The organism is Deinococcus sp. YIM 77859, from assembly GCF_000745175.1.
Taxonomy (GTDB): domain Bacteria; phylum Deinococcota; class Deinococci; order Deinococcales; family Deinococcaceae; genus Deinococcus.
The window spans coordinates 1090713-1147927 of sequence record NZ_JQNI01000002.1 but is presented as its reverse complement, the minus strand read 5'-3'; the positions used below and the strand labels follow the sequence as shown (position 1 = coordinate 1147927).

The 57215-nt window shown below is 69.0% G+C and carries 46 protein-coding genes and 2 tRNA genes (2 of these 48 cut by a window edge); 20 read left to right on the top strand and 28 right to left on the bottom strand.

From position 1 onward, the window contains the following. Positions 1 to 1064, top strand: partial view of a VanW family protein gene (locus EI73_RS05715; RefSeq protein ID WP_034384986.1) — the 3' portion only. Its footprint begins 634 nt before the window's first position; only the last 1064 of its 1698 coding nucleotides appear in the window; the start codon falls outside the window, past its left edge; it ends in the stop codon at positions 1062 to 1064. 7 nt (positions 1065 to 1071) lie between these two features. Here EI73_RS05715 and EI73_RS05710 read toward each other — a convergent pair whose 3' ends face one another. Genes EI73_RS05710 through hpt form a run of 4 tightly spaced genes read right to left on the bottom strand, consistent with a single transcriptional unit; the run spans position 1072 to position 4063 of the window. Beyond that, entirely contained in the window at positions 1072 to 1794 is a 723-nt protein-coding gene (locus tag EI73_RS05710; RefSeq protein ID WP_034384984.1) for a metallophosphoesterase, read from the bottom strand. A gap of 21 nt (positions 1795 to 1815) precedes the next feature. After that, the gene (locus EI73_RS05705; protein ID WP_034384982.1) at positions 1816 to 2178 is read right to left on the bottom strand and encodes a hypothetical protein; all 363 of its coding nucleotides are present in this window, start codon (positions 2176 to 2178) and stop codon (positions 1816 to 1818) included. A gap of 59 nt (positions 2179 to 2237) precedes the next feature. After that, a complete protein-coding gene (arsB, locus tag EI73_RS05700) occupies positions 2238 to 3536 on the bottom strand; it encodes an arsenical efflux pump membrane protein ArsB (protein WP_034384980.1) in 1299 nt (432 codons plus the stop codon). Beyond that, positions 3536 to 4063, bottom strand: coding sequence for a hypoxanthine phosphoribosyltransferase (hpt, locus tag EI73_RS05695; protein WP_034384977.1), 528 nt, complete (start codon positions 4061 to 4063; stop codon positions 3536 to 3538). Before hpt ends, arsB begins: the two co-directional genes overlap by 1 nt. 49 nt (positions 4064 to 4112) lie before the next feature. Between hpt and trpC the strand changes: the two genes are divergently transcribed. Together trpC and EI73_RS05685 are read left to right on the top strand one after the other, a co-directional pair. Further along, positions 4113 to 4901: an indole-3-glycerol phosphate synthase TrpC gene (gene trpC / locus EI73_RS05690; RefSeq protein ID WP_034384975.1), complete on the top strand. Its 789-nt coding sequence runs from the start codon at positions 4113 to 4115 to the stop codon at positions 4899 to 4901. Next, positions 4898 to 5725 (top strand): MBL fold metallo-hydrolase, encoded by an 828-nt coding sequence (locus EI73_RS05685; RefSeq protein WP_034384973.1) that lies wholly within the window; start codon positions 4898 to 4900, stop codon positions 5723 to 5725. The genes trpC and EI73_RS05685 overlap by 4 nt, the downstream gene beginning before the upstream one ends. A 104-nt stretch (positions 5726 to 5829) precedes the next feature. On the opposite strand, the gene EI73_RS05680 is transcribed toward EI73_RS05685, so the two are convergent. The 3 genes from EI73_RS05680 to EI73_RS05670 are packed head-to-tail and all read right to left on the bottom strand — an operon-like array spanning position 5830 to position 9315. Further along, the gene (locus tag EI73_RS05680; RefSeq protein ID WP_034384971.1) at positions 5830 to 6489 is read right to left on the bottom strand and encodes a TrkA family potassium uptake protein; all 660 of its coding nucleotides are present in this window, start codon (positions 6487 to 6489) and stop codon (positions 5830 to 5832) included. 16 nt (positions 6490 to 6505) lie between these two features. Next, a complete protein-coding gene (locus EI73_RS05675) occupies positions 6506 to 7897 on the bottom strand; it encodes a TrkH family potassium uptake protein (protein ID WP_034384970.1) in 1392 nt (463 codons plus the stop codon). Between the two features lie 2 nt (positions 7898 to 7899). Further along, positions 7900 to 9315 (bottom strand): TrkH family potassium uptake protein, encoded by a 1416-nt coding sequence (locus tag EI73_RS05670; RefSeq protein WP_034384968.1) that lies wholly within the window; start codon positions 9313 to 9315, stop codon positions 7900 to 7902. Between the two features lie 49 nt (positions 9316 to 9364). Between EI73_RS05670 and EI73_RS05665 the strand changes: the two genes are divergently transcribed. After that, positions 9365 to 10438, top strand: a complete 1074-nt coding sequence (locus tag EI73_RS05665) for a methyltransferase domain-containing protein (RefSeq protein WP_034384966.1) — start codon at positions 9365 to 9367, stop codon at positions 10436 to 10438. Positions 10439 to 10462: 24 nt separating this feature from the next. On the opposite strand, the gene yedA is transcribed toward EI73_RS05665, so the two are convergent. Next, entirely contained in the window at positions 10463 to 11374 is a 912-nt protein-coding gene (gene yedA / locus EI73_RS05660) for a drug/metabolite exporter YedA (RefSeq protein ID WP_034384964.1), read from the bottom strand. Positions 11375 to 11467: 93 nt separating this feature from the next. On the opposite strand from yedA, the gene EI73_RS05655 reads away from it, so the two are divergent. Both EI73_RS05655 and EI73_RS05650 read left to right on the top strand, forming a co-directional pair. Further along, the gene (locus tag EI73_RS05655; protein WP_034384962.1) at positions 11468 to 11812 is read left to right on the top strand and encodes a ComEA family DNA-binding protein; all 345 of its coding nucleotides are present in this window, start codon (positions 11468 to 11470) and stop codon (positions 11810 to 11812) included. Positions 11813 to 11820: 8 nt separating this feature from the next. After that, positions 11821 to 14013 carry a DNA internalization-related competence protein ComEC/Rec2 gene (locus EI73_RS05650; RefSeq protein WP_051935423.1) on the top strand — a complete coding sequence of 731 codons (2193 nt, stop codon included), beginning with the start codon at positions 11821 to 11823 and terminating at the stop codon, positions 14011 to 14013. 3 nt (positions 14014 to 14016) lie between these two features. Here the strand turns inward: EI73_RS05650 and EI73_RS05645 are convergent, their stop codons facing one another. Next, positions 14017 to 15012, bottom strand: a complete 996-nt coding sequence (locus EI73_RS05645; RefSeq protein WP_034384958.1) for a Gfo/Idh/MocA family protein — start codon at positions 15010 to 15012, stop codon at positions 14017 to 14019. Positions 15013 to 15086: 74 nt separating this feature from the next. After that, positions 15087 to 16844: a 30S ribosomal protein S1 gene (locus EI73_RS05640; protein ID WP_034384957.1), complete on the bottom strand. Its 1758-nt coding sequence runs from the start codon at positions 16842 to 16844 to the stop codon at positions 15087 to 15089. A gap of 228 nt (positions 16845 to 17072) precedes the next feature. Here EI73_RS05640 and EI73_RS05635 point away from each other — a divergent pair. From EI73_RS05635 to EI73_RS05615, 5 genes are all read left to right on the top strand, one after another. After that, positions 17073 to 17146: transfer RNA gene (locus EI73_RS05635), tRNA-Gln, on the top strand. Positions 17147 to 17255: 109 nt separating this feature from the next. Beyond that, on the top strand, positions 17256 to 18233 hold the full coding sequence (trxB, locus tag EI73_RS05630) for a thioredoxin-disulfide reductase (protein WP_034384955.1): 978 nt from the start codon (positions 17256 to 17258) through the stop codon (positions 18231 to 18233). A gap of 55 nt (positions 18234 to 18288) precedes the next feature. Continuing rightward, a complete protein-coding gene (locus tag EI73_RS05625; RefSeq protein WP_034384954.1) occupies positions 18289 to 18801 on the top strand; it encodes an HD domain-containing protein in 513 nt (170 codons plus the stop codon). A 114-nt stretch (positions 18802 to 18915) separates the two neighbouring features. Next, a tRNA-Glu gene (locus EI73_RS05620) sits at positions 18916 to 18990 on the top strand. 60 nt (positions 18991 to 19050) lie between these two features. Continuing rightward, positions 19051 to 19713 (top strand): hypothetical protein, encoded by a 663-nt coding sequence (locus EI73_RS05615; protein WP_034384953.1) that lies wholly within the window; start codon positions 19051 to 19053, stop codon positions 19711 to 19713. Positions 19714 to 19716: 3 nt separating this feature from the next. Here EI73_RS05615 and EI73_RS05610 read toward each other — a convergent pair whose 3' ends face one another. The 7 genes from EI73_RS05610 to EI73_RS05580 form a co-directional block, all read right to left on the bottom strand. Next, on the bottom strand, positions 19717 to 21279 hold the full coding sequence (locus EI73_RS05610; RefSeq protein WP_034384951.1) for an acyl-CoA carboxylase subunit beta: 1563 nt from the start codon (positions 21277 to 21279) through the stop codon (positions 19717 to 19719). 69 nt (positions 21280 to 21348) lie between these two features. Continuing rightward, positions 21349 to 21837, bottom strand: coding sequence for a general stress protein (locus EI73_RS05605; RefSeq protein ID WP_081908967.1), 489 nt, complete (start codon positions 21835 to 21837; stop codon positions 21349 to 21351). A gap of 89 nt (positions 21838 to 21926) precedes the next feature. After that, the gene (gene xpt, locus EI73_RS05600; RefSeq protein WP_034384949.1) at positions 21927 to 22508 is read right to left on the bottom strand and encodes a xanthine phosphoribosyltransferase; all 582 of its coding nucleotides are present in this window, start codon (positions 22506 to 22508) and stop codon (positions 21927 to 21929) included. Between the two features lie 223 nt (positions 22509 to 22731). Then, complete coding sequence (locus EI73_RS05595; RefSeq protein ID WP_034384948.1) at positions 22732 to 23685, bottom strand: hypothetical protein; 954 nt, start codon at positions 23683 to 23685, stop codon at positions 22732 to 22734. Between the two features lie 244 nt (positions 23686 to 23929). Further along, positions 23930 to 25258, bottom strand: coding sequence for a Glu/Leu/Phe/Val dehydrogenase (locus EI73_RS05590; RefSeq protein ID WP_034384946.1), 1329 nt, complete (start codon positions 25256 to 25258; stop codon positions 23930 to 23932). Between the two features lie 98 nt (positions 25259 to 25356). After that, a complete protein-coding gene (locus tag EI73_RS05585; RefSeq protein WP_034384943.1) occupies positions 25357 to 26601 on the bottom strand; it encodes a Glu/Leu/Phe/Val dehydrogenase in 1245 nt (414 codons plus the stop codon). 296 nt (positions 26602 to 26897) lie between these two features. Continuing rightward, positions 26898 to 27872, bottom strand: a complete 975-nt coding sequence (locus EI73_RS05580) for a polyprenyl synthetase family protein (RefSeq protein ID WP_034384940.1) — start codon at positions 27870 to 27872, stop codon at positions 26898 to 26900. 126 nt (positions 27873 to 27998) lie between these two features. Here EI73_RS05580 and EI73_RS05575 point away from each other — a divergent pair, with 126 nt between their 5' ends. Further along, positions 27999 to 28598: a hypothetical protein gene (locus tag EI73_RS05575; protein WP_034384939.1), complete on the top strand. Its 600-nt coding sequence runs from the start codon at positions 27999 to 28001 to the stop codon at positions 28596 to 28598. Here the strand turns inward: EI73_RS05575 and EI73_RS05570 are convergent. Next, positions 28595 to 29314 (bottom strand): aminotransferase class IV, encoded by a 720-nt coding sequence (locus tag EI73_RS05570; protein ID WP_034384938.1) that lies wholly within the window; start codon positions 29312 to 29314, stop codon positions 28595 to 28597. The genes EI73_RS05575 and EI73_RS05570 overlap by 4 nt on opposite strands. Further along, on the bottom strand, positions 29311 to 31269 hold the full coding sequence (locus EI73_RS05565; RefSeq protein WP_051935422.1) for a chorismate-binding protein: 1959 nt from the start codon (positions 31267 to 31269) through the stop codon (positions 29311 to 29313). Before EI73_RS05565 ends, EI73_RS05570 begins: the two co-directional genes overlap by 4 nt. A gap of 95 nt (positions 31270 to 31364) precedes the next feature. On the opposite strand from EI73_RS05565, the gene EI73_RS05560 reads away from it, so the two are divergent. The 3 genes from EI73_RS05560 to EI73_RS16500 all read left to right on the top strand — a co-directional run bounded on the left by EI73_RS05560 (position 31365) and on the right by EI73_RS16500 (position 33208). After that, positions 31365 to 31826 carry an Rrf2 family transcriptional regulator gene (locus EI73_RS05560; RefSeq protein ID WP_034384937.1) on the top strand — a complete coding sequence of 154 codons (462 nt, stop codon included), beginning with the start codon at positions 31365 to 31367 and terminating at the stop codon, positions 31824 to 31826. A gap of 25 nt (positions 31827 to 31851) precedes the next feature. After that, positions 31852 to 32937: a quinone-dependent dihydroorotate dehydrogenase gene (locus EI73_RS05555; RefSeq protein ID WP_034384935.1), complete on the top strand. Its 1086-nt coding sequence runs from the start codon at positions 31852 to 31854 to the stop codon at positions 32935 to 32937. Between the two features lie 97 nt (positions 32938 to 33034). After that, positions 33035 to 33208, top strand: coding sequence for a hypothetical protein (locus EI73_RS16500; protein ID WP_197050743.1), 174 nt, complete (start codon positions 33035 to 33037; stop codon positions 33206 to 33208). Between the two features lie 51 nt (positions 33209 to 33259). Here the strand turns inward: EI73_RS16500 and EI73_RS05550 are convergent, their stop codons facing one another. From EI73_RS05550 to pyrR, 3 genes are all read right to left on the bottom strand, one after another. Beyond that, positions 33260 to 34513 (bottom strand): dihydroorotase, encoded by a 1254-nt coding sequence (locus EI73_RS05550; protein WP_034384934.1) that lies wholly within the window; start codon positions 34511 to 34513, stop codon positions 33260 to 33262. A 69-nt stretch (positions 34514 to 34582) separates the two neighbouring features. Next, positions 34583 to 35521: an aspartate carbamoyltransferase catalytic subunit gene (locus EI73_RS05545; protein WP_034384932.1), complete on the bottom strand. Its 939-nt coding sequence runs from the start codon at positions 35519 to 35521 to the stop codon at positions 34583 to 34585. Further along, positions 35518 to 36066: a bifunctional pyr operon transcriptional regulator/uracil phosphoribosyltransferase PyrR gene (gene pyrR, locus EI73_RS05540; RefSeq protein ID WP_034387796.1), complete on the bottom strand. Its 549-nt coding sequence runs from the start codon at positions 36064 to 36066 to the stop codon at positions 35518 to 35520. The genes EI73_RS05545 and pyrR overlap by 4 nt, the downstream gene beginning before the upstream one ends. A gap of 369 nt (positions 36067 to 36435) precedes the next feature. Here pyrR and EI73_RS05535 point away from each other — a divergent pair, with 369 nt between their 5' ends. From EI73_RS05535 to EI73_RS05525, 3 genes are all read left to right on the top strand, one after another. Next, a complete protein-coding gene (locus EI73_RS05535; RefSeq protein ID WP_034384931.1) occupies positions 36436 to 36927 on the top strand; it encodes an Hsp20/alpha crystallin family protein in 492 nt (163 codons plus the stop codon). A gap of 82 nt (positions 36928 to 37009) precedes the next feature. Then, positions 37010 to 39085 carry an ABC-F family ATP-binding cassette domain-containing protein gene (locus EI73_RS05530; RefSeq protein WP_034384929.1) on the top strand — a complete coding sequence of 692 codons (2076 nt, stop codon included), beginning with the start codon at positions 37010 to 37012 and terminating at the stop codon, positions 39083 to 39085. A 106-nt stretch (positions 39086 to 39191) separates the two neighbouring features. Beyond that, positions 39192 to 39650: a hypothetical protein gene (locus tag EI73_RS05525; protein WP_034384928.1), complete on the top strand. Its 459-nt coding sequence runs from the start codon at positions 39192 to 39194 to the stop codon at positions 39648 to 39650. 88 nt (positions 39651 to 39738) lie between these two features. Here EI73_RS05525 and EI73_RS05520 read toward each other — a convergent pair whose 3' ends face one another. Next, positions 39739 to 50406: a translocation/assembly module TamB domain-containing protein gene (locus tag EI73_RS05520; RefSeq protein ID WP_231557292.1), complete on the bottom strand. Its 10668-nt coding sequence runs from the start codon at positions 50404 to 50406 to the stop codon at positions 39739 to 39741. Positions 50407 to 50550: 144 nt separating this feature from the next. Here EI73_RS05520 and EI73_RS05515 point away from each other — a divergent pair, with 144 nt between their 5' ends. Next, positions 50551 to 50814: an acylphosphatase gene (locus EI73_RS05515; RefSeq protein ID WP_034384926.1), complete on the top strand. Its 264-nt coding sequence runs from the start codon at positions 50551 to 50553 to the stop codon at positions 50812 to 50814. A gap of 17 nt (positions 50815 to 50831) precedes the next feature. Here EI73_RS05515 and EI73_RS05510 read toward each other — a convergent pair whose 3' ends face one another. Next, complete coding sequence (locus EI73_RS05510; RefSeq protein ID WP_034384923.1) at positions 50832 to 51722, bottom strand: FRG domain-containing protein; 891 nt, start codon at positions 51720 to 51722, stop codon at positions 50832 to 50834. 152 nt (positions 51723 to 51874) lie between these two features. Here EI73_RS05510 and EI73_RS05505 point away from each other — a divergent pair, with 152 nt between their 5' ends. Beyond that, a complete protein-coding gene (locus tag EI73_RS05505) occupies positions 51875 to 52417 on the top strand; it encodes a hypothetical protein (RefSeq protein WP_034384921.1) in 543 nt (180 codons plus the stop codon). Positions 52418 to 52489: 72 nt separating this feature from the next. Here the strand turns inward: EI73_RS05505 and EI73_RS05500 are convergent, their stop codons facing one another. The 4 genes from EI73_RS05500 to EI73_RS05485 all read right to left on the bottom strand — a co-directional run. Beyond that, positions 52490 to 53341: a carbohydrate ABC transporter permease gene (locus tag EI73_RS05500; RefSeq protein WP_034384919.1), complete on the bottom strand. Its 852-nt coding sequence runs from the start codon at positions 53339 to 53341 to the stop codon at positions 52490 to 52492. An 11-nt stretch (positions 53342 to 53352) separates the two neighbouring features. Beyond that, the gene (locus tag EI73_RS05495) at positions 53353 to 54300 is read right to left on the bottom strand and encodes a carbohydrate ABC transporter permease (protein WP_034384917.1); all 948 of its coding nucleotides are present in this window, start codon (positions 54298 to 54300) and stop codon (positions 53353 to 53355) included. A gap of 90 nt (positions 54301 to 54390) precedes the next feature. Further along, positions 54391 to 55653, bottom strand: a complete 1263-nt coding sequence (locus EI73_RS05490; protein WP_034384915.1) for an ABC transporter substrate-binding protein — start codon at positions 55651 to 55653, stop codon at positions 54391 to 54393. A gap of 103 nt (positions 55654 to 55756) precedes the next feature. Continuing rightward, positions 55757 to 57215 carry the 3' portion of a helix-turn-helix domain-containing protein gene (locus EI73_RS05485; protein ID WP_034387791.1) on the bottom strand. Its footprint extends 242 nt past the window's final position, so only the last 1459 of its 1701 coding nucleotides appear in the window; the start codon falls outside the window, past its right edge — the gene reads right to left on this strand; it ends in the stop codon at positions 55757 to 55759.

Below are 57215 nucleotides of genomic sequence, written 5' to 3'. Positions count from 1 at the left end.
TCATGCGGCCCTTGACCCTCAAACTCCAGGGCAGCGAGCGGGGCGGCACCCTCAGCGCCCTTCAGGTCGCCGACCTGTACTGGGTGCGCCCGGAGGGCATCGTTCCCGACGAAAAGACCATTCGTGCGGCGTTTGACCGAATGGCGGCGCAGCTCGATCAACCCGCCCAAAACGCCCGTTACGTCCTCCAGGACGGGCAGCTGGTCAAGGTCGCGGGCAGGGCCGGGCGCGTCACGGACCGTGCCCGGGCTTTGGCGGCCTTTCGTCAGGCCGTGCTGGACCCCGCGGTGCAGAGCGTCGTGCTGCCGAGCAAGGTCAGTTCGCCCACGCTGACGGTCGCTGAATTGCCCGATCCCAAGCGCCTGGAGCTGATCGCGACCGGCACCAGCACGTACCACGGCAGCAGCCGCGAGCGGCGCATCAACGTGGCGACGGCGGCGGCCAAGATCGACGGCGTGGTCGTGCCCGCCGGCGAAAACTTCAGTTTTCTGGCGGCGCTGGGGGGCATTACGCCCGAGAATGGCTTCGTGGGTGGGCTGATCATCAGCGGGGGGCGCACCGTCGATGGTCTGGGCGGCGGGGTGTGCCAGGTGTCCACCACCGCCTTTCGCGCCCTGTATGCGGCGGGCCTCCCCGTTGTGGAACGCAACCAGCACTCCTACCGGGTGCGGTACTACGAGCCGCAGGTGGGCTTCGAGGCGGCGGTGTACGACCCCGGTCTTGACCTCAAGATGAACAATGATACCGGCGCGCCCATCCTGATCCGCACCGTGAACAACGACGCGAAGAGCACCCTGGAGGTGCAGGTGTGGGGTGTGAAGCCCAAGCGCAGCGTGACCGTGAGCCCCGCCGTGATCCTCTCGCGCACGCCGCACCCGCCAGCCCAGTACGTGTTCAACCCCAACCTGCCCGCCGGGGTGACCCGTCAGGTGGACTGGGCGCAGGACGGCTATAGCCTCTACATCACCCGGACCATCAAAGACGAGAAGGGCATCCGCACCGACAAGGTCAGCACCGTCTATAAGCCCTGGCGCGCGGTGTACGAGTACGGACCGCGCGGCTGAGGAGCGCTCAGGGTTCGCGCCCGGCCAGGAGCCACTGCGCCTCGAAGTCACCCAGCCCCGCCGGAGCATGGGCCCTGGCCCAGCGGGCCGCTGCCTCCACGTCATAGGGGGTGCGGCGGAACTCGGCGGCCCACGTCCCGCCCCGGCGCGTGAGCAGCACCCAGCGGGCCAGCGGCAACCCGTCCTTTGGGCGGCTGACCGGCCCCGCGTTCACGACCGTCACGCCGTTCACCACGGCCAGCATCTCGTGATGGGTGTGCCCCACGACGCAGACGCGCCCCCCTGATGCAGGGGTGAAGTCCCCCAGCCGTTCCGAGAGCTCAGAGAAGTGCGCGGGCCGGGTGTGTCCCCCCTCCTCGGTGAGCAGCAGGTCCTCCCAGGGACTGCGGGGGCTGCCGTGACAGAGGCGCACCTCGCTGTCTGCCACGTCCACGCAGGTGGGGAGCTCGGCGAGGAGGCCCGGCACCTCGGGCGGAAGCTGGGCCAGGAGCCAGGTACGCATGGCCGCCTTGCCTTCCCGCAGCCCCGCTACACGCTCGTCGGTGTTGCCGCGTACGGTGACGGGCGCGTGTTCGGCTTGAAGCGCCCAGGCTCCCGCTGGGTCTGCTGCGCCCCACACGCTGTCACCCAGGTTGCAAACCAAGTCGGGCGCAGCATGCCGGATATCCTCCAACACCGCTTCCAGCGCGAAGCGGTTCCCGTGAATGTCTCCTAGGATGGCCAACCTCATGGCTTCCTCCTCGCTGACCGCTTAGTGCGGTTTGCGGAGTGCTGCGAAGATCAGGCCGAACAGCAGGCAGGTCAAGACCACGCCGACCAGTGAGGCGACGGGGCTGAAGGTCGGTCGCAGGGCGTCCCCAGTGAATTTGTAGACCGCGTAGGGCGCGGCCCATCCCAAGCCATACAGCGCCGCGCGTGCCAGGTAGGGGCGGGTCATGGCCGCCTGCGGAAAGAGACGAGCAGGAGCCAGCATGGCTGGAATCAGCAGAAGCTGCGCGAGCCAAAACCACAGGGGCAGGGTGGCAAAGCCGTATTCTGCCCCGGCGAACAGCACGTTCAGGGCCGCGATCAACAGGCCGGTCAACAGGATGGAGCGCCAAAGAAGCGGATTCATCCCGGCATGTTCGCACACTGTGGCGCTTTCCGAGGCGGCGCTGTCCCTGCGGGGTCCCCTTAAGACGTCTCCAGGACGGCCCACAGGGTCAGCAGCCCCACCAGCAGGACCGGTGGTGTGAGGAGGAGTCCCGCGCGCAGGTACTCGCCCCAGCTGACCTTCAGCCCCCGCCTCGCGAGCACGTGCAGCCACAGCAGCGTGGCGAGGCTGCCGATGGGTGTGAGCTTGGGGCCGATGTCCGCGCCCACCACCGCCGCGTAGAGCAGGACGTCACGGGCGTGCCCGGTCACGCCGCTGTCACGTAGGCCGAGCAGGGCGGTGAGGAGCGCCGGGAGGTTATTGAGCCCGGCGCTCAGGCCCGCCACACTCAGTCCAGCAGCCAGGATGCCGGGTAGGGAGCCCGCCGCAGCCCAGTTCGCCAGCCACGCGCCATAGGCCCCCGTGATGCCCGCGCCCCGCAGCCCTGAGACGACCGTGTACATGGCGAGGCTGAAGACGACCACGGTCCAGGGGGCAGCGCGCAGGACGGCACGGCTGCTCACGTTTCCACTGCGGGCGGCCACCAGCCAGACGGCGAGGGCCGCTGCGCCGACCACCGCCGAGAGCGGCAGGTGCAGCCCTTCGGCCACGAACGCGCCCACGGGCAGCAGCGGCGTGACCACCCAGCCGGCTCGTACGACGCCCCACGACCGCACCACCTCTCCCGGCTCCGGCAGGGCGGCAAGCTCGTAGCGCCGGGGCAGGGAGCGGCCATACACCGCGAGCAGCACGCCGACGCAGGCGAGCACCACGGCGAGATTCACCGGCACCATCACCTCGGCATAGCGGCTGAACTTCAGCCCAAAGGCATCGGCCGCGATGATGTTGGTCAGGTTGCTGATGGGAAGGGGCAGGCTGGCCGCGTCCACCACGAAGCCCACCGCCAGCGCACAGGCCAGCGTCGCCGCCCGGGAAAGTGCGAGCAGCGCCGCGAGTTCCAGCACCAGGGGCGTGAGGATCAGCACGCCGCCATCGTTGGCAAACAGGGCGGTGACGAGGGCGCTGAAGAGAACAAGCAGCGTCAGAAGACGCCGCCCGCTGCCGCCTCCCCAGCGCGCCACATGAAGTGCCGCCCAGCGAAAAAAGCCCGCCGCGTCCAGCAGCAGGCTCAGGACGATCAGCGCCACCAGCGTTAGGGTCGCATTCCAGGTGGCGGCCCAGAGGGCAGGCAACTCGCCGGGACGTACGGCGCCGACCAGCAGTGCAGCGCCTGCACCGAGGGTCGCGCCCCAGGCGGGGTCTAACCCGCGCGGGCGCCAGATCACCACGGCCACCGTCAGCACGACGATCAGGACCGCAGGCAGGGCCGTGCCCAGCATCACTCCTGGCTGGTGATAAAGGGCAAGTTGCGGTCGAACTGGGCGCGGTCCAGGCCGTAGCCGTAGACAAAGGCGTCGGGGATGGTAAAGCCCAGGTACTCGACCGGCACCTCCACCCGGCGGCGGCTGGGTTTGCTGAGCAGGGCGGCGACCCGCAGGCTGGCGGGGCCGCGTCCTTGCAGGTAATGCAGCAGGTAGTTCATGGTGATGCCGGTGTCTACGATGTCCTCGACCAGCAGGACGTGGCGGCCGCTGATGGGGAACTGCAGGTCCTTGACGAGCTTCACCTCTCCGCTCGTCTGTTTGGCGTCGCCGTAGGAGCTCGCCTGAAGGAAGTCGATGGTGCAGGGGATCCCAAGGGCGCGCACCAGGTCCGCATGAAACAGAAAGGCCCCATTCAGCACGCAAATCAGGTGTGGGTCCTTGCCGGCGTAGTCGGCGCGGATCTTCTGTCCGAGTTCCTGAATGCGGGCCTGGAGTTGCTCCTGGGTAATCTGTACGGGGCCGTTGCCGGGGGCGAGGCTCATATCGGCCTCAGGCTAACACGCCCCCGCCGCTCCCCGTATACTCCGGCGCATGACGGGCCTGCCTGTGACAGCTGTTGACCGCGTGCCGGGGGTGCTGGGCCGCATCGTCCGTGAGCGTGCCGAGGACTACGCCGGAGCCTGCACCGACCTGGGCCCCGCTCGCCCGCGTGCCGAAACCTTTCGTGCCGCCCTGGCTGGCCCCGGCCTCGCCCTGATTGCAGAAGTCAAGCGCGCGAGCCCCAGCGCGGGAGCCATCGCGCCCCTTGACCCGGCGTCGGCGGCGCAGGCCTACGCGGCGGGGGGCGCGGCGGCGATCAGCGTCCTGACCGAACCCCGGCACTTTGACGGCACCCCGCAGGCCCTGCGGGCGGTCGTAGGGGCGGTGACGGTACCGGTGCTGCGCAAAGACTTTGTCATTCATCCGGCCATGCTCCGTGAGGCCGCCGATTGGGGCGCGGCGGCGGCCCTGCTCATGGTCAGCGTGCTGGGTGAGGCCGTCGGGGCCTACCTGGAGATGGCCCATCACCTCGGCCTGGACGCCTTGGTCGAGGTGCACGACGAGCGGGAACTGGACTTGGCCCTCGCCGCCGGTGCCGATATCATCGGGGTCAACAACCGCGACCTCACCACCCTGGCGACCGATCTGTCGGTGAGCCCCCGGCTGATGCGCCGCGCCCGTGGGGCGGGCTTTGCGGGCCTGCTCGTCGCAGAGAGCGGCTACCGCACGCCCGACGACCTGCGCGGGGTCCGCGGTCTGGCCGACGCCGTGCTCGTTGGAACCAGCCTCGCGGGGAGCGGCGACCTGACCCGTGCCGCCCGCGCGCTGATGGCCTCTTGAGCCCGCGTCTCACCTTCCTGGGCACCGCGGACAGCAAGGGCGTGCCGCGTTTCTGGTGTGCCTGCCCCGTCTGCACGGACGCCCGCGCCGGCGGCCGCAACCGCCGCACCCGCAGCGCCGCCCTCATTCGGGGCGCCGACCCGAACGGTGTCCCACAGACCCTGCTGCTCGACTGCGGTCCCGACCTGCATGGCCAGCTTGCGCGGCTGCCAGAGCCGCTTGTGCCGGATGCCGTACTGATCTCGCACGCGCACAACGATCACCTGCTGGGCCTGGGGGATGTGCTCGACTATGCCGCCTCCGCGAGCGGTGACGGACCGACAAGGGGTGGGGTGGCGCCCATTGCCGTCTACACGCCCGCTGAGGTCCTCCCGCAGGTGGCCGAGCGCTTCGGGTACGCCTTCCGGCACGGGGCGCCGGTCCAGGTCCTTCCCGAAGAGGGGCTGGTGACAGCGGGGCTGCGTGTTCGTGCCTTTCGGGTTCCGCACGGGGCGAACGGATACAGCTACGCCTTTCGCCTCGACCGTCCCGGGTTTGCGGCGGCCTACGTCACGGACGCCATCGACATTCCGCAGGAGGTGGCCACGCGCTGGTTGGGCGACCTCGACCTGCTCATTCTGGGGACGTCCTTTGCCGACGAGTCTGCCGCCGCACACGCCGGGCGCAGCGTGTACGACGTGCGCGAGGCGCTCGCCCTGCCCTGGGCCCGCTCGGCCCGCCGCGTCTACCTCACCCACCTTTCGCACGGCGTGGACGTGCGGGCGCTGCCGCTGCCGGTGGGCTGGGCCTTTGCGCAAGACGGGCTAGAACTTCCCCTGGCCTAAGACGCCCGCGGAAGAGGCGCGGGTTCCGGCGGGCGTCAGTGCGGCCTGCGCCTCCAGACGCCGAGCGAGCGGCCGGACCGCGCTGGGCCCCCGGTGAGGGGAACCTAGTCGCCCAGGTAGCGCCGCAGCTCGTCGATGCTGTGCCCCGTTCCGATCACGACCAGCTTGTCGTGGGGGCGAATGGCCTCTTCGGCCCGGGGCGTGACCTCCACCTTGCCCGCCCGGCTCACCGCGATCACCTGCACCCCAAAGCGCCCGGTGAGGTTCAGGTCGCGCAGGGTCCCGCGCAGGCGCTCGTTGGCCTCGATCTCGACGATGGCGTAGTCGCCCCCCAGGTCGAGCGTGTCCACGATGTTGGGCGTTGCGATCTGCCGCGCGAGGCGCACCCCCATGTCGTGCTCGGGCCGAATGACCAGGTCCGCGCCGATGCGCTCCAGAACGCGGCGCGCCATCTCGTCGATCGCCTTGGTCACGACGTAGGGGGCCCCCAGGCTCTTGACGTTCATGGTGGCGAGAATGTTGGCCTGCACGTCCGTTCCGATGGCGACGACGACCACGTCGAAATCAGCCGCCCCAATACTGCGCAGCGCCCGCTCGTCGGTGGCGTCCACAACCGCGGCGTGCGTCACGCGGTTCATCACCCGCTCGACGTTCTCTTCGTTTTGATCGACGGCCACAACTTCATGGCCCATCTCGTAGAGGGTGGTGGCGACCGCGCTCCCGAAGCGGCCCAGGCCGATCACCAGGCATTGTTTGATCTTCATAGGTCTTCCTCGCTTTCTACCCGACCAAGATGTCGCGCTCGGGGGGGTACTTCACGGCTCGGCTCTGCTGGTTGCGCAGGCTAAAGGCGACCGCAAAGGTGACCGGTCCGATGCGGCCCAGGTACATCAGCACGGTCAGGATCACCAGGCCAGGGTCATTGATGAGGTGGGTGGTATTCAGGCTGAGGCCCACGGTGGCCGCCGCGCTCACCGTTTCGAACAGCAGGGGCGTAAAGCCCAGCTGCGGATTGGTGGCGAGCAGCGCAAAAAAGGCCGTGGCGACCAACAGGGCGTAGAGGGTGGTGACCGTTCCGGCCCGCACCACGTTTTCCGGCTCGACCCGGCGCCCAAAGGCAATGAGCTCGCCGCGCCCCCGCACCATATTCCAGGCGCTGCCCACCAGGATGGCAAAGGTGCTCGTCTTGATGCCGCCGCCGGTCGAGCCGCTGTTGGCGCCGACGAACATCAGGGCAATCAGCAGAAAGATGCTCGCATTTGTCATGCTGCTGATGTCCACCGTGGCAAAGCCCCCAGAGCGCGGCGTGACGCTCTGGAACAGGGCGGCAAGCAGTTTGCCGGGGGCGGACAGCGGCCCCAGTGTGCGCTCGTTCCCCCATTCCAGCAGCAGGATCAGCACCGTGCCGACCAGCAGCAGCAGGCCGGTCGTCAGCAGCGTAAGCCGGCTGTAGATCAGCAGGCGGTTGCGCCGGGGCTGCAGGAAGTGGGTCAGCACATTCAGTTGCACGAGAAATCCCAGGCCGCCCAGGATGATCAGGCCGCTGATGGTGAGGCTGACAAGCGGGTCTTCGGCGTACTGGCCCATTCCGCCGGGCACCACCACGAAGCCCGCGTTGTTGTAGGCGCTGATGGCGTGAAAGACGGCGTGGTAAAGCCCTTCTCCCCACCCGAACTGCGGCACGAAGCGCAGCGCGAGAAGCAGGGCACCCACCACCTCCGCGACCAGCGTGTACAGGAAGATGATGCGGATCAGAGACAGCACTCCGCCGACGTCGAGCGCGTTCACCTGCTGCGCGAGGTGCTGCCGCTCACTGAAATTCACCCGCCGTCCCAGCAGAAAGGCAAAGAGTGTTCCAAAGGTCAGGATGCCCAGCCCGCCCACCTGGGCCAGACCGATGATGAGCACCTGCCCCAGCCGGGTAAAGGCTTCTCCAGTGTCCTCTATCACCAGCCCGGTGATACAAATCGCGCTCGTGGCTGTAAAGAGCAGGTCCACGCTGCTGAGCCGCGCGCCGGGCGCGCTCACGCCGGGCAGGTGCAGGAGCGCTGTGCCCAGGACGATCCCGATCAGGTACACGGTAGCGATCAGTTGCGGGGGCTGGAGGCGGGCGGTCAGGCTCCGGCGGGGTGTGCTGGCCGGAGCAGGCGAACGAAAAGGAGGCCAGCGCATGGTTAACCGATCAGGATGTCCTTTTCGGCGGGATAACGAACCAGGTCCCGCTCTGTGCGGGAGTTAAATGCCACCGCAAAGGTGAGGGGCCCGATTCGGCCGAGGTACATCAGCCCGACGAGCACGAGTTCCTGTGACGGGTTCAGGAGCGGCGTGGTGTTCATGCTGAGGCCTACGGTGCCAAAGGCGCTGACCGCCTCAAAGAAAAGCTGCACGAACTGCACCTGCGGATTGGTGTTGGTGAGTAGCAGCAGGATGAACATCGTGTTCACCAGGCCGATGCTGAGAAGCCCCACCGTCATCGCCCGCAGGATGGTGTCCGGGTCGATCCGCCGCCCGAACAGAGTGGTGTCGCGCTGGCCCCGGACCATGCTCCAGGCGGACGCCATCATCACGTAAAAGGTACTGGTCTTGATGCCGCCCCCGGTGGAGCCGGGATTGGCCCCGATAAACATCAGGATGATGGTGATAAAGACCGTGCTCAGTCCCATCGCGCCGTAGTCGAGGGTATTAAAGCCCGCCGTACGGGTCACGACACTCTGGAAAAAACTCGCGAGCAGCTTGTCCCACAGGGGGAGCGGCGCGAGCGTTCGGGGATTTCCCCACTCCAGCGCCAGGTAGGCCACGGTGCCGATCAGCAGCAGGGCGCCCATCATCGTGAGAACCAGCTTGGAGTGAATGAGCAGGCGGTGGCGCCGGGGGTTGACAAGGTGCGCCACCACGTTGAGCTGCACCAAGAAGCCCATTCCCCCTAGGATCACCAGCAGGGCGACCACCAGGCTGACCAGCGGATCATCCACGAAGCGCACCAGGTTGTCACTGTAGAGGGCAAAGCCCGCATTGTTAAAGGCGCTCACCGCGTGAAAGACCGCATAGAAAAGGCCCTGGCCCCAGCCCTCCAGCGGAACGAAGCGCCAGGCGAGCAGCGCCGCCCCGACCGCCTCGATCACAAAGGTGTACAGGAAGATGTTGCGGATAAGGGGCACGACGTCGCCAGCGCTCAAGGCGCTCACCTGCTGGGCGAGCCGGATGCGTTCGCTGTAGTGGATGCGCCGCCGCCTCAGGAGCGCGAACACGGTTCCAAAGGTGATGATGCCCAGGCCGCCCACCTGAATGAGCAGCAGGATGACCACCTGACCCAGCCGGTTGAAGTCGCGGCTGGGATCCAAGACGTTGAGGCCCGTCACACACAGCGCGCTGGTGGCCGTGAAGAGGGCCTGAATAAAGGTCACCGTGCGCCCCGGGCCGTGGGTCAGGGGCAGCCACAGCAGCAGCGCTCCCAGCAGGATGCCCACGGCGAAGGTCAGGGCGATCAGTTGCGGCGGGCTGATCCGTGCGAGGAGGGGTTGACGAACGCGGGGGAGGCCAGGCGAGTGCGAGTGAACACCGGACGCCGGAGGTTGAGGGGGGCGCGCCATAGAGAACGCGCGATTCTACCACTGCTCCTTCCCGCTATACTGTCCTGCTATGCCCCGCCCCGCTCGCCCGAACCAGCCGTCCCCGTCCCGCTCCCGGCGGCCCCAAGGCGATCACCGCGCTCGTCAGCCCGCACACGAGTACGTCCTGGATGCCCTGCCTGGCCTGGAAGCCGTGGCCGAGGCGGAACTGCGCGCCGTGCCCCTCGCGCGCGACATCCGGGGGCTGCGGTTTTGGTATCCCGGTGACCCGGCGCGGCTCACTCGCCTGCGGGCTCCCGTTGCGGTCTACCGCGTGCGGGCCTGGGAGGTGCCCCGGCCGCGCGGGTTGTTGGGGCACCAGCCGTTCGGCGAACTGACGGCGTTTCTAGCAGGGGTGGCGCGCTGGGGGGGGCACCGCTCCTTTCGCTTGGCCGCCGCAGGCCGTGAATCAAGCGTGCTTGCGCGCCTCGCGGATGAACTTCAGGCCGCCTTGCTCCTCCCCCACGATCCCGAAGAGGGTGAGCTGCTGATCCGCCTGCGCCCCCGCGAAGACGGCCCCGGCTGGGAAGTGCTCGCGCGCCTCACGCCCCGGCCCCTCAGTGCTCGCTCTTGGCGCGTCTGTAACCGGGAGGGCGGCCTGAATGCGACGGTGGCCTACGCCCTGCACCGGCTGGCCGGGCAGCGCGAGGAGGACCGCATCTTTAACCCCATGAGCGGAAGCGGCACGCTGCTGGTCGAGCGCGCGCTGATGGGCCCCTACGACGCGCTTGTCGGCGTCGACGTGGACCCAGAGGCGGTCGAGTGTGCCCGCAGCAACCTTCGGGCCGCTGGGCGCGCCGTGGAGGTCGCGTGTGTAGATGCCCTGCACACCGGTCTGCCCCCCCGCTCCTTTGACCTGATCGTCAGCGACCTGCCCTGGGGCGGCGCCATCGGGACCCACAGCGGCAACGCGGTGCTCTATCCCGCCTTCCTGCGGGAGATGCACCGCCTGCTGAGCCGGCAGGGCCGCCTGGTTGTCCTCACCCACGAGCTGCGGCTGTTCGAGCGGGTGTTGCGCGAGCAGGACCGCTGGCACGCCCGCGAACTCTTTCAGGTGTACAGCGGCGGGCACTGGCCGCGGGCCTACCTCCTGCAGAAGCGCTGAGCGCGTCGAGGTTCCCGGTGGCCTTTACCGCGTGTGCAGGTCCTCCTGGAGCGGGCTGGGTTCGCGCTGGGGCCAGGCCACAAGCACCACGCCCGACAGGATCACGGCGAGCGCGAGCCAGCCCAGAGCTGTTAGGCGTTCACCTCCCAAGCCCACCCCCAACAAGACCGCCACCACCGGATTCACGTAGGCGTAGCTTGTGGCCAGGGCCGGGCGGGTATGCGCGACAAGGTACATGTAGGCGCTGTAGGCGACCAGGCTGCCGAACACGGTGAGGTAGGCGAGCGCCCAAAGGCTCGCGGGGGTGGGTGTCCCCCAGTGTTCGCGGAACGCCAGGCTCAAAAGCAGCAGCAACGCTCCCCCCGTCAGCATCTCGGCGGCGCTTCCCATCAGCCCGGCGGGAAGGGGGAGGTGGCGGGACCACTGGCTGCCGAAGGTCCAGCACAGCGGCGCGAGAATAAGCAGAAAGGCGGCAAGCGGGGTGGCATGCAGCTCTCCCACATGAAGGAGCGCGATGCCGAAGAGCCCCACTGCGATGCCCAGCCATTCGCGTCCGCCTGTGCGCTCGCCCCACAGCCGCGCGAACAGCGCCGCGAAGAGGGGAGACACCGCGATCACCATCGCCGCGACGCTGCTGCTGGCATCCCGTTCAGCGAGGGTCACCAGCCCGGTCCCGCCGCCCAGCAGCAGCAGGCCGACGACGGCACTGGCGCGCCATTCCCGTGCCGTGGGGGCCGGCACTCCGCGCCAGCGCAAGAAGGCGTACAGCAGCGCCCCTGCGGCCAGAAAGCGCACCGCGAGCATTCCCAGCGGGGGCAGGCTCCCGATCGCGACCTTGATTCCGAAGTAGGTGCTGCCCCACACCACGTACACAAGGGCGAGGGCCAGGAGGACAGCGGGTGTGAGGCGGGCGCTGCGAGCAGGGAGAGCGGTCACCGGGAGAGCATACGCCTACGCCGCAGATGTGGTCCCTACGCCCTGCGGCGAGCCGTACACTGCCCGTGTCCTTCCGAACGGCACTGGACCCTGGTGCTGGCGGGCGGTCTACTCACTGTGGCCGGGCTGGCGCTGGCCCCCGTGCTGCACCCTACCGCCCCGGTCCCCACCGTGACGCGGGTGGCCCTGCCGCCACCCGCACCAGCACAGCTTGCCCCCGAATACCCCACCACCGCGAGCGTCAAACCGCTTCTCTCCGGCCGGCTGAACCTGAATACCGCTTCCCTAGAGCAGCTGGAGGCCCTGCCCCGGGTCGGCCCGGCGCTGGCCGCGCGGATCGTGCAGGGAAGACCCTACCGCAGCCTGGCCGATCTCGACCGGGTCAAGGGGATCGGGCCCGCCACCCTCCAGGTCCTGCGTCCCCTCGTGACCTTTTGATGCTGGACATGTCCGCGTCCTCCCGTGCCTCCTCCGGTCGCCTGGCCTGGCCGGTGCCGCTCGCGACCGGCGTCATGGGCGGCATCCTGTTGGGCTTGGGCCTCTGGTGGGGCGCGCTGCTGTGCCTGGCGGGAATGCTCCTGGCGGTGCTTGATGGCCGCGCGGCTCTGGCCCTGCTGGCGCTGGTCGGCGGCGCACTGGGCTGGGGGGCAGAGCGTGTGCAGGCGGCGCAACCTGACCGGATGGCCCCCTGGGTGGGTGCTCTGGTGACGCTGCGGGGCCATTGGGACGGGCAATTTCTGCGCCTTGCGGATCCGCCCGCTCGGGTTGCGGTCTCGCCCAAACCGGCCGTCCCACCGGGTCAGCTGGTGGTGAGCGGCCGGCTTATTCGGCCCGAGGGCCGGCGTGTGCCGGGAGGCTTTGACCAGGCGGCGTGGCTGCGCGGCCAGGGGGGGCTTTTCACCCCGACGCCAACAACCGTGCTGGCCGGAGCCCGCATCCGGGCCTTTACGCCGGAGGGCGGCTTTCGCGGCTGGTTTCGGCGGGGCCTCACGGCAGGGCTGGGAGAGCGGCAGGCAGCCCTCATGCAGGCCACCGAACTGGGAGACCGGGGTGACATCGGCCGCGAGCGCTTTGAAGAAGGGTACAGCGTGCAAGACGCCTTTGCCCGCTCGGGCCTGTCGCACCTGATGGCCCTCAGCGGGCAGAACGTGGCGCTCCTCACGGGCGCGGTGATCGGGCTGTTGACCTGGTTGGGTGTACCGCTGGTGTGGCGTTTTCTAGGAGCGCTCCTTTTTCTGGGACCGTACCTGTGGCTGGTGGGCGTCTCGCCCAGCATCACCCGTGCAGTGCTGATGGGTGGAGCGGTCCTGCTCGGCTATGCCCTGGGGCGGGGCAGGCTGGATCCCTACGGCACGCTGGCGCTGGCCGCCACCCTGTGTCTCCTCTGCTTTCCCCGCTGGCTACTGGACGTGGGGTTTCAGCTGTCGTTCCTTGCGGTGCTGGGCCTGACCCTGTCGGCGAGGCTGGCGGAACGTCTCCCTCCGCGCTGGCCGCTGTGGTTGCGCCTCGCCCTGGTGGCAACCGTTCTGGCCGAGCTGGCGACCCTGCCCGTCGTCGCCGGAACCTTCGGCCAGATCCCGCTGGTCGGCCTTCCCGCCAACCTGATGGCGGGCGCACTGATGGCCGTGCTGGTGCCGCTGGGCTTCTTGGCCGGTCTGTTGGGGCCGCTCGCGGTCCTCGTGAACGGGCTGACGGGCTTGCTTGCCTCGGCGCTCCTCGCCGTGGTGGAGGTGTTCGGGCGTGCGCCCGTCCTTTCCTGGGGCACAGTAGGCCCGGCGGGGGTTCTGGCGTATGCGGTCGCGGCCCTCGCGGGCGTGCTGTGGTTGTTCGGCCAGATCCGCGCGCCGCTCGCCCTGGGCACCCTTCTCGCCTGCGCGCTCCTCACCCTGCTGCCCGGCGTGCTGCGTCCCCCCCGCGAACTGGTTTTTTTGGATGTCGGGCAGGGTGACAGCACCCTGATTCGGGCGCGGGGCTTGCGCGTGCTGGTGGACGGCGGCGGTTCGGTGGGCAGCGACTACGACGTAGGCACGGGGACCGTTGTTCCGGCCCTGCGCGCCCTGGGCGTTCGCTCGCTGAACGTGGTGGTCGCCACCCACGCCGACACGGACCACATCGAGGGGCTGTCTGGGGTGCTGCGCGCCCTCCCGGTTGGAGAACTGTGGATCGGACAGCGCAAGCAAGGTGACCCGGTGCTGAGCGAGCTCCTCGCCGTGGCCCAGCAACAAGGAGTCCCCGTTCGTGAGGTGCGGCGCGGCGACCGCGTGGAGGTGGATGGCCTCACCCTGACCGTGCTTTGGCCGGTCGGGGGGATCTGGTCCACCGAGGACAACGACAACAGCGTCGCCCTCACCGTCGAGTCGCGGGGCTTTCGCGCCGCCCTCCTCGGTGACCTTGCTGGTCCTGCCGAAGCCAGGATCGGCGTGGGTGATCTCGCGCTGCTCAAAGCCGCACACCACGGCAGCCGCCACAGCACGGGTGAGGCCCTCCTGAAGGAGAGTACGCCCCAGGACGTGCTGATCAGCGTGGGGCGCAACACCTACGGCCACCCGCATCCGGACGTGCTGAAACGGGTGGCAGAAGCAGGGGCCAGGGTCTGGCGCACCGATCAACTCGGAACAGTACGCTGGCCGCTCCCCTAAGCGTCAGCGGTTGACCATCGCCGCTTGCCCCTCCCGGGCCGCCGCGTACAGCGCGTCCAGGACCCGTGCCTGCCGCACGGCGTCCTCTGGCGGATAGCGTGCGGGCTCGTCGCCCCGCACCACGCGCTGGAAATGCGCGACCATGGCGGCGTAGCCGTCGTGCGGAGGAAAGGTTTCGGTTCGTTCGCCCTTGTCAGTTTGGACCCGCAAGGCCGTTTCCGTGTCCGTCTTGCTGCGAAAGGCGCCGGCCATCTCCAGCGTGCCGGACGTTCCAACCAGCGTGAGGCGCTGCGTCGGAACAGGGCCCCAGTCAAAAGCACAGTCGATGCTCGCTAGACTCGCGCCGAAGTGCAGCGTGCCGCTCAGGCCCACATCCACGCCGCCCGGGGTCCAGCGGGCCTGGGCGGTCACGCTCTCCGGCTCACCCAGCAGTAGCCGCGCCAGGTTGACCGGATAACATCCCACGTCGTAGAGGGCACCGCCGCCCCGTTCGGCCAGCCAGCGAAAATCGTCGGGCCGGGTGAGCGGAAAGCCAAAGGCCCCCCGGTAGGCCCGTATCTCCCCCAGTTCCCCGGACCGTACCAGCTCACGCAGCCGAATGACCTGGGGTTGAAAGCGGTAGGCAAAAGCTTCCAGCAGCACTCGGCCGGTCTGTGCCGCCGCGTCCGCAAGTGCCTGCGCCTCGCCCGCATGGAGGGCGAGCGGTTTTTCCGTCAAGGCATGTTTGCCGGCCCGCAACGCCGCCTCGGTCCAGGGCAGGTGCGCGTCGTTGGGAAGGGGATTGTAGATCGCTTCCACCTCCGAGGCCAAGACGTCGGCATAGGACCCCACGCGCTCAATGCCCCACTGCGCCGCAAAGGCCTGTGCTCGCTCGGAGCGCGGTTCCCGCACCCCCAGCATCGTGACCTTGCCGCCGGCGGCCCGAATCGCCGGAAGAAGAGCCCGCGCGATCCGCGCTGCACCCAGAATGCCCCAGCTGAGTCCCTGTGCGCTTGACATACCCGCAGCCTACCCCAGCAAGGGAACACGGCCCACCGGGAGCGCTCCCAGCGGGCCGTGTTTCGAAAGCAGACCTATTCGCCCTGCTTGTTCGTGTTGGACTCGGTGTTTCCGGTTCCCTCGTTCTGGTCTTTCTTGTCGGAGCCGAGGCCGAACTGCGCGAAGAGGTCGGCGTACACGTCGCCCAGCTTCGTGCTGATCTTGCCGCCCTGCTGGGCGTCCTTGGCGTTGTAGTTGTAGTCGCTGCCGCCGCTGCGTCCGGCGCGGCTGCCACTGCGCCCACCGCTCTGGCCACCGCTGTAGCGGTCACTGCGGCTGCCGCCACCCTGGGTCACGTAGTCGCGCACCGGGCCGCCGCCACCGAGGGCACGGCGACGCGAGAGGCTCGCCCGCTGCTCGACCGGGTCGATGTTGAGGATCACGGCCTCGATCTCGTCCCCCTTCTTGAAGAGGTCGGCGGGATTGTTCACGCGCTGCGTGTCGAGTTCGCTGATGTGAATCAGGCCCTCGATGCCCTCCTCGATCTCCATAAAGACGCCAAAGTCGGTCATGCCGGTGATCTTGCCCTTGACGGGGGTGCCGGGCGGGTACCGGTCCGGCAGCGCGCTCCACGGATCCTCCGTGGTCTGGCGAATGCCCAGGCTGATGCGCCGCTCCTTGGGATCGATGCGCAGGATAACCGCCTCGACTTCGTCACCCTCCTTGAGCACCTCGTTGGGGTGACGCACGCGCTTGGTCCAGCTCATCTCGCTGACATGCACCAGCCCCTCAAGGCCGGGTTCCAGCTCCACAAAGGCCCCGAAGTTGGTGAGGTTGGTGACCTTGCCGCGCACGCGCTGACCGATGTGGTACTTCTCCACCGCGCCTTCCCAAGGGTCTTGGGTCAGGGCCTTCATCGAGAGGTTGATGCGCTCGCGGTTCTCGTCCACGTCGATGACCTGAACCTGAACCTTGTCGCCCACCTTCACGACGTCGCGGGGGTGGTTAAAGCGGCCAAAGGTCAGCTCGCTGCGGTGCACCAGCCCGTCAATACCGCCGAGATTCACGAACACACCAAAGTCGGTGATCTCGACGACTTCGCCCTCAAAGCGCGCGCCGGGAACCAGCTTGCCCAGCGTCTGCTCACGCGCCTGGGCCTTTTGAGCCTCCAGGATGGCGCGGTGGCTGATGATCACGCGGTTACGCTTGCGGTTAAGCTCAATCAGCTTGACCAGAAGCGGCTTGCCCACGTAGGGGTCAAGGTCGTTGACCCGGCGGGTGTCCACCTGAGAGGCAGGCAGGAACGCCCGGATGCCCTCGACCTGCGCCACAAGACCGCCGCGCACCTTCTCCAGCACCTCGACCTCAAAGGCCTCGTCGTTCTCCTGCATCCGCTCGAGCACCCGCCAGCCCTTGTCCTGATCGGCGCGCTTCTTGCTTAGCACGATCTGGTTGTTGGCAAGGTCCACCCGCACGACGTACGCCTCGATCTTGTCGCCGGGCTTGTACATCTGCTGGACCTGCTCCAGCGTGAGGGGCTCGTCACCGATCTGGTTGAGGGGGATGATGCCCTCCACCTTCGCGCCGACGTCCACCGCGATGCCTTCCTGGCCGATAAACACCACGGTGCCGTCCACGATGTCCCCGCGGGACACCATCTGCGGCTCCTGCGCCTCGCTGGCGAGAACGTCCTCCATGGTCATCGCGGGGTACTCGCGGTCCTCGGCCGTGCTGGCCGGAGTGGGCGTGGGCTGGCCCTGCGGCTGGGTCTGCTCCGCACTGGTCTGCTCGGTGCCCGGCGTGGGCTGAGTCGTCCCGCCCTGGGTGGCGGGGGTCTGGGTCTGGTCTTCCATGAACTCCTGTCCTCCTGGACGCCTGCACTTTGTGTGTGGGCGCCACGTAACCTGCGCTCTGCGCGGTAACGACTCAGTGTACCACCACCCGTCAGGGGGGGCAAGCACGCCCGGACACGGTTCATTCGGCCTCCAGGGCCGCTGGGCCACCCCGGCGCTTGACGGCCAAGCGGGCGCCCCCGTATACTCCCACACGCTCACCCGAAGCAGGGGTAGGGCCACAACCGGTGGGGCATCGTCTAACGGCAGGACGACTGACTCTGGATCAGTTAATCGTGGTTCGAATCCACGTGCCCCAGCCATCCTGCGCGCCCCCGCTCCCCGCGGGGGTGTTTCTTGTCCCCATAGCTTTAAAAAATAAAGTGTGCGCGGCTGACCATCCTTGAATGTGCGTGGTGGTACGCTTTTTTTATGACCAGCGCCCCAACACACAGCTACGACGTGGTGATTATCGGAGGAGGGCCAGCGGGACTGACGGCGGCCATCTACACGGGCCGGGCCAGCCTGCGGACGCTGGTTCTGGAAAAAGGTCTTCCCGGCGGACAGATCGCGCAGACCGAGGAGGTCGAGAATTACCCCGGCTTTCCCGAGCCGGTCTCCGGCATGGAACTCGCGCAGCGCATGGTGCAGCAGGCCGAGAAGTTCGGGGCGAGAATCGAGATGGATGAGGTCCAGGCCGTGACCCGCCTCGACGATGATCGCGAGCACGCCTATCCCTTTGTGGTGACCGGCTACAGCGGCATCTACCGGGCCAGGAGCGTCATCCTGGCGACGGGCGCGAATCCCAGGCGATTGGATGTGCCCGGAGAGGAGCATTTCTGGGGCAAGGGCGTCTCGACCTGCGCCACCTGTGACGGCTTTTTCTACCGGGGCAAAAAGGTGGTGGTCGTCGGCGGTGGCGACGCGGCAGTCGAAGAAGGCCTGTTCCTCACCCGGTTTGCGGAGGAAGTCACCCTGATTCACCGCCGCGATACCCTGCGGGCGAACAAGGTGGCGCAGGCCCGGGCCTTTGCCAACCCCAAGATGAGGTTCATCTGGGATACGGTGGTGGAGGAGATCCAGGGCACGGAGCACGTGACCGGTGTGCGCCTGCGAAACGTCAAGACGGGCGAGGTGACGGAGCTGCCCACCGACGGAGTGTTTATCTTTGTCGGGCACGTGCCCAACACCGACTTTGTGCGGAACACCGTCAAGCTCCGGCCAGACGGGTACGTAGAGGTCACCGACGAGATCTACACGAGTGTGCCCCTGCTCTTTGCGGCGGGCGACGTCAGTGACCACGTGTACCGCCAGCTCGCCACGAGTGTGGGGGCCGGGACCCGGGCCGCCATGAGTGCCGAGCGCGCTCTGGCTGCCCTGGAGCTGGAACCGGAAACGGCGGCCGACTGATCCGGAGAGCTGGCCACAAGGGGAGGGCAGCGGCTCTTCCCCTTATCCTTGTGCTATGCGCCCTCTGCCTCTCTCCGCTCGGCTGGCCCGCAAGGCGCGTGGCTATGGGGGCAAGGTGCAGCGGCTGGCGCGCAGTCTGACGGCTGCTTCCGCTCGCCCGGCAGACCGTTGGGCCCTGGCTTGCCTCACGCCTGCTGAAGGCCGCGTGTACCTGGGGATGGATGCCCGTGACCGCGAGCATGCCTGTCGCGTGACCCGGCACCTGCTGCGTGATCACCCGGCCGCGTCACCCGAGGTGATCGCCGCTGCCCTGCTGCACGACTGCGGCAAGAGCATTCGCCGCTACCACCTGCTTGAGCGCGTGCTGGTCGGCCTGGTTCCGAACCGCCTAAGCCGCCTGCTGCCCCTTGGTCCCCTGGCGGTGCGGGCCTACCACCCCGAATTGGGCGCCGAACTGCTTGCCCGTGCCGGAGCCCGGCCCCGCGTCGCTCGGCTGGTCGCGCGGCACCACCACCCCGGCGGCGACCCGGAAGCCGCCCTGCTCCACCACTACGACGATCTGGAATAAGGTCCTCCCTGACCCCCTCACGCGCCTTTGGTCAGGTCGCCTTGACTTCTCCAGCTGGCCTCGCCTAGAATTTTTCCTTGCCTGACGCCGCGCCCGGCGCGAAAGCCTGTGGAGGGCCCCATCGTCTAGCGGTCAGGACAGCGCCCTCTCAAGGCGCAGACACGGGTTCAAGTCCCGTTGGGGTCACCAACCGCCGCCTCCATCCCTGGGGGCGGCGTTTTGCGTGCCTGTCTTCAGTAGGCTGCCCCCATGACCCTTCCCCCGGCCCTCGCTCAACTCGTCACGTATTTCGAGCCGCTCTCTGGCCTGCGGCGTGATTTCCAGGGTGCGGTGACCCTACAGACGCCCGGCGTCAACATCCTCGCTCTGAATGCGTCCTTTGTGCCCGATGCCGACCCAGCGCGCCTGGCCGCCCTGCTGCGGTGGCATGACACGCAGGTTCTGCCTCCCCTCCTCGCGTCCACCGTCCCCCTCCCCGGCGAGGCGGTCGCGACCCTGCGCCTCGGGACCTACCATCTGTCGGCTGCGCCGCGAGCGATCACCGTGGAGCAGGTTTCGCGCCTCGCGCTGTCCACCTGGGCCGCCGTTCTCACAGAGGCCTACGGAACGCCCGAATGGGCCGCGCCACTGGCCCGGCACCTCGCGGCACGGCTGGAAGGGGACCGCGCCTACACGCTGCTGCTGGCCTATGCCGGGGGCGAAGCCGTCGGGGCGCTGCTGTGGCGGGCAGATTCGCTTGGGGGAGCTGCCCACCTGTGGGGTACCCTCGACCCGGCGGCCGACGCGCCCCTTCTGAATGCCGCGTTCGAGCTGGGGGGAAGCCTGCGGGCCAGCCTGCCGGAGACGAGCCCGCTGACCGTGACCGAAGCGGCGGAGGTGAGCTTTCGGCTGGCCCCACCAGGCCATACCTGAGCCTCAGAGCGGGATATTCCCGTGCTTCTTAAAAGGCCGCGTCTCCTCCTTGTCCTGCAGCATCGCAAAGGTCTGAATCAGGCGGCGGCGGGTGTCCTCGATGGGAATCACGTCGTCGATGTAGCCCTTGGCAGCGGCCACATAGGGGTTGTCGAAGGTCTCCCTGTACTGCTTGATCTTCTCGGCGCGGGTGGCCTCTGGGTTGTCCGAATTCTGAATCTCGCGGCGGTACACGATGTTGGCCGCTCCCTCCGCGCCCATCACCGCGACGGCTGCGGTCGGCCAGGCATACACCACGTCCGCGCCCATATCGCGGCTATTCATGGCGAGGTACGCGCCGCCGTAGCTCTTGCGGGTGATCAGCGTGATCTTGGGAACAGTCGCCTCAGCGTAGGCGTAGAGCATTTTGGCCCCGTGGCGGATGATGCCCGCGTGTTCTTGCGCCACGCCCGGCAGGAACCCGGTCACGTCCACCAGCGTCAGGATCGGGATGTTGTAGCAGTCGCAGGTGCGGATAAAGCGGGCCGCTTTGTCGGAGGCGTCGATGTTCAGCGTTCCCGCCATCACCTTGGGATTGTTTGCCACGATGCCGACGCTGTGCCCGCCCAGCCGCGCGAAGCCGCACAGGATATTTTTCGCCCAGCCCGGCTGGATCTCCAGGAAGGTGCCGTCGTCTACGAGCTCATGGATCACGTCGTGCATCGCGTAGGGCTTGCGCTGGTCCGTCGTGATGATGTTGAGAAGCGGGGTATTGGGGCGGTCAATCGGATCGGTGCATTCCCGCACCGGCGGCTTTTCGCGGGCGTTTTGCGGCAGGTAGGAGAGCAGCTCACGGATACCGTCCAGCACCGCCTCATCCCCGTCATATTCCAGGTGGGCCACGCCGCTTTTGCGGGTGTGCACGTCCGCGCCGCCGAGTTGGTCAAAGGTCACGTCCTCGCGCGTGACGCTCCTGATCACTTCTGGCCCGGTGATGAACATGTACGACGTGCCCCGGCTCATGAGAATGAAGTCGGTGAGCGCCGGAGAATACACCGCGCCGCCCGCGCACGGCCCCAAAATCGCGCTGATCTGCGGCACGCTGCCCGAGTAGATCGCGTTGCGGTAGAAAATCTCGCCGTAGCCCGAAAGGGAGTCCACGCCTTCTTGAATCCTCGCCCCGGCGGAGTCGTTGAGGCCGATCACCGGACAGCCCGTCTTGGCCGCGAGGTCCATGATTTTGGTGACCTTGGCGGCGTTCATCTTGCCCAAAGAGCCGCCCAGCACCGTGAAATCCTGGCTAAACACAAAGACCTGCCGCCCCTGAATGGTGCCGCGTCCGGTCACGACGCCCTCACCGGGCGCTTCGACGCCCTGCATCAGCCGGTTCTGGCCGTGTTCGACAAAGGTGGAAAGTTCCAGAAAGGAGCCGGGGTCAAGGAGGCGCTCGATCCGTTCGCGGGCCGTGAGCTTGCCGCCCTCGCGCTGCTTCTGCTGCCGCTCCTGACCGCCACCCGCCTCGACCTTGGCGCGGCGCTGCTCCATCTCGGCGATCAGTTCCTGAAGTTCTACCCCCGCTTGCGTCATGGCGCCATGCTACCCAAACGCCCGTTTGGCGCGCCCCGTTCCTGGCACGGGAACACGGGCCGGGATGCCTCAGCGCGGCGGGAGATGGGCGAGCAGGGCCCGCGCCTGCTCGGCTACCTCCGTGTCGGCCAGAATCACGTAGCGTTCAGCACGCATGCCGCCGATGGAGGTAAAGTCGCGCCGCCCACCGGTCATCGCGTAACCGATCAGGCCCCACACCAGCCCGGTGATCGCGCCCAGCACCATGCCGTAGGCGACCGCAAACAGGAAATTGCCCGCCGTCAGCCCCAGCAGGCCAAACAGCAGACCGACGAAAAGGCCAATGAAGAGGCCCTGTCCAAAGCCCAGGCCCGCGGCGCGCCCCCAGTCGAGACGCCCCGTGACCTGCTCGATGGTTTTGAGGCCCTCCCCGACGATCGCCGTACGTTCTACCGGAAAACGCTGGTCACTGAGGTAGTCCACGGCACGCTGCGCCTCGGCGTAGGTGGCGTAGGTGGCCACGTTCACGCGAGCGCTCTGGTCAGGGATCAGGGCCGATCGGGCATCAGGCTGGGTCACGTTGTCACATCCTTCCTGCTCCCAGCCTAGGCAGCCCTCCCGCTCCGCACCTGAGCGCCAGGTTCAGAAGCCCTTACGCTCACGCGTCGTCAGCGCCCCGCCTCCACCACGAGGCCCTCTTCCTCGTTCATGCGCAGGATGTTCGCCAGCGTAAGAATCGGAACCTGGAGGTCGGCCAGCCTCGCGCGGCCCTCCTCAAAGCCCTTTTCGATCACGCAGCCCAGGCCCAGCAGCTTCGCGCCGCTCTGCTCGATGATCTGCGCGAGGGCCCGCAGCGTTCCGCCGGAAGCGAGAAAGTCATCAATCACGATCACCCGGTCCTCCCGGCCCAGGTACTCGCTGCTCACAAAGAGGTCCACCACGCCGCCCTTGGTGCGGCTGACCGACCTCGCCGTATAGACCACCTCGTGCATGGTGATCGGCTTTTTCTTGCGCGCATACACCAGCGGCACGTTGAGCGCAAAGGCCGTGGCCAGTGCGGGCGCGATACCGCTCACCTCGATGGTCACGACCTTGTTGGGCCTAAGGGGGGCAAACCCCGCCGCAAAGCGCTCGCCCATCTCGCGGGTAAGGTGCGGAAGAAGCTGGTGGTTGACCAGCCCGTCCACCTTCAGAATGCCCCCCGGCATCATCGCCCCCTGCTCGCGGATCGCCTCCACCAGTGCCTGCATAGGGGCGAGTCTACCTGTCTCCCGCCTGCCACCACACGCGCGGGGCATGAAGCACAAAAAACCGCCTTCTCAGGCGGTGATATCTAGAGAATAGCGCGGAATTCACCCGCAGTCAAGAGCGGGCACCTCAACGGGTGAACAGAGGAAGATCTGCGCGTCCAGAAAGGCTTTTGAGGGCTCAAGGAGGCTGGAAACCCAGAAGGGCGTGATGCATACGCCGAGGCTAAGCTTCAGAAGGTGCGGCGAGTTCGTTGACTTCAGGTTTGAATCCGACCTCGCGGATGTAACGCAAGTACTCTCCCTCGCTCAACGCCTCCCGTTGGCCGCTGAGGGCCACAAACAGGGCCTCTAAGACGTTGGTGGCAAAGTTGCGCCGGCCGATACGAGGTGTGGTGGTGATCAACCGGGCGACGCCGCGTTCCTGCATCCACACTCGGTCCGCTTCGGTGACGGTTTGGGTGAGGACCGTCTTGCCGCTGAGCATGGGCGGCGCGTAGCGTTTGACGTAGTGGGTGTCTCCTGCGATCACGTCGGCCCAGGCGTAGAGGCGGGTTCCCTTGCCCTGCACGCTCGTTTCCTGCTTCTGGCCGGTCGGGTAAAACCAGTCTTGCGGGAACTTGGTGATGACCGGCAGCGCCAGGTGCGCGACCCGGCGCAGCGCCTTGAGGCTACGCAGAGGGACATTCAGGTTGAGGCCGAACACGATGTCCCCGTACACCACGTCCGCTCCGGCCTGCGCCAGCGCCTCTGCCATGCCGAAGCGGTCGACCGCACTCACCATCAGCACCTTTTGTGTCCGCCAGTTCAGCAGGGGGTCAAGCTGCGTGATCGCCTCGCGCTCAAGCGTGTTTTTCAGGCCGCTGCCGTCCAGGACGGGCGTGAGTTTGGCGTTCGCCACCAGCCGGCGGATGTTGTTGAAGGTATAGCGCCGTCCTGCGGCGATCACGTACAGGTCGGCGCCCCCCAATCCGAAGGCATCGACTCGCCCGTCGAGTGCCTGAAAGAGGGCAGCCGCCCTCTGCTCGTCGCCGTCCGTGCCGATGCGTTCGAGGATAAAAGGTTGCCCCAGCACGTTGAGCTCCTCGCGGGCATTGCGCTTACTGCCCCCCAAGGACACGCTCACAACGTGTTTGAATCCGGGAGGGGCAGGCTGCCAGCCACGCAGGAGATCAGTCATGAGAGGCATTGTAAGGTGCGCAACCAAGCAGGCCCAGCTCAAGCAGCGGCGGGTCAAGCCAGGCTGGGGCATGAGCGGCGACAACAGACAGCCCTACACCGCAACCAAGACAGAAGGCGTGGCACCTGACGGCCGGTCTCTCAGCCCCCTGCCAGCGCAACGGGGCGCCGAGTGACGACAGAACAGACAAAGACGGGAGCGCTCCAAGCGAGGCTCCCGTGACAATGAGGAGGAGGAAGGGCGCTTACGGGTAGAGGCCACGCAGAGCGCGGGCTTCTAGGACACGAGTGCAGGCGACGATGTAGACGGCGGTTCTCAGGGTGACGCCGTGGCGTTCCTTGACGTCCCACAGGCTCTGGAAGGCTTCACGCATGATGCGGTCGAGGCGCTGGTTGATCTCCTCTTCCGTCCAGAAGAACGACGAGAAGTCCTGCACCCACTCGAAGTAACTCACCGTCACGCCCCCCGCATTGGCCAGTACGTCCGGCACCACCGTCACCCCCCGCTGCGCCAGCAGGTCATCCGCAGCGGGAATGGTCGGCCCGTTGGCCCCCTCCACGATCAGCTTCGCCCGGATTCGGTCGGCGTTGTCCAGCGTGATCTGCTTTTCGAGCGCCGCCGGAATAAGGACGTCGCAGTCCACGCCCCAGAACTCCTCGCGCTGGAGGGTCTCGGTGCCGGGAAGGTCGGTGATCTTCCCGGTCTGCCGCAGGTGTTCCAGGGCGGCCACCGGATCAATACCCGCCCCGCTGTAGATCGTCCCGGTCACGTCCTGAATGGCGACGATTCTCGCGCCGTGCTGCTGGAAGATGCGGGCGGCGGCACTCCCCACATTCCCAAAGCCCTGCACCGCAATCCGCGCTCCTTCCAGCGGCATACCCAGCTTCTGCATGGCCTCGGCCCCGGTGACAAAGACGCCCCGTCCCGTGGCGTCGCTGCGGCCCAGACTGCCCCCCAGCGACACCGGTTTGCCGGTGACCACGCCGGTCGCGGTGCGGCCCACGTTCATGGAGTAGGTGTCCATCATCCACGCCATCGTCTGGGGATTGGTGTTCACGTCCGGAGCGGGAATGTCTTTTTCTGGACCGATGATGATGCCGATCTCACTGGTGTAGCGGCGAGTGAGGCGTTCGAGCTCGGCGGTGGAGTACTGGCGGGGATCGATGCGGATACCACCCTTGCCGCCGCCGTAGGGGAGACCCACCGCAGCGTTTTTGATGGTCATCCAGGCGGCCAGGGCCATCACTTCGGAGAGGGTGACGTCTTGGTGATAGCGAACACCGCCCTTGGCCGGGCCGCGACTGGTGTTGTGCTGCACTCGGTAGCCCTCGAAGTGGGCGACCGTTCCGTCATCGAGGTGAATGGGCACGTCGACCACCAGGATTCGCTTGGGCCGCTTGAGGGTCTCGACCCAGTACCCCAGCTTCCCCAGGTACGGTGTCACCCGCTCCACCTGCTCTAGGAAGATCTCGTACGGTCCCAGATTGTTCGGGTCGAGGTAACTGGGAATCTGATGCCGTCCGAGCTTGGACGTTTCTGGCAGTGGATTCTTGGGGTCTTCGGTGACGGTCATGGTGAAACCTCCAGGCGTGAGGGGGTCGTGGTCAACACAATCAGCAAAAGAAGGAAAAAAGGGGCAGATCAGGTTGTTTCCTGCTCCCTCCGACTCGCTTAGGGGTATACGCCTCGCATGACCGCTGCCTCGTGCAGGCGGGTGAGGGCGATGGCGTAGGCGGCGGTGCGCATCTCCACTCCACGGGTGCGCATAAAGGCCATGACGGTATCTACGGCGGCATTCACCCGCGCGTCGATGGCGCGCTCGATCTCTTCGGCCGTCCAGAAGAAGTTGCTCGCGTCCTGCACCCATTCCAGGTAGTTCACGACCAAGCCGCCAATGCTGGCCACCAGATCGGGCAGGATGGTGATTCCCTGGGTCATCAGGAAGCGTTCAGCCTCCGGCAGCACGGCCCGGTTGCTGGCCTCCACGACGTAGCGCGCGCGCACCGCGTGGGCGTTGCCGGCATTCACCGCACCGTAGTCGTAGGCGAGCATCAGCACGTCCACATCGAGTTCTATGACCTCTTCCGGCGTGATGTCGGTCGCAAAGCCCTGCACGCTCCCCTGCGCCTCGCGGTACGCGGAGAGGGCGGTCAGGTCTAGGCCTCCGCTGGCAAAGGTCGCGCCCTGCTGGTCCGAGACGGCGATCACCAGGGCGCCCTGCGCGGCGAGGGTCTGTGCGGCGCGGCGGCCCACGTCCCCGAAGCCGTACACGGCCACTCGGGCGCCCTGCAGGCTCTCGCCCCGCGCCTCCAGCACCCGGGTCGTCACCAGGGCGGCGCTGCGGCCCCGGGCGTCCTTGGAGCCGTAGCTGCCGCCCAGTTGCAGCGGCTTGCCGACGACCATGCCGCTCTGGGTGGAGCCGGTGTTCTCCCCATAGGCGTCGAGAATCCAGGCCATGATCTGCTGGTCCGTCCCCACGTCCGGCGCGAGGATGTCCTCACTGGGCCCGACAAGTTCCACCAGCTCGCTCGTAAAGCGCCGGGTCAGCCCCTGAAGCTCGTGGGGGCTCAGCGCCTGCGGGTCCACGTCCACGCCGCCCTTTGCGCCGCCCAGCGGCAGGTCCGCCACGGCGGCCTTGAGGGTCATGATCGCCGCGAGCACCTCGCACTCGTGGGCATTGAGGCCGGGCTTGAAGCGGACACCACCCATGCTGGGGCCACGCGCGGTGGAGTGCACGGTCCGGTAGCCCCTGAATACACGTACCGTGCCGTCGTCCATTCGAACCGGCAGGTTCACGCTCAGCGTGCGTTTTGGATACTTGAAATAGGCGAGGGATTGGTCGCTGACCTCGCTGTACGGCAACGCCTGCTGGAGCTGTTCCATGAGGCCCTGCCAGTTGAGTCCTGATGCCCTCATCGCGGTCTCCTCCTGAGAAGGTTGTGGCTCCCCGAGCATACACGCATAGACAGGCGGCATGCCCGGCGCAGGATACCCGGAAGGACTTGAGAAAAGCTCGTGTTGAAGCGCGACGCCAAGGGCGGCGAGCCCACCGAGCATCCGCCGTTTCTGAACCGCTTCCAAGGGAGGAACGTTCCTCTTTTGCGGCGCTTGTCCTGGCAAATGGCAGCCCGCCGCGGCGCATGGCCCGGAGGATCAAGCGTCCCGTCCCGCTGGGCAGGACGGGCTGAGCGGCGCGGCTGGTTCCGGGCGCCTCAGCGGGTGCGTTCGATCTCCCGCCCGGCCAGCGCGGCCAGGGCCTGGCGTGCGGGGGAGGCCGGGAGGACCGCGAGGGCCTCCACAGCCAGACGAGCGCGGCGGCGAATCTCCTCACGGGTGCGTTCGGCGGCGTTGCCCGTCAGCGCCCACTGACGGACGCGGGCGACGTCACCGGGTTCGGCCGCGCGGCGCTCAAGCACCTCACGCACCTCGGCGGCGTGCGGGCCTTCAAGCAGGAACAGCACGGGCAGGGTGGCTTTGCCCTCGCGCAGGTCGCCTCCGACCGGCTTGCCCAGCGTCGCCTCGTCGCCGGTGAGGTCAAGCAGGTCATCTTGCATCTGAAAGGCGAGACCGTACTCCCGCCCAAAGGTCATGAGGGCGGCCTGCTGCGGTGCTGGAACATCCAGCAGGAGCGCTGGAGCACCGGCCGCAAGTTCAAGCAGAGCCGCCGTCTTGCCGTGAATCACGTCCAGGTAGGTGCCGAGCTGGTACTCCGCATAGGCGGCCACCTGAAATTGCAGCACCTCGCCCTCGCAGATCTGGGAAGCCGTCTCGCCAAAGGCGCGGGTGAGCGCCGCTCCTTGGGGCATGCCGGCCAGCAGCGTCAGCAGCCGCGAAAGCATGAAGTCGCCGCTCATCACGCTGACCACGTTGCCAAAACGCCGGAAGGCGGCCTGCTGGCCCCGGCGGGTGTCCGCGTCGTCGATGAGGTCGTCGTGCAGCAGGCTGGCCGAGTGCAGCAGCTCGATACACACCGCGAGGTCGGTGACGGCGGGCCAGCTGGGGTGCCCGGCTTCGGCGCCCAGCGCCTGCGCGGCCAGAAAGGTCACGGTGGGCCGCGCCCGCTTGCCTCCCGCCGCGACCAGGTCTTCCCCGATCAGCTCGATGAACTCCACCCGTGAGCGCAGCACCTCACGCAACCGCGCCTCAAACGCCGCGCCGGGAAGGGTCAGGGCTGCCACGCCAGTCATGTGCGCAGTATAGAAAACCCGGTGTGGGCCGAACGTACCTGTTCCCGACTTCTTTCCGACTTCGGGCCTGTAGGCGCCCGCTTTGTCCCTCGCGCCGCACTTGCCGCCCGTGATAAAACCGGAGCAATGGAAAGCGTCGTTGCCCTTTTTCGCGAGCCGCAGCAGGCCCAGGGCGCCCTGATGGCCCTGCGGGAGCGTGGTTTTGATCCTGAACACCTCGGGTTCGCCCTGGCCGACGTCGTGGCCGAGGATGACATCGCGCAGGCGACCGGTGTAAGCCCTGAGGCGGGAGCACCGGGCGGCTCCGCCAATGTGATTCGCGGATTTCTGCTGGGCGCGCTGGCTGGCGCGGCCCTGACGGTCCCCGTCTGGCTCCTGCTGCTGCTCATTCCTGAGACGCGCATCTACCAGGAAGGCGGCCTGCTCGCGATCATGTACGGAGTCATCGGCGGCGCGGGCCTGGGCGCTCTTTTTGGTGCCCTCACCGGGGGCGACCACGGCGACTACGTGAAGCTGCTGCGGCGGATGGGGGTGCCCGCGGCCCAGGCCGAGCGGTTTTCCAGTGCCTTGAGGTCCGGCAACATCCTGGTGATTGCCCGTGATCCGAATGGAACCAAGGCCGATGAGGCCATTCGTGTGCTGCGCCGTTACGGGGCGCTGCGGCTCGAGGAGGCGGCGGGCGGCGGGCGCCTGCAGAGCGAACGGGTCGGCCAGGACGGTCACTAGGCGGGATCCGCGGGCGCTGGCCAGACCAGGGCCGGGTCGCGCAGGTCCGGCCACCGTACCGGAAGGGTGACCCGCCAGCCGTCGCCCACGATCTCGCGCACCGGCACGACACCCACGCCACTCCCGCACACCCAGGCGCGGCTGGCGTGGGGAAGTGCGTTGACTGGGACAGGCCGCTCCTCAAAGGTCTGTCCTCTGAGGAAGTGGGCGCGGGTGAGGCCAGGCAGACCGCCCGAGGGCACGACCAGCCGCCCCTGGAGTTCTACGAGGGGCGAGGTGCGCCCCCCGTCTACGAGGTTCCCGTCTCCGTCGGTCAGCCAGCCCTCAAAGGCGTCCGCTTGTGCGGCTTCCCGTCCTGCGAGCAGGTAGGGCAGGTGGTTGGCGGTTTTGTGGGCCGCGAGCTGCGGATGAACCTGCACGCCCGTGAGCTGTACCCGCACGCCGCCGAACGGACGCGGGCCCGGCTGAAGGCACCGGTGCGACCAGAAGAGGCCTTCCGGTGTAGCGGTCAGGCGGAGTAGCCCCCAGGGGAGCGGCTCCAGGGCTGGGGGCTCGCCCTGCGGAACGGGGAGCCCGAGCCAAGTGCAGGTCGCCGTCAGCCGCGCAAGGTGCGCTGTCCACAGCAGCGGCACGCCCCAGCGCGTGCGAACGGTGGTAAAGGCGGCTGCGCCGTGTAGCCACGCGCTCTGCTCCAGGTGAGGGGGCAGCGGCCTCACGGCCCGCCCTGACCGCTCCGCGCGGCCCAGCTTAGCCTCAGCCAGTTGCCCAGCAGCACCCGCCCAGCCGGGCTCAGCACACTCTCGGGATGAAACTGTACCCCCCAGGCGGCTCGTCCCGGAACCTGCAAGGCCATCACCTCACCGTCCGCACTGCGGGCCGTCACCACCTCCTCGGGCAGCCCGCGGACAACGAGCGAGTGGTAGCGCCCGAAGGGGGTGCCGTCCACGATTCCGGCAAACAGGCCCTCCCCGCGGTGCCGCACCGCCTCGGGACGGCCGTGGACGGGAGCCGCGCGTTCCACCCGCCCGCCCAGCACCTCGCCGAGCGCCTGGTGCCCGAGGCAGACCCCCAGCAGCGGCACGCCCCGCGCCAGACAGCGCCGGGTGAGGGCGAGGGTAGAGCCGCTCGTGCTTGGCGTCCCGGGCCCCGGCCCAATTAAGACGGCGTCGGGCGCAGAGGCGAGGAGTTCGGCGGCGTCCTCGTCCTGTGACCGCAGGTCGACCGCCGCGCCGAGGGCGAGCAGGTCGTGGGCGAGGTTCATCGTAAATGAATCGCGGTTGTCCAGCAGCAGGACGCGCAGGCTGGTGCGGGAGGGGGCGGGGGGCGGTAACCACACCCGGCCGGGGACGGGGAGGGCAGGCGGCTGGGGGGACCTTCCCGGCTGGCCCGACAGCACGGCGAGCAGCGCCTGGGCCTTGTGGACGGTCTCCTGCGCCTCATGCGTGGGGTCAGCATCGATCACGGTGCCGCCCCCGGCACGGACCTGGACCGTCCAGCGCCCGTGGCCTGCGAGCGGGTTGGGTGGGCCGCTGATCGCAGGCGGCTGGCGGTGAAACGCGGCCGTCCGAATCAGGATATTGAGGTCCACCCGCGCACCGCTCACGAGGCCTACGCTCCCCGTGTACCAGCCGCGCGGTCCCGGTTCCAGGTCACGGATGGCGGTCATCACGCGCGTTTTGGGGGCGCCGGTGATCGTGCCGCCGGGAAAGGTCGCTGCGAGGAGGTCACGCACCGTCAGCCCGGGCCGGGCCGTGGCCCGCACCTCCGAGACGAGGTGCATCACGTGGCTGTAGCGCTCGACCAGCCCCAGATCCGGCACGGAGACACTGCCCGCCGCCGCGACCCGGCCCAGGTCATGCCGCACCAGGTCCACCAGCATGGTGTGTTCGCTCACCTCCTTGGGGCTTGCGCGCAGCTCACGTTCCAGCGCCGCATCCTCCTGCGGGGTGTCGCCGCGCCGCCGCGTGCCCGCGATGGGCCGAGCGCAGAGGGTGTTCTCCGCCCACAACACCAGCCGCTCGGGGCTGCACGACACAATGACCTCTTCTCCCAGGTCAAGAAAGGCCATGAAGGGGCTGGGGTTCACCTCACGCAGGCGCAGGTAGGCGGCCAGGGGATCACCCGTCGCCTCCGCCCGCACGCCGCGCGAGAGGTTGACCTGATAGACTTCACCCGCTCGAATAAGCTCCTGCACGGCGCGCACGCCCGCCGGATAGTCCACGTCGTCTGCCCCGAACTCGCCCACTTCCAGGGCGGGCAGGGGGGCCGGGTCACGCGCGAGCACGGCCTCCCAGTTCACGTGCCCGCCTTCACCCACCAGATGCAGTGTCCCCGTCTGGCGGTCCCAGACCAGACCGCTGGGATACAGGCCCCACCAGGCGGCGGAGCCGGCGGGGTCGTGCGTGTCTAGCCCGAAGTCGCGCGCAGCCTCGTACTTCAGGCCGCCCAGCCACGCGGGAAACAAGGCTTCACCCGGCGGCTTTTCGGGCAGGGCGGTCTGGACCTGTACCGGCCACGCGCTGAGCACGCTGTAGCGGCCAAACGGGACGGCCGGCCCCAGCGATTCAAGCAGCACGATGCCTGGTGCCCCCGCCGCTCGCAGCCGCAGCAGCACATCGGCTGGAGACAGGGTCGTCAGGGAGAGAGGCAGGGGAGCAGGCCGCGCGGTCACGCGCCGGATTCTAGGGGAGCAGCCCGGGCATGAGCGTGTCTCAATCCCGCCTAAATCCTTATTTTCTATCCGGATTTAGAGGGTAAACTGGGCGCATGTGGGTCTCGACCAAAGCACAGTACGGCCTGCGCGCCCTGATCGAGATCGGGCGGCGGGGGGGGGAGGCCGTGCCCCTCAAGGACGTGTCCGAGCGGCAGGGCATCAGCCAGCATTACCTCGAGCAGATCGCGAGCAACCTGCGCCGCGCGGGCTTTATCAAAAGCGTGCGGGGCGCTCGCGGCGGCTACCGCCTGGCCCGGCCCGCCTCCGCCATCAACGCCTACGAGGTGGTCACGGCGATGGAGGGCAGCATCGCCCCGGTCTCGTGCGTGGAGGAAGACCACGTGTGTGACAAAGGGCAGGTCTGCGGCACGCTGGAGCTGTGGCACCGCGTGGACACGGCCCTGCGCAACGTGCTGGGGAGCACCACCCTGGCCGACCTGATCGCGGACAGCGAGCGGCAGGAACACGCGCGCCTCCTGCAACTGGAACCGGGCTTTTCCGCTCCCCACGCCTAAGCAGCCTTCCCCGTATCCTGGGGCGATGTACCGCCGCCTGTTGAGACCTGTCTTGTTTCGCCTCGACCCGGAGGACGCCCATCACCTCACGCTGCGCGTGCTGGGCGCAGCTTCGCGGCTTCCTGTCTGGCCTGCGCTCGCGCGAACCTGGACGGTCCCCGCGGAGCCGCGCCTCACGCAGACCCTGTGGGGGCACACCTTTGTTTCTCCCCTAGGTCTGGCGGCGGGGCTCGACAAGAATGCGGAGGCGGTGCCCGCCTTTGCGGCCCTGGGATTCGGCTTTCTGGAGGTGGGAACGGTCACCCCTCGCGCGCAGCCCGGTCACGACCGCCCCCGCCTCTTTCGCCTGCCCAGCGACGGAGCCCTCATCAACCGCATGGGCTTTAACAACGCGGGGGCACCGGCCCTGCGGGCTCGTCTCGGCGCGCTGCCGGCCCGTCCTGCCCCCGTTTGGGTGAATATCGGCAGGAACAAGGTCACGCCGAACGAGGACGCCGTACAGGACTACCGCACCTGCGTTCGTGTCCTGCAAGACGTGGCCGACGCCTTTGTCGTCAATGTGAGTAGCCCCAACACGCCGGGCCTGCGCGCCCTTCAGGCGGCCGATGACCTGACTGCTCTGCTCCGGGCCGTGCTGGAGGAGGTGGAGGCGGGGCGCGTCCGCACGCTCAGCAGCCCGCCGGTCCTCGTCAAGCTGGCTCCTGACCTGCAGCCCGCCGCCTTTGAGGCGAGTGTGAAGGCCGTGTTGGAGGCCGGGGCAAGCGGTCTGATCGTCAGCAACACCACCCTGAGCCGCGAGGGGCTGACCCACCCGAGCCGGGAGGAGGCGGGTGGCCTGAGCGGACGCCCCCTCCACGCCCGCAGCACGGAACTCATTCGCACGGCCTACCGCCTCACGCGGGGGCGAGTTCCCATCGTGGGGGTGGGTGGCATCTGGAGCGCTGAGGATGCCTACGCCAAGATTCGCGCGGGGGCCAGCCTGGTCGAGGTGTATACCGCACTCGTCTATGAAGGCCCGGGCCTTCCCGCCCGCCTCAACCGCGGCTTGGCCCGGCTGCTCGAGCGGGACGGCTTCCGCCACGTCTCTGAGGCGGTTGGCGTACAGGCCTGAGTGGGCTCGGGTGGCGAGCTCTCTCAAGCCTTTCCTAAGGGGCAGGCCGTTTGTCGGAGGAGCCAGCGTGCCAAGATGGCCCCGAAAGGAAACGAGCATGACCGACCCCGGCGATCTGGCCAACACCGACGCGCATGAACGCGAAGACTTTCCCGACACCAAGCGGGTGAATCCCGGCGTGGGAGAAGACCGCTTGGAGGACGCCCTCCAGCGCAACGACCAGGACGAGGGCAGCCGAGCGTCCGAGGATCCGGACCCGCTCGACCAGTGACCAGGCAGACCAAAGGCCCCCGGAGCGGGGGCCAGGTTGTTTGGGGTTCGGCTACGGCCGCTGGTAGGCGACCTGTCCGTTCACCACTGTGAGGAGGGGCCAGCCCCTGAGCCGCTCGCCCGCCCAGGGGGAGAATTTCGCCTTGCTCCTGAACTGGGCGGGGTTGACCTCCCGTTCGGTGTCCAGGTCGAGCACCACCAGGTCGGCGGGGGCTCCAGCCTCGAGCGTCGGCTCGGGCCAGCCCAGCACGCGCGCGGGGGCCGCCGTCATCAGGTCGAGCAGTTTCTCCAGGCCGAGCTGCTCTCCGAAGCGCGTCCACATCAGCGGGAAGGCCAGTTCGATGGAGGCGATCCCGAAGGGCGCGTTCAGCAGGTCACGTTCCTTTTCAGCGCGGGTGTGGGGCGCGTGGTCAGTGGCGAGGCAGTCCACCGTGCCGTCGAGCAGCCCGGCGAGCAGGGCTTCGGCGTCCGCCTGTGTCCTGAGGGGCGGGGCGACCTTGTAGAGCGCGTCAAAGGACCGCAGCGCCTCATCGGTCAGGGTGAGGTGGTGCGGGCAGACTTCACAGGTCACGGGGAGGCCGCGCCGCTTGGCGTCCCGCACCAGCTCAAGCGCGCGGGCCGTCGAGAGGTGCTGCACGTGCAGGCGGGCACCCGTCAGCGCCACGAGTTCCAGGTCACGGGCCACTCGGGCCGCCTCTGCCGCTGCCGGGTTTCCTGGGAGGCCCAGCTCCTCGGACACCGGTCCCTCGTTCATCACGCCGTCAGCGCGCAGGCCAGCGTCCTCCGCATGAACGCTGACGACCATGCCCAGGCTGCGGGCGTATTCCAGCCCCAGCCGCAACACGCGGGCGTTCTCGTTCGTGCGGCCGTCATCGGTGAACATGGCAGCGCCTGCGGCCTTGAGAAAGGCGAGTTCGGCAAGCTCTTCACCCCTCTGGCCACGGGTGAGGGCGGCGGCGGGCCGCAGCCGGGCCAGGCCCAGCCCTTCCGCCTTCTCCAGCAGCGCGCGGACGATGGCCGGGTCGTCCACCACCGGCGTCGTGTTCGGCATCGAGACGACCGTGCCGTAACCGCCCGCCACCGCTGCCGCGAGGCCCGAGGCGAGGTCTTCTTTTTCCGTCTGTCCCGGTTCGCGCAGGTGAGCGTGGAGTTCGATCAGGGCGGGGGCAACCGTGCCGCCCCTGCCGTCGAGCACTTCTCCCCGTTCGCCGAGGTTCCAGCCCTGAATGACGCCGTTCTCAACGGTGACGGCTTCGAGGCGGTCACGGCCGGGGCGTTTGACATGGGTGATGGTGAGTTGTGTCATGGGCCTTCCATTCCTATAAGAGCGCTCCGTGTTTGGCAGAAGCGCAAGCGTTTGCAGCTGACGGTTTCCTCAATCCCGCCCCACCAGCAGGTGGTACAGCACGCTCATTCGCACCGCCTGCCCGTTCTCGACCTGCCGCAGGATGCGGCTGCGCGGGCCGTCGGCCACCTCGGAGCTGATTTCGAGATCGCGGTTGAGGGGACCGGGGTGCAGGACGATCGCGCCGCTCTCGGCTTCTCGCATCAGCCCTTCATTCACCTGATAGCGCGCCACGTACTCCTGAAGGCTGGCGAGGTAGCCCGCATTCATCCGCTCCTGCTGGAGGCGCAGGGCCATCACCGCGTGGGCACCGCGCACGGCTTCCTGGGGGTCAGTGGTCACGGTCACACCGGGCAGCGCCGCGAGATCTGCGGGGAGCAGGGGAGCGGGGCCACACAGGACGACCTGTGCCCCCAGTTTGGGCAGGAGTTCGGCATTGCTGCGCGCCACCCGCGAATGGCGGATGTCGCCGATGATGGCGACCTTTTTGCCTTCTAGGCTGCCGTATTCCTGGCGGACGGTATAGGCGTCGAGGAGGGCCTGGGTGGGGTGTGCTCGCCGTCCGTCGCCCGCGTTGATCACCGGCTTGCCGCTGTACCGGGCGACGAGGTGGGCTGCGCCGCTGGCCGGGTGCCGCACCACAAAGGCGTCCACCTTGTAGGCGGTCAGCACTTCCACGGTGTCGCGCAGGGACTCGCCCTTGCTGAGGCTGCTGGCGCCCGCCGCGAAGGAAACCACGTCGGCACTCATGCGCCGGGCCGCGAGCTCAAAGGAGATGCGGGTGCGGGTGCTGTTTTCAAAAAAGGCCGTGCAGACCGTCAGTCCTTGCAGCGCTGGAACCTTTTTCACCGGACGGTCGAGCACCTGGTTCATGGTGTCGGCGTTGTCCAGCAGGGCAGCGAGGCGCTCCGGGTTCCAGTCCTGGAAGTCGAGCAGGCTGCGGGGGCGGGGGGAGGCGAGGGCGGTCACTTCAGCGCCTCCACATCGTGCAGTTCCACCAGGTCCACCCCGTCCGTCTCCGCGAGCTTCACCTTCACCATCTCGCTGCGCGCCGTCGGCAGGTTCTTGCCCACGTAATCGGCGCGGATGGGCAACTCGCGGTGCCCACGGTCGACGAGCACGGCGAGCTGGATGCCCGCCGGGCGGCCCAGGTCAATCAGGGCGTCGAGTGCGGCGCGCACGGTCCGGCCGGTGTACAGCACGTCGTCCACCAGCACCACTCGGCGCTGTCCCAGGTCAAAGGGCACATGTGTCTCGCGGATGATGGGCTGATGGGCGACTTCCGAGAGGTCGTCGCGGTACAGCGTGATGTCGAGCATCCCGGTGGGCACGTCCACGCCCTCCAGTTCGCCCAGCTTCTGCGCCAGCCGCTGCGCGAGCGGAATCCCGCGCGTGTGAATCCCGATCAGGGCGAGGTTCTGTGCCCCCTTGTTGCGCTCGGTGATCTCGTGGGCGATGCGGGTGAGCGCCCGGCGCAGTTCTTCAGCGGTCAGAATGGTGGCTTTGGCCGTCACGGGCACTCCGCCTTTCGCCCAGCAAAAAGGCCGCCCAGCCTGCGCTGTCGGCTCGTCCATCTTCCTGGCATCGTCTGCTCCTTCTCCTGCCTCACGGGGCGGGTGCGGCCTCACCGGACCGCTGAGAGAGGGTGTGTGCGGTGGGGCACCGGCCCCGAACCTGGGGGAGTGTACACCGAAACGCCCTCTTCGGTGAAGGAACGCCTCAGGACCTTTTGGGCAGCTGCCATCCACCCGCCACCAAGCTATGCTACCCGCGTTAAAGCTCAATTAACTTGACACGACCGCACTCAAGTTTTAGACTTCGGGCAGTTGGGCGCAGGGCACCCCAGGACCGGGGGCAGCGCTTCCAGTCAAGGAGGTTTCCAGATGATGCGATTTGATCCCTTCCGTGAGATCGAAGAACTGACCCAGCGTATGGACCGGGCCTTTGGCGGCATGGTGAGCGGCCAGGTATCGCGCCTGGCGCCGCCCGTGGACGTGCACGAGGACGAGCAGGGGCTCGAACTCACCCTGGACCTTCCCGGCGTCGATCCGGCGGACATCCAGATCGAGGCCGAGAACCAGACCCTCACCGTGCAGGCCAAGCGCACGTACACCCGCAACGAGGGCCGCACCGCCCACCGCGTCGAGCGCGCCTACGGCACCTTTATCCGCACCTTTAGCGTGCCCGCCAAGTACGACCTCACCAAGGTCGAGGCCGACTTTAACCACGGCGCCTTGACCATTCGTGTGCCGCGCAGCGAGGCTGCCCAGAAGCGCAACATCCAGGTGCGCACCGGCGGTCAGCTCACGGCGCCCAAGACGGTGGATGCCGAACAGGGCGGCGGGCAGACGTCCGCAGAACCCCAGCAGTCCTAACCCCTAGGAGCTGGAAAGGGTGGCAGGGAAGTGTTCGCTTCCTTCCACCCTTCGCCCTTTTGGCCCGTAGACTTCCTCCGATATGGCCACCCTCCTTGCCGCCGAGTCCCTGACCGTCACCTTTGCCGAGCGGGTGGTGTTGAGGGACGTTTCTCTGGCGGTGGCCAGGGGCGAGCGGGTAGCGCTGCTGGGGCGTAACGGGGCGGGGAAGACCACCCTGCTGCGAGTGCTGACGGGCGAACTCGTGCCGGAGGAGGGGACGGTATGGCGGGCGCCGGGTCTGCGTGTGGGTGTCCTCGAACAGCACCAGGTCTATCCGCCCGGCCTGACCGTGCGCCAGTTAACCGCTGCGGCGCACCCCTACCGCGAGCGAGAAGCCGAACTGCTCGCCCTGGAAGCGGATCTGGGCGATCCGGAGACGCTGGCGGCCTGGACGGCCCTGCAGGCCCGCCTGGAAGAGGTGGAAGCCTACACCTGGCCCGCCCGCGCCGCGCGGGTGCTCGGCATGCTCGACCTCACGCGCTTCCTGGACCGTGAGGCGGCGACCCTCTCGGGTGGCGAACGCACCCGGCTGGCTCTTGCGCTCGCGTTGGCCCGCGAACCTGACCTGCTGATCCTCGACGAGCCCACCAACCACCTCGACATCCGCATGCGCGAGTGGCTGGAAGGGTGGCTGCAAGACTTCCGGGGCGGCGTGCTGCTGACCAGCCATGACCGCGATGTCCTGGACGCTGCCGCGACCCGCAGCCTGTGGCTGGAGAACGGGGAGGCCACCGCGTATGCGGGCGGGTACTCTCGTGCCCGCGCCCAACGTGATCTCGAACGCCGCACCCAGGCGCGCGCGGCCCGGCTGGGCGCACGGGAGGCCGCCCGGCTGGCGGGCAGCGCCGAGCGGCTGGACGAGTGGGGCCGCCGCTCGCGCGCGCTGCGGACCCGCGCCGAACGCCTGCCGGTGGTCGAGGCGCCCCTCCCCGAACGGCAGATCCGGATGCGGCTGCTGGCGGGCACGGCGCGGGCGCGGCTGGTGGCCTGGGGCGAACACCTCTCCAAGACCTACGGCGAGCGGGAGGTGCTGCGGGACGTCGCCTTGAGGCTGCGCCAGGGTGACCGGGTGGCGCTGCTGGGGGCCAACGGCACCGGCAAGACCACGCTGATGCGGCTGCTGGCGGGCGAGCTTTACCCGGATCCCGGCCCACCCGAGCCCGTGCTGCGGGTGGCAAGTGGCGTCACCGTCGCCTTCCTGGACCAGACCTGGCACGGCCTGACGCCGGGCGAGGGCCTGAAGGCGCAGTTCGAACGCCGGTTCGGCGGGCGCGCGAACGCCCTGTTGGGCCTGGCGGGGTTCACAGCCGCCGACTGGGCAAAGACCCCCGAAATCCTCTCCGGCGGCGAGCGGGCACGGGCGGGCCTCGCGCTTGTGAGCGCCCTGCGCGCCGACCTGCTGCTGCTTGACGAGCCCACCAACCACCTCGACATGGAGGCGCTGCTCGCCCTGGAAGGAGCCGTTCACGCCTACGGGGGGGCAGTCGTGATGGTCACCCACGACCGCCGCTTTGCCCGCGAGGTCGCCAACCGGCTGTGGGTGATCGAGGACGGCCACTTGCGCGAGGTGGCCGGATGGGGCTCGCGCGAGTACAGCGACCCGGCCCGGAGCCTCACGGGTGACCCGCCCCCGCCCCCTCCGGCGCCCACCCCCCGGCAGCGCCTCGTTGCCATCGAGACGCAGTTGGCTGGTCTCCGCCGTGCCCTCGACGCCCCGCCCGGCACCCTCACTGGGCGCGAGGAAGCTCGGCTGCGCGCGCAGGTGCACCAGCTTCAGGAGCACCTGTACGAGCTGTATGCGCAAGCCTACGCCGCCCCCCAGTTTGACGCTGAGGTGCGCGAGCCGCCCTTGACCATCCGCGCGCAGCGGCTGGGCGAGCGGGGCGGCATGTTCTGGGCCACTCGCGACGAGGCTTGCCCCCACCTCGCCTGGGACGGCGAGACGCTGCGCTTCTCCGCGCTGCCCCCCGTCTGGTACGGTGCGGCGCTGCTGGGCGGGGCCCTGCGCATCCTCTTCGAGCGCTGGAATGTGGGCCGGGTGCGGCTGGGGGAGGGTGGGCCGGTCCTGAAACGCCGGGCGTACTTCGAGCGGGTTGGGGTGGTGAGGAGGGCGTGACGCGTGGAGAAGAAAGGCTGAGGCATGGGCTTCTGCCCCGGTCTTTTTTCTGCTCACCCCCCATCACTTCCGGCGCGCCACGCCCTGCCCCGCTATACTCCCCGCTATGAGTGAAGACCTGATCAAGGGCCGTCTTGGCGGTGCAGACGGGTACAACGTCCGCTGCACGATCGACGGCGACCGCATCTCAGGCCGCGCGGGCGGGAAGCTGCACGGCAAGGACATCGAACTGGAAATCACCGAGCGGGGCGTGCAGGGCACGGTGGGCAGCGAGCCCGTTCGGGTCGAGCTGGAAGAAGGCGAGTTGCGCGGCAACGTGGGCAGCCAGAAGCTGGTGCTGCGCGGGGTGGACCGCGTGACGGGCTTTCTGGGCGAACCCATCGTGGGCTGGAACGTCGTCGCCCAGCAGCAGGGCGAGCGGCTTCAGGGCCAGCTCGGCAGCACGGTGCTGGGCCGTCCCTTCGAACTCGACCTCGGTTCAGCTCCTGGATGGGTGGGCACCCTGGTCGCGGTCGTCGCCTTTTACGCCCTGGAACCCCGCGCGAGCGTCAGCGTCAGCCGCTAAGGGCAGCAGGGAGAGGGCCGCCCCAGTTGTTGGGGCGGCCCTCGTTTTTCTGTCGTTGGGTTGCGCGCCGCAGCCTACAGCCCTGCCGCTACCGCGCAAACAGCCGGTACGTCACCCCGAAGCGGATCTTGGTGCTGTCTTCGTCGTTCTGCACGCCCAGGCTGAGGCTGGTGCGGGGGTTGAGGTTGTAGGCGGCGCTGAAACTGGGGCGCACGGAGTCGAGGTTGAGGCCACTCAGGGGCGTGCTCACCTTAAAGGTGACGCGGCCGTCCGGCGTGCTGTAGGTGGCGTCGAGGAGACCCTGGCCGTTGAGGTCCACCTGATATTGCAGGTACAGGTCGCGGGTCAGGTAGGAGCCCAGCGTGATGGTGGCCCCCAGCGAGCCGTCAGCCGTGGCGAGGTTGGGCGTGAGGCGAAACACGTCCAGGCCCAGGGCGCGGGCCACGTTGCGTTCGAGTTCGCCCAGCACAAAGACGTTCAGGGCCGTCTGGAGGGCGCTTGTGCCCAGCGCGGCGAGGTTGGCGGGCAGGGCCTCTAGGTCCGGGACGCCGGTGGCGACCAGAGCGTACAGTTGCGCCTCGGTGTAGACCTGGCCGGTCGTGGGGTCGGTGCAGGCGCTTCCGGCAGCCGTGCAGCGGAGGGCAGTCCGCAGGTCAAGCACGTTCTCCCCATTCGGGAGGAGCCGGAATTCGCCCCTCACGTCCAGCGTGACGGGCACTCGCTGCCCGGTGGTGGCCGAGGGCACGGTGCCGCTGGCTGTAGCGGCGAAGGTGGGCAGCACGCCCTCGCCGGGGAAAGTGACCCGCCCCGTCTGCAGCGTGAACTCGTTCTCGCGCAGGAAGAGGGTACCGCGCTGCGCCAGGATGTCCCCGCGCAGAACGGGCCGCGCGCCGGTGCCCGAGAGCGTGAGGTTGCCGCTGAACTCGGCGCGGGCAAAGGCTTCGTCCACCCGGATGCCGTTGGGCGCCTGAATGGGGACGTCCTCAAACACGATCCGCTCCAGGAAGGGGCGAGCCGGGGCTGCGGCGGCCTCCGCCTGGGCCCGCGGGAAGGTCGTGTACTCGGGCGGGAGGGGACTGGGGTAGTCGTCGGTGGTGCGCCCGTTGGCGGAGGCCGCGGAACCGGTCACACTGCTTTCTCCGGGAGCGGGAATGGTGGCTGGGGCATCGACGCGCCCCAGCACCAGGCGCAGGAAGTTCGCCGCGCCGCTCACCCGGACAAGCTGCCCGTCGTCCACGGCGCGCAGGTCCGCATTCAGCACGCTTTCACGGGCGGAGATGGCCGCGAGCGGCAGGTTATACCCCCGCGCCGTCAGGGTGAGGTTGGGCCGGGGAGCGACGGTGCCCGTCACCCGCAGGCTCCCCGCCGGAAGACCGGGAGCCGCAGCGCTGAGGCTTTGGGCATCGAGCGTCCAGCGGCCCTCCGCCCCCTGTGCCAGGGTGACCGTCGTGCTTGGCAGCGCGCCCAGCGCCTGCGGGGCGAGCAGACCCGTGAAGGTGACCCGCGTGCTCGACAGCTTTCCAAGCGTGAGTTGCCCCTTGACGTCTACGGTGCCGTCACTGCCGACCGTGCCGCCCGTCAGGACGCGCCCGCTGGCCGTAAAGGCCCCGGAGTCGGGGAGGTCACCGCTGAAGGTGGGAATCTGGAGGCTGAGACCCGCCACGCTGCCCACGAGGTTTTGTGCGCGCAGCAGGCCGCGCGGGCGGTCGTAGGTGCCGGCAGCCGCCAGGGTCACGCTGCCCTTGAGGCTGGGCGTGAGTTCCGCCACGCCCGGAATCAGTCGCAGGACGGGGGTGAAGGTGGTGTCGGTGAACCGGGCCTGGAGGTCCACCCGTTCCCGCGTGTACCCGCCGCGCACATCCCAGGTCCCCGCACCCGCCAGCTGGATATTCACGTTGCGCAGTTCGCGCGCCGCGTAGTCCAGGGTGCCGGTGCCGGTGAGCGTCTCGGTGACGGCCCCCTCGCCCGTTCCGCTGGTGGCCGTGACGCGGATGCGCTCGGCGACCACGGTGGCGTTCCCCGCAAGGGGATCGGCCAGCGGCAGCGTGAAGCGCGCTGCGCCCGTGACCACGCCCTCACCGACTGCGGTTCCCGTGAAGGCCGCGACCACGGCCCCCAGGGGCAGCGCCTGCAACGTCGCTCGCCCGCTGAGGGTCCCGCCCGTGAGGGAGGCGAAGAAGTCCGTCTCGCCCAGGAAACCACGCAGCCGCCAGTCGCCGCCGACCAGCGTGCCTTCCACGCGGGCGCCGAGCGTCTTGAAGCCGATTCGTAGGGCAGGACTATTCAGGACGACCGTGCCGCCGCCGTCACTGATGTTCGCCTCGCCGTTCACGCGGCCCGCGAGGCCCGGCGCGACCTTTAGCTTGGCGACTTCCACGTTGTCCAGCAGGGCCCGTAGGTGGTAGCCCTCCTCGGTGGGGCGCACGTTGCCCAGCGCGGCCAGGGCGGGCAGCAGATCGGCCAGCCCACCCTCGCCGCTGACGCGCGCCTCGCCCATGTCGTTTCCGGCGGTGAGGTTGACCCCGAAGGTCTGCCCCCGCAGCGCCAGCGTGCCCGCGAGGCGCACGTCCTGGCCCAGCGCGCTGAGGGGATAGCGGGCTGCCGTGATCCCGCCCGTCAGCCCTGCCGGCCCCGAGATCACATTCGCGCTGAGGGTGCCGCCCTCCCGGGTGAGGGTGCCCGTCAAGTTTCCGGTCCAGCCGCCCTCGCCCCGCGCCGCATTCAGCCGCAGGACACCGGAGGGGAGCGCGGCGCTCGCCTGCACCCTTGGCCGTCCGCCCGCCAGGGTGACGTCCGCCGCGAGGTCCCCCGCGAGCGTGACGCCCAGGTAGGGCACGTCATAGGCCGTCGTGAGGTTCGTCGCGCGCGCGGTCACGCGCCCGTCGCCCGCCGCGGTGTTGGCGCTCCCGCTCACGGTCAGCCGCCCGCTCACGCCCTCTAGGCCGAGGCGCGCCAGGTCGAGGCCAGGCAGGTCCGGCCGCAGGATACCCCCGTTCCAGGTCACCCGGCCAGAGGTGAGGCCGTCCGTGACGTCCAGGTCAGCGGCCCGCAGGCTGGCTGTGCCCGCTGCGCGCCACTCGCCCCGCCGAACGCTCAGGGTGAGGTTGGGGTTGGTGAGCGGCCCGTTTGGCGTGACGCTCAGACTGAGTTCCGGGCGGCTGAGGGCCGCCGTGCCCTGCCACGTCCACTCGCCCCGCTCGTCCGGCCGCAGTTCCAGCACGCCGCTGGCGGAGGCGACGGGACCGTCGACCAGCCGCAGCTGCGCGCCGTCCGCGTTCGCCACCAGCCGGGCACCCGCCCCCAGCACTCCAGCCTCGCCCGTCACCAGGGGGTGTGCGAAGGGACCGGAGAAGCGGAGCCGCGCCGCGTCTGTCAGCACGCCTGCAGGTCCGCCGGCCACACGCGCCGTTCCGTGCCAGCCGGTGAAGGGATCGGCCTTCACGTCCAGCGTTGCCCGTAGGCCCTGTCCGGCCAGCGCGCCCTCCAGGCGCAGGGCTCGGGCCTGGGCGGTCGCGCGAACCTGGCCCGCGAGCACGCCGCGCGCCGCGAGCGTCAGGTCAGCGGTGCCGTTCAGGCTTGCCCGGCCCGTCACGCGCAGTTCGCTTCCCGCCGCGTTCGCGCTCAGCCCGTTCAGGGTGAGTGTCTGCCCTTCGAGCGTGGCGACGGTTTGGCCCGCCTGCGTCAGGGTACCGCGCAGCTCGTTCAGCGTGCCGCTCAAGGTTCCGGCCGTGTCCGTCAGCCGAACCCCGGCCACCTCCGCCCCACGTGTGCTCAGCGTTCCGCTGAGGCGTGGGGCGGCCAGCGTGCCGGAGAACGTGACGTCGGCTTGCGCGCTGCCCCGGCCACCCACGAGCGCGAGCGGCATGAGACGCAGTTGGCCCGACAGCGCGGGAATGAAGCCCGCGGCGGGCGTGAGGGTCAAGCGGCCCACGCCCAGCGCGCCCGCGCTCACCCCGTAGCTCCCCTGGCCGTCGCCCCGGAGCGTCACCGGGTCGGGAAAGCCCGGCAGGGTTGCGGTGGCGCTGCCGGTCAGGCGGGGCCACGCACCGCTGAGGTCCAGCCGCAGCGTACTGCCTCCTTGCCGGGCGGTGCCGTACACCCGCGCCTGAACCGTGCCCGCCGCGAGGTTGAGGTTGGTGGCGTCCGCGTACAGGAGACCCGCTCGGTCCTCGCCGCGCAGGCTGAGGCGGGCGTGTGCACGGGCATTTCGCAGCGGACCGGACAGGGTGAGCTGCGCCTCGAAGTCCTCGGTCGCCGCCGAAATCGCCCCGGTGACCCGCGGGTCCTCCAGCGGTCCGCTCAGGGTGAGGCTCCCGTTGACTCGTCCAGCGCCAAGCCCCCGCGCGTCCACGTCCTGCGCGGTCACGCGCACGCCCGCCGGGAGGGTTCCCTGTGCCCTCAGGACGCCGCCGCGCAGGCTGCCGGCAAGGGCCGTCTCCAGCACGTCCGGCTGCCCTGGTCGCCGCAGGTACGTGGCCTGCCCGTACAGGCTGAAGGGTCCTGCCGCCCCCTGCTCGCCCCGCAGGGCAAGCCGGCGCGCCTCGATTCGTTCCGGGCCGTGTGCCAGCGTGCCCGCTGCGCTCAGCGTGCCCGCGAAGGTCAGGGCGTCCACGTTCCAGCTGGGGGGCAGCAGCCGCGCGAGGCGCACGGGTTCGGCGCGCACCTGGGCCTCGTAACGGCCGCCCCGCAGCACGGCGCCGCCGGTCAGCCGCTCGCCCGTCAGGCGTACCGTGACGTCCCCCGCGCGGTACGTTGCGCCGAGCTCGCCGGTCAGGTCGCCGCCCACGTCGTTCAATCTGCCGGCAAAGGTCGCCTCCGGGCGGCTCCAGCTGGTGCCCGCCAGCGCCGCGCGACCCGTGGCGCGCAGTTCTTCCGGGCGGCCCCACAGCGCCCCCAGGTCCAGTGCGGTGAGGTCGAGGGTGCCGCCCGGCCTGAGCGGAAGGTCGGCGGGGAAGGCTCCGGCGAGGCGCGCCGAGCCGACGCGACCCGCCAGGGCGAGGGAGCCTGCCCCCGTCAGCGCCGCGTCCAGCACCCCGCCCGGCACAGTCCCGCTCGCGCGCAGGTTGCCCAGCCAGCCGCTGCGGGCATTCCAACCGGTCACGCCGTCCAGCCGCACGCGCGTCTCGCCGGAGAGGAAGGGCGCGTGAACGGTCAGGCGGCTGTCCTGCACCCCGCCGGGCGCCCCCGAGCCGAGCTGCCCGCGGGCGTACCCGGCGAGCGCCTCACCGCTGAGGTTAAGCCGCCAGTCGCGGCCCAGCAGCCGCGCCCTGAGCGCCGTGCCGCCCGCCTGAAGGCCGGTTGCCGCATTCGTCAGCGTGCCCTGTGCCCGCACGTCCGGCTTGGCGAGCGTGCCGAGCACCTGCGCGGTGTAGCTGCCGGGCAGAAGGTCCGTCAGCGTCGCCTTTGCACTCAGGCTCAAGGCGGGAAAGACCGGCCCGCTGGCCCGCAGCGTGCCCAGGGCGCCGGGCAGGGTGGCGCTGGCCCCCTGCACCCGCAGCACGCCGTTCGTGTACGTCGCGGGGACGCGGAAGGCGACCCCCGCCACCTCCCCACTCGCGTTCAGGCGCAGGTCGCCCAGCGTGCCGCTCACCGTCCCGCTGAGGTTGCCCGCCGTGCCCGCCAGGGGGTGGAGGTCGGGTGCGTCGAGGCGGCCCGTCACCCGCCAGCCCTGCGCCGCTCGGCCGAGGTTCAGGTTCAGGCTCGCCCCAGCCACCGCACCCTGTAGCGTCGCCGCCCCGTTCGGCCCGGTCAGCGCGCGGCCTACGGCGGTCAGGTCAAGGGAACGGCCCCCGTACGTCCCGGCCGCACGCAGCGTGAGGGTGCCCGCCGCATTCCCGCTGAGGGTCCCCCGCACGTCCCCGACGTTCAGCACGGCATTCGCTCGGGGATAGAGGGGACCGCGCACCTGCACGCCCAGCCCGGCGAGGTCGCTCGTGAGGTCCGCCGCGAGCTGGCCCCGCGCCAGCGTCACGCGGCCCACGGCCCGTTGCCCCGACGCCGCAAGATGAACGCGCGCTTGGCCGTCCGCCCGCTCGAAGTCGAGGCCGGGCACGGTGAGGTCCGCCGTCACGCTTCCTGTCGCCTCCAGCCAGAGCCCCAGGGCGCGGGCGTCCAGCACTGCGCCCTGCACGGTCAGGTCACGCCCGTCGTACCGCACGGGTATGCGGCTGCCGGGGTGGGTGAGTTCGGCGGCGGCGGTCACACGGCCTGGCCACTTCACCCACCCCTCCAGGTTCAGCGGCTCGCCCAGGTACCGCGCCCCACGCAGCGTCAGCGTGGCTCCAGCCGCGTCCACCTGCGCCCTGAGCTGCCCCGGCACCAGCGCTCCGCGCACGTCTGCGGGAAGCGCGGTCAGGAGGGGGGCGAGGTCCGCCGTCAGGGTGCCTTCCAGGTCGGGCCGCAGCGCCACGCGCCCCGTGACGGGACCGGTGGGCAGGGCGGTCAGACGCTCTCCCTCCCCCACGAGGCCCAGCGTGCCCGGCTGGCCGCCCAGCGTGTACCGCAGACCCGCGCGGCCCGTCCAGCGTCCCCCCGCGTAGGTCAGGTCACCGACCCGGACCCGCCCCCCGGTCAGCGAGGCGCTGAGCGGCAGCGTCTGCGGGGGCAGGGCCACGCCCGCGCCGCTCGGCAGCCCGCCGAGGCGCAGCGTTCCGTTCAGGTGCTTCGCGTCACCTGCCGCGCTCACCGTGAGGTACGGCCCGCTGAGGGCGACCCGCAGGTTCTCCAGCGTGCTGAGCCCCTTGAGCCCCCCACTCGCGCTCAGGGTCTGCCCTGCCACTTCGCCCGTGACGTTCACCTCCCCGTCCCGTGCGGTGAGGCGCAGCGGCCCGGCCCGCAGGTTCCCGCCCAACTCTCCCCGCGTCAGCGTGAGGGTGCCTGTCACCGGCTCGCTCGCCGCCGTCACGTTGATCCGCGCTTGTCCGCTCGCCTGCCCGAGGTCCAGCCCCGGCACCGTCAGACGGGCGCGAACAGTTCCGCTTGCCTCCACCAGGGGACGCAGCACCCGCGCGTCCAGCCGCGCGCCGCTCACCGTCAAGTCGCGTCCGTCGTACCGAACGGGAAGGCGGCTGCCGGGATGCGTCAGCGTGCCTGCCGCCGTGAAGCCGCGCGTCCAGCTCACGCGGGCGTTGAGGGTCAGCGGGTCACCGAGGTAACGGGTGCCCCGGCTGGTGAGCATGGCCCCGCCCGGGCTCAGGGTTGCCACCAGCTCGCCCGGTACGACCTCAGCCCGCACGGCCCCGGGCAGCAGCGGCAGGAGAGGGGAGAGGTTTGCGGTCAGGGTGCCGCCCAGGGCGGGGAGGAGCGTGACGCCCCCCGCCACGGGACCGGTGGGCAGGGCGACCAGCCGCGGCCCCTCGCCGAGTAGCCGCAGGGTGCCGTCCTGTTCGGCGAGCGCGTAGCGGAGGCTGAGGCCCCCGTCCCAGGTGCCCGCCGAGTACGTCAGATCACCGATCCTCGCCCGCGCCCCCGTCAGCGAGGCGGTGAGGGGGAAGGTCTGCGCGGGCAGGGTGAGGCGCGCCGTGCCTGCCCCGAAGGTCTGCGCCCGCACCCTTACGCTGCCGCGCAGGTTCGCCACCCCCCCTGTCGCCTGCGCCGTGACGTAGGGGCCGGTGATCCGCACGCGCAGGTGTTCGAGCGTGGCGGGCAGGACCAGCCGCCCAGTCGCCGTCACGCTGTGCCCAGCGATCTCGCCGGAGGTGTTCACCTGCCCGTCCCGCGCGGTGAGGCGCAGCGGTCCGGCGGTCAGGTTCCCCGAAAGCCGGCCTTCCCGCGCCGTGAGGTCCCCTTGCAGCGCCTGCCCCGCGAGCGTCAGGCCGCGCGAGCGCACGTCGAAGTTGGAAAAGCCGCGCAGGGTCACGCGGGCGCTGCCTCCCGCGCCGTCGAACACGTCCACGGTGCCCTGCGGAGCGAGGCCGGTGCCACGCACCCGCCCGTCCACGTACAGGCCCGCGACGGGACCGCGCACGCGCAGGTCGTAGCGCCCCGCGGGAAGAGCTGCCCTGCCGGTGGCGCGCAGGCCCTCGTCGTCGGTCAGCACCACGTTCAGGTTCTGCCAGGGGCCCCGCAGGCTCACGGTGTACTGGTCGAGCACGCCGCTCGCGTTCACGCTGCCCCGGAAGTGCTGAGGGTCGGGGCCGGGAGCCCAAGTGGCCTGACCCCGTACGCGCCCCGTTTGCCCGAACGCGGTGAGGACCTGCTCTCCGGACACGGCAAGCAGACCGGTACGCGCGTCGTACCGCACGTTCAACCCGCCCCAGATGCCGCTGGCGCTGAGGGCAGGCGTGAGGGTGCCTGCCAGATTCACCGCCTGCCCCGGAAGCGTCACGCCCGCAAAGGAGAGTTCGCCGGTGCGGCCCGTGAGCCGTGCTCGGAGGTTTCCGTATTCGCCGCTGAGGGCCGCGTTCAGCGTCTGTCCCTGCCAGGTGGCCGAGCCGCGCGCCGCAACCGAGGGGTATACCTGCCCGGCGAGGCGCGCGGCCGCCCCGTCAAAGGCTCCCGTGAGGTCGGCGCGGATGGTCCCACCCACTCGCGTGAGCGTGCCGCGCACCTCTGCCCCCGCTGCCGCCGCGTTAACCTGCGCCGTCCCACCCCGTCCAGCGAGGGCGAAGTCGAGCGTGCCCGTGAGGTCGTCCACCCCCAGCAGGGGCCGCAGCGCCGCGAGGTTCACCCGGCCGGTCACGTCCCAGCGTTCGCCGTCGAGCACGCCCCGCGCCGTCTCACCGGCCGTGCTGAGCGTGAAGCGCACGCCGTCCCCCACGCTCAGCACGCCCCCGATCTCCGCGCCCTGCACGCGCGCGGTGGTGGGAAAGCCCCGTGTGAGGCGGGTCTCCGCCAGGACGGTCACGCCGCCCGCCCCCGCCGTTCCGCGCAGCCGCGCGACGTCACCCAGCCCGGTCGCCGTGAGGTCAAAACCGTTTCCGGTCGCGGTGAGGGTGCCCACCGCGCTCAGGTCGTTCCTCACGGTGGCCGTGCCGTTCACCCGCACGCCGCCGGTCACCGCCAGGTTCCGCGCCTCCAGCGTGAAGGTGTCGCCGCGCCAGGTCAGGCGCTGCTCTCCCGGCGTAAAGGTGCCGTACTGCTCGCGGTAGTTCAGGACGAGTGGCCCGCGCAGCGTTTCCGAGAGACCCGGCACATCCGCCGCTACGGTGCCGCGCACGTCTCCACCCGTTAGGTCCAGCGTGCCCTGTCCGCTGAGCGTGAGGCCCGCGCCGCTGAGGTTCCGCGCCGTCCAGGTGCCCCGGAAGTGCCGATCGAGATCGAGCCCCACGGGGCCGAGGTCGGCCTTGAGCCCGTCCCGGTTCAGCCGTACGGTGCCTGCCAGCGCGAAGGGGCCGGCTTCTCCCTCGGTCACGGCGGCCCGCAGGTCGCCCGGTGTGCCGCTCAGGGTCACCCGCGCCCGCGCCGCCCCGTAGGTGGGATTCAGGGTGGCCTGGAGTTCGCGTGTCTCCAGCGCGTAGCTGCCCTGCAGGGATCCGCCCAGACCCGCGCCGCTGAGGGTGAGCACGTTGCGCGCGTCTAGCTCTCCCCGCAGGTCCAGCGGCTTCCCGGCGAGGTCGCCCGTCCACTCGACCCACCCCTCACGGCCAAAGGCCCAGCGGCCCCGCAGCACCTGCTGCCCAGCGAGGGCCGTTTGCGCGCTCAGGGCGAGATCGTTCGTCTGACCCGCGCCGCTGCCCGTCGCGTCGCGGCTCAGGTAGGTGTACTCCGCCTTGAGGTCGCGGAAGGGCACGCCCGCGATTCGCCCGGTGGCCTTCCCGTTCGCTTTGACGCGGACGGTGCTCCAGCCGCCCGCCGTGACGCGCAGTCGCAGGTCACCCGTGCCCGTCGTGCCCAGCGCCTGCGCCAGCCCCGCCACGGTCGGTGTGGCCTCGGCCGTGACGGTCCAGTGTTTTGCCTGTAGGTCTACGCCGCCCCGCGCGGTGACGGGGCCCTTCCACCCGCGCCCCACGAGGTTCAGCGTGATGTCGTCTCCGCGGTGCAGGGCTGTTCCCGAGATGTCCTGGACGGTCACGAAGCGGGCCTGCGGCACCCGGAGGCTGCCCCCCGTCAGCCGCAGGTCGCCGCGCACCGGGCCGTCTCCCAGCACGTAGCGGCCCGTGATGCGCCCGCCCGTCACCCCCGGCCAGTAGTGGTTCAGAACCCGCGCGTCGGCGCTGAGGTCCAGCACGAAACGGTTTCCTGCGGCGCCCTCCTGCACGGCCACGTCGGCCTGGAGTTCGCCTTCCGGGGTATGCCCCCGCACGGCCAGCGTGCCCTTCTCGCCCCGGGTCACCCGGAAGCGGCCGTTCGGCAGGTTGACCCCCGAGCCGTCCACCTTCACGCGTGTCTCCCGCACGTCCAGGCCGGACAGCACGACCTTCCAGCCGCCCGCGCCTCCCGCTTCCCCACCGCCGCCCAGCAGGTCCCGCAGGCCCAGCGTCACGTCCGCACCCGAGAGGGCCACGTTGAGCCGTACCGTTCGGTGCCGCAGGTCCACGCCCGCGACGCTCACCCTCGCCCGCTTGGCGGTGCCCGAGACGCCCGGCAGTTCTACCTGGACCTCCCGCAGGCCCGGAGCCCACAGCGGCCCGTGCACCTCCTCGGCGCGGAGGCGGGTTCCCTCGCCGCTCACCCGCTCCAGCACCCAGCGGCCCAGCAGGGCAGGGGCAAACCACGCCGCGAGGCCCAGCAGCGCCGCCAGGACGAGGATGACCCACGGCCAGCGCCGGGCTGGGGGGCGATGTGGAAACCGGTTGGGGCGGGGCGTACCGGTCACTCGCGGTCCGCTCCGCAGAAGAAAAGGGCGGTCGGCACGGGTTGGGCGGGCATCCCCCCCACTCTACCGCCCCGTGGGTGAGCGCCCAGCCGAATTCCTCACCTGACCGTCAGAAAGGCGCCCTGGACCCGCTAGCATGGCCGTATGCGTCTCACCGCTCTTGTTTCCGGCACCGTGCAGGGAGTCGGGTACCGCCGTTACGTTCAGCGTCACGCCCGCGATCTCGGCCTGACCGGGAGCGCCGAGAACCTCCTGGACGGCCGGGTGGAGGTGGTGGCCGAAGGCCCCCCGGAAGCCCTCGACCGCCTGCTGCACTGGTTGCGCCGCGGTCCCCCCCATGCCCAGGTCAAGGACGTGCAGACCCAGTACAGCGAGGCGACCGGCTTGCAGGACTTCCACGTGTACTGAGCCCCGCCGCATTCCGCTCAGGTCTGCCTCGAGAGCGGCTCAGTCTTCTCCTCAGGCTTGGTCGGCCGGTCTTGGGGCGTGCGGACCTGGTAGTAGCGTTTGAGTGTCTGGCTGAGGCCGCTGAGGCCGGGGAAGAGGGTTCTTTCCGTGATGTTGGACTGGTCGAGCTTGTCGCGGACCTCCCACTTCAGCTCGGCGGGCAGAATCACCTTGCGGTACGTTTGGGGGCGTTCGACCAGCCAGTCGTCCAGCGCGGCATCGGGGCTCGAGATCAGCGAAAAGAGTGCCGCCTGCTGCACGATCCGCTCGTCCAGCGAGGGCGGCTCCAGAAAGAGCAGGAAGGGCTGCTCGGCTTCGCCTTCCAGGTCTTCCAGCCAGCTGAGGTCAAAGGTGGGCAGGTGTTCGGTGTCCCGCGGTTGACGCTGCCGCGAGTAGGCAGCGAGCATGTCCACCGTGAAGACGCCTGCGCCCTCCTGTTCCAGGATCGCGCCCAGGGGCGGGGGCAGCGCCCGGTTGGTCTCCACGAAGTTCACCATCCAGATCACGCCGTCTTGGTCGTAGTCCTTTTCTTGCGCGGTCGCGAAGTGTAGGGCCACCAGCGGTGAGGACGTCCAGTCCAGCAGCCGGGTGGGCAGGCCGTGATGCTGCCCCACCGCGAGCCAATACCACGACAGGTCACGGTCCACTCCGCTCTTGTGGGCGTATTTGCGAAAGTTGCGCAGCAGGTGCCGCTCGACCTCGCGGATGTCGCCCCCCAGCCGTTGCAGCGTGGTCGTCAATTTGGCGTCTGCCCGTCCCTGCCCGCGAAACACGAACGGCGACCGGAAGCGGTGTAGGCCCGCGTTCCAGGACTCTCCGTACAGCACCTCGTGCAGTTCGGGCCACGACGATACCCGGATTTCCTTCATGGCCCCAGGGTAAGCGAGGCGACAAAGGACGGCAGAAACGGTGAAAAAAGCCTGATGGTTGAGCTGCTGGGTCCCCGTGCCCGTGCCGCGTGAGTAGGCCCGTAAAGGCTCTCACAAGGCCGCCGCCGCTGGGAGCCGGGTAAGGTAACCGCATGAGCATCAAGGACCAGTTCACCCCGGAAGAGTGGGTTCAGGTGATGACCGGCCCCGGCCGGGTCGGGGCGGCGGTGGTCGCGGCGAGCCCCAGCGGCGTGACCGGCCTGGTGGCAGAAGCCCGTGCCCTCGCCGAGGCCATTCGGGAACAGGTGAGTGCCCAAGGCCGCACGCCCCTGCTGGAGGCGATGGCCGCCGACCTGCTGGGGACGCCCCCCGACCCGAGCACCCTCGCGCAGGAGGAACGCCCCCGCACCATGGAAGAGGCCCGCGCCCGCAGCATCGAGGGTGTGCGTCAGGCCGTGTGGTTGGTGGGCAGCAAAACCAGCCCCGAAGACGCGGCCGCCTACCGCCGCCTGCTGTGGACCGTCGCCGAGCGCACCGCCCAGGCCGCCAAGGAAGGCGGCTTCCTGGGCATCGGCGGCGAGCAGATCAGCGATCAGGAACGCGCCGTGCTGGACGAGTTGCGCCGCGTGATTGGCCTGGAGACGGGCGCGGGCAGCGTGACCGTCACCCACGAGACGCCACCCGCGACCTCCTAGGACGGTAGGGAACACGTCCCCTCAAAAGGCACAGGGCCGCCCCCGCGAGCGGCCCTGTGTGCTCCCGGAGGTTCAGCCCTTGACGGCTCCCGCTGTGAGGCCGGAAACGATATTGCGCTGAAACACCAGCACGAGCACGATCAGCGGAACGGTCACGATCACGCTGGCCGCCATGATCTGCCCAAAGGGATTCTCGTACTGGGTCGCGCCGCTGAAGTTGGCGATGGAGACCGGCACGGTCCTCGCCGTGTTGTCGGACGTGAAGGTGAGCGCGAACAGGTACTCGTTCCAGGCATTGATAAAGGCCAGCAGGCCGGTCGTGACCAGGGCGGGCGTCATCACCGGCAGCAGCACGCGAAAGAGGGTCTGGAGCGGCGACGCGCCGTCTACGTAGGCGGCTTCCTCCAACTCGGTGGGAATCTCACGCACAAAGGCGGTCAGCGTCCAGACTGTAAAGGGCAGGGTAAAGATCATGTACGACAGAATCAGGCCGCCCCAGGTGTTGTACAGGTCGAAGGTGCGGATCATGGTGTACAGGCCCGACAGCACCGCGATCTGCGGAAACACGCTCACGGCGAGAATGATGTACATCAGGATGGTCTTGCCCTGAAAGCGGAACTTGCCCAGCGCGTAGGCGGCGAGTGCCGAGAGCAGCAGGCTGAGGATCACCGTGCCGGTTGCGACAACGACGCTGTTCAGCAGGTTGCGCCCGAAGGGCTGACCCGCAAAGACGTCGCGGAAGTTCTGCCAGGTGGGCACGGTGGGAAACCACTGGAGGGCCTCGCTGGAGAGCCGCGCCGGTCCGGTGAGGCTGGTCTTGATGGCCCAGTAGAAGGGGAACAGCACGTAAAAGAGGACGATCAGCGCGACCACCCAAAAGGCGATCAGCGTGAGGATGCGAACCGTTGGATTCTTGGAGTTCATGGCGCGCCTCCTCAGTCGAACTTCACGCGCAGGCTGGTGACGTAGATGGCCGTGAACACCATGATGATCAGGAAAATGAGAACGCTGATCGCGCTGCCGAACCCGAACTGCGAATTCAGAATGAGTTCCTGCCGAGCATAGATGCTCATGGTGATCGTTTCGGGGGCATTCCCCTTCACGATGTAGGGCATGTCAAAGACGCGCAAGGCGTCCAGCGTACGAAAGATCAGCGCGACCAGCAGCGCAGGCGTGAGCAGCGGCAGCGTCAGCCGCCAGAACTGCGTCCAGGGCGAGGCGCCGTCCACATCGGCAGCCTCATACATATCGCTGGGGATGGTCTGAAGTCCCGCGAGCAGCAGCAGCGCCATGAAGGGCGTGGTCTTCCACACGTCCACCGCGATCAGGGCAGCAAGCGCCGTGTCGGGGTTACTCAGAAAGGATTGCCCGGTTTCCAGCAGGCCCAGGCTTTGGCCCCACTGCGAGATGATGCCGAAAGAATCGTTGTACATCCAGTTCCACATCTGGGCGCTCACCACAGTGGGAATCGCCCAGGGCACCAGGATCGCCGTTCGCAGGAGACCGCGACCCTTGATCTTGGAGTTGATGATCAGGGCAAAGGCCAGCCCCAGGACCGTCTCGAGCAGAACGCTGCCGACCGTAAACTTCACGGTGTTCCACACCGCTTGCCACCACTCGGGAATCTGAAGGACGCCCAAACCGACGCCCTCTTCGGTGGTGTACCAGTAGTTGCCCAGCCCGATCCACCTTGGCGCAGGGTCTTGCAAGATGTTGTACTCGGTAAAGGAGAGATAGATGGTGCGCAGCAGCGGGTAGCCGGCGACCGCAGCCAGCACGAGCAGCATGGGCACCAGCAGCAGCAGGGCGACGCGCACGCGGCTGGCGTGCAGGCCACGGCTACGCCGAACGGCCGGGCGAGACGAGGTGGGGGTGGTGGTCATGCGCAAGCCTCCGGAAAGGAAAAAGAAGTGCCCCGCGGGTGGGGGCACTTGCGGCACAGGGAACAGCGCCGGTGACGGTCTGCCCCGTGTTTACCAGCCGCGGCCCTTGATGCGCGCGAGCTGGCCTTCAAGCGTCTTGAGGGCTGGGCCCGGGGCGCTCTTCTTGGTGAGCACGTTGTAGACGGCGGTGCTAAAGGCGTCACTGACCTGGTTGTACTTGCTGCCGGTCACCGTGGCGGGACGCGCGACCGCGTTGGTAAACACCTCGTACAGGCTCCCGAAGAAGGGCACGGCCTTGAGCACCTGCGGGTCCTTGTAGAGAGCAGCGATCGTGGGGTTGTAGCTCGCCTCGATGGCGCGGCGCTTCTGCTCCTGCACGCTGGTCAGGTACTGCACGAGCGAGGCCGCCTCCTTGGGATACTTGCTGTAGGCATTGACGGCAAGCTGCCAGCCGCCCAGGGTTGCCGCCGGCTTGCCGCCGGGGCCAGCGGGCAGCGCCGCGACGCCGACCTTGCCGCGAATGGGGCTGTTGGCCTCCTGCGCGAGGGCGTAGGCGTAGGGCCAGTTGCGCATAAAGGCCGCGTTCCCCGCCTGCCAGACGTTGCGCGCCTCCTCCTCGCCGTAGGTGGTCACCGCGCTGGGGGCAACCGTGCCCACCAGACCCTGAATCGTGCGCAGGGCCGCTACGGCCTTCTCGTTGTTCACGGTGATCTTGCCGGCAGAGTCCACAATCGTGCCGCCGCCAAAGGAGTTGATCCACTCCAGCGCGTCGCAGGTCAGGCCCTCGTAGTTCTTGCCCTGGAAGACAAAGCCCACGAACTTGGGGTTATTCTTGCGCTCGCCGGCCTGAATCTTTTGCGCCATGGTGGCGAGTTCGTTCCAGGTCTTGGGCGGGCCCGCGTAGCCGTACTTCTTCAGCAGGTCGGTGCGGTAGTACAGCACGCCCGCGTCCGTGAAAAAGGGCATCCCCACCAGCTTGCCGTTCACCGTGTTGTTCTGCACGATGGCCGGGAAGTGGCGGTTAATCTCGGCCTGCGGGATGTACTTTTTGAGGTCGAGGAGGTGCTGGCTGATCAGGCCCGGCCACACCACGTCGATCATGTACACGTCGACGTCCGGCGATTTGGCCCCCAGCTGCTGCTGGTACAGCGCCAGACGCTGGTCGGTCTCCTTGGGCACCTGCACCAGCTTCACGGTGTTCCCGGTCTGCTTGGCCCAGGCGTTCGCCCCCTTCTGGCACTCGTCGTACCCCTGCCCCACACTGTCACAGGCGAAGGTGAGCGTGACGGCGTTCGCCTGGGCACCGAGCGCGAAGGCGGCCGTGAGGCTGGCGATGGCAATGGCGTGTTTCATGCATCCCCCTTGGGGCCATGGCAGGCCCAGTGATGGTTGTACGGAAGCGATTCCAACAAACGAGCAGACGGTAGGTGCAGGCTACACTGCGGGCTTGGCCCTGTCAATCGGAGGAGGTCCGCTGAGCAGCGCCCAGCGCGTAGCTGGCGTCACGGGTGCCGCTTCCCTGCTTGACCAGATGCCCCTCGAGCACCAGGCGCCGCAGCACCCGCCACGCCTGCTGGGGGCTGAGGCCACAGGCTTCGCGCAGCTCGCGGTTGCGCACTCGGCCCTGCTCCCGGGCCAGGGCCAGGGCTGCGGCACGCACCTCGGCCAGGGTGGGCGCGCCGGGGTCGAGTGCGCTGCGGCGCGCCCGAGGCGAAGCGGCGGGCTGCGATCGGGGTCGTTCTCGGCCCAGCGCGCGCCGAACCTCCTCGCTGAGGGTATAGGCGATGCCGCGGCCCACCCCCGAACGAACGATCAGGCCGTGCTCTTCCAGACTGCGCAGCAGCCGGGGGGTGCGGTCCTCGGGAAGCTGTAGGGCGCGGGCCAGGGCCGCGCGGGTCGCCTCGCCCTCCCGGGCCAGCAGCGAGAGCACAATGAGCATATCCAGCGAGAGGGTCTGCATCTCTTCCTGCTTGCGGGCCACGAAGCGCACGAACTCGGCGTCGAAGCCCGGCGAATGCAGGGTCAGGGTGACCGCGTCCGGGTAGGTGGTGTACTCGGGGGGCTCTTTGCCATGTCGCAGCAGAAGCCCGTACATCTTGTCCACCCCCACGCCGGCCCGTTCCACCAAGCCCAGTCGAGCAAGCCCCTCGGCGAGCAGCGGGTTGCGGCGCTTGGGTTGGTGCCGCAGGATGTTGCCCGGCGTGATGCCGCCGGGGAGCCCGCCCGGGTTCATGATCTCCAGCCGGTCGGGGTAGTGATGGACATGCACGGCGTCGCGCAGGGTGTAGTCACGGTGCATCAGCGCGTTGAGCAAAGCTTCGCGGTACACGGCCTCGTCCTGGTCCCAGACCTCGATGCGAAAGAGGCCCACCTGCACCGGCGTGAAGCGGTTGCGGGCCTGAATCAGCTCGGCCAGGCGGCTCAGGAGCGCGGGAATGGGGCGCAACAGGTCTTCCCGGAACTGGAACTCCACGTCGGGGGTCTGGTGGTGGTAGAAGCAGACTTCTGCCTGCGGGACATGCGCCTTGAGGGCCGCCGGGGTGCCCGCGAGCAGGATCGCGGCCAGCGTGGGCCGCAGCGCCCCGCCGCTGGGCACCAAAAGGCCCAGTTCACGCAGAAAGTCCAGATCCGGGAGGTGCGACAAGCCGCCCTTGTGGCCCAGCCCCCGCAACCGCGCCACCTCGTGCGGATCGAGGTCGGCCAACGAGGCGTCGGGCGGCACCACCGCCGTGTAGTCCTGCTGGGGGGCAGGCTCGCTTTCGGCGGGCGTCACCGGCACGAGGTGGGTGCCGTTCCAAGCGAGCACCGCCCCGTCCGGCGCGGCCAGCACGTAGGGTGCTTGCGGCACGAACACGGCGAGCACCTTGCCGCCGCCCGGCTGCCGGTGGTGCTGCACGTTCACGGTGAGCCGTCCG

Bases quoted from the DNA above. Each gene is read 5' to 3' on its own strand.
- EI73_RS05710 (WP_034384984.1), bottom strand. From the start codon at position 1,794: ATGAGGTTGGCCATCCTAGGAGACATTCACGGGAACCGCTTCGCGCTG.
- EI73_RS05705 (WP_034384982.1), bottom strand. From the start codon at position 2,178: ATGAATCCGCTTCTTTGGCGCTCCATCCTGTTGACCGGCCTGTTGATC.
- arsB (WP_034384980.1), bottom strand. From the start codon at position 3,536: ATGCTGGGCACGGCCCTGCCTGCGGTCCTGATCGTCGTGCTGACGGTG.
- hpt (WP_034384977.1), bottom strand. From the start codon at position 4,063: ATGAGCCTCGCCCCCGGCAACGGCCCCGTACAGATTACCCAGGAGCAA.
- trpC (WP_034384975.1), top strand. From the start codon at position 4,113: ATGACGGGCCTGCCTGTGACAGCTGTTGACCGCGTGCCGGGGGTGCTG.
- EI73_RS05680 (WP_034384971.1), bottom strand. From the start codon at position 6,489: ATGAAGATCAAACAATGCCTGGTGATCGGCCTGGGCCGCTTCGGGAGC.
- EI73_RS05675 (WP_034384970.1), bottom strand. From the start codon at position 7,897: ATGCGCTGGCCTCCTTTTCGTTCGCCTGCTCCGGCCAGCACACCCCGC.
- EI73_RS05670 (WP_034384968.1), bottom strand. From the start codon at position 9,315: ATGGCGCGCCCCCCTCAACCTCCGGCGTCCGGTGTTCACTCGCACTCG.
- EI73_RS05665 (WP_034384966.1), top strand. From the start codon at position 9,365: ATGCCCCGCCCCGCTCGCCCGAACCAGCCGTCCCCGTCCCGCTCCCGG.
- EI73_RS05650 (WP_051935423.1), top strand. From the start codon at position 11,821: ATGTCCGCGTCCTCCCGTGCCTCCTCCGGTCGCCTGGCCTGGCCGGTG.
- EI73_RS05645 (WP_034384958.1), bottom strand. From the start codon at position 15,012: ATGTCAAGCGCACAGGGACTCAGCTGGGGCATTCTGGGTGCAGCGCGG.
- EI73_RS05640 (WP_034384957.1), bottom strand. From the start codon at position 16,844: ATGGAAGACCAGACCCAGACCCCCGCCACCCAGGGCGGGACGACTCAG.
- trxB (WP_034384955.1), top strand. From the start codon at position 17,256: ATGACCAGCGCCCCAACACACAGCTACGACGTGGTGATTATCGGAGGA.
- EI73_RS05625 (WP_034384954.1), top strand. From the start codon at position 18,289: ATGCGCCCTCTGCCTCTCTCCGCTCGGCTGGCCCGCAAGGCGCGTGGC.
- EI73_RS05615 (WP_034384953.1), top strand. From the start codon at position 19,051: ATGACCCTTCCCCCGGCCCTCGCTCAACTCGTCACGTATTTCGAGCCG.
- EI73_RS05610 (WP_034384951.1), bottom strand. From the start codon at position 21,279: ATGACGCAAGCGGGGGTAGAACTTCAGGAACTGATCGCCGAGATGGAG.
- xpt (WP_034384949.1), bottom strand. From the start codon at position 22,508: ATGCAGGCACTGGTGGAGGCGATCCGCGAGCAGGGGGCGATGATGCCG.
- EI73_RS05595 (WP_034384948.1), bottom strand. From the start codon at position 23,685: ATGACTGATCTCCTGCGTGGCTGGCAGCCTGCCCCTCCCGGATTCAAA.
- EI73_RS05590 (WP_034384946.1), bottom strand. From the start codon at position 25,258: ATGACCGTCACCGAAGACCCCAAGAATCCACTGCCAGAAACGTCCAAG.
- EI73_RS05585 (WP_034384943.1), bottom strand. From the start codon at position 26,601: ATGAGGGCATCAGGACTCAACTGGCAGGGCCTCATGGAACAGCTCCAG.
- EI73_RS05580 (WP_034384940.1), bottom strand. From the start codon at position 27,872: ATGACTGGCGTGGCAGCCCTGACCCTTCCCGGCGCGGCGTTTGAGGCG.
- EI73_RS05575 (WP_034384939.1), top strand. From the start codon at position 27,999: ATGGAAAGCGTCGTTGCCCTTTTTCGCGAGCCGCAGCAGGCCCAGGGC.
- EI73_RS05560 (WP_034384937.1), top strand. From the start codon at position 31,365: ATGTGGGTCTCGACCAAAGCACAGTACGGCCTGCGCGCCCTGATCGAG.
- EI73_RS05555 (WP_034384935.1), top strand. From the start codon at position 31,852: ATGTACCGCCGCCTGTTGAGACCTGTCTTGTTTCGCCTCGACCCGGAG.
- EI73_RS16500 (WP_197050743.1), top strand. From the start codon at position 33,035: ATGACCGACCCCGGCGATCTGGCCAACACCGACGCGCATGAACGCGAA.
- EI73_RS05550 (WP_034384934.1), bottom strand. From the start codon at position 34,513: ATGACACAACTCACCATCACCCATGTCAAACGCCCCGGCCGTGACCGC.
- EI73_RS05535 (WP_034384931.1), top strand. From the start codon at position 36,436: ATGATGCGATTTGATCCCTTCCGTGAGATCGAAGAACTGACCCAGCGT.
- EI73_RS05530 (WP_034384929.1), top strand. From the start codon at position 37,010: ATGGCCACCCTCCTTGCCGCCGAGTCCCTGACCGTCACCTTTGCCGAG.
- EI73_RS05525 (WP_034384928.1), top strand. From the start codon at position 39,192: ATGAGTGAAGACCTGATCAAGGGCCGTCTTGGCGGTGCAGACGGGTAC.
- EI73_RS05515 (WP_034384926.1), top strand. From the start codon at position 50,551: ATGCGTCTCACCGCTCTTGTTTCCGGCACCGTGCAGGGAGTCGGGTAC.
- EI73_RS05510 (WP_034384923.1), bottom strand. From the start codon at position 51,722: ATGAAGGAAATCCGGGTATCGTCGTGGCCCGAACTGCACGAGGTGCTG.
- EI73_RS05505 (WP_034384921.1), top strand. From the start codon at position 51,875: ATGAGCATCAAGGACCAGTTCACCCCGGAAGAGTGGGTTCAGGTGATG.
- EI73_RS05500 (WP_034384919.1), bottom strand. From the start codon at position 53,341: ATGAACTCCAAGAATCCAACGGTTCGCATCCTCACGCTGATCGCCTTT.
- EI73_RS05495 (WP_034384917.1), bottom strand. From the start codon at position 54,300: ATGACCACCACCCCCACCTCGTCTCGCCCGGCCGTTCGGCGTAGCCGT.
- EI73_RS05490 (WP_034384915.1), bottom strand. From the start codon at position 55,653: ATGAAACACGCCATTGCCATCGCCAGCCTCACGGCCGCCTTCGCGCTC.